This window comes from Candidatus Falkowbacteria bacterium (genome assembly GCA_026396835.1).
Classification (GTDB): Bacteria; Patescibacteriota; Patescibacteriia; order Patescibacteriales; family Patescibacteriaceae; genus Patescibacterium.
This window is the reverse complement of record JAPLWA010000003.1, coordinates 57226-113736: the sequence shown is the minus strand read 5'-3', so window position 1 is coordinate 113736 and position 56511 is coordinate 57226. Positions and strand designations below refer to the sequence as shown.

At 35.7% G+C, this 56511-nt stretch carries 61 protein-coding genes and 2 tRNA genes (2 of these 63 cut by a window edge); 37 read left to right on the top strand and 26 right to left on the bottom strand.

What is annotated here, in order from left to right; genetic code table 11:
* Both NTY12_00995 and rny read right to left on the bottom strand, forming a co-directional pair.
* Window positions 1–306, bottom strand: the beginning of a protein-coding gene (locus NTY12_00995) for a TIGR00282 family metallophosphoesterase (protein ID MCX6792581.1). 510 nt of this gene lie to the left of the window's left edge; only the first 306 of its 816 coding nucleotides appear in the window; the start codon lies at window positions 304–306; its stop codon lies off the left edge, out of view.
* A 130-nt stretch (window positions 307–436) separates the two neighbouring features.
* Window positions 437–1951, bottom strand: coding sequence for a ribonuclease Y (rny, locus tag NTY12_00990; protein MCX6792580.1), 1515 nt, complete (start codon window positions 1949–1951; stop codon window positions 437–439).
* 311 nt (window positions 1952–2262) lie between these two features.
* Between rny and NTY12_00985 the strand changes: the two genes are divergently transcribed.
* From NTY12_00985 to NTY12_00915, 15 genes are all read left to right on the top strand, one after another.
* Window positions 2263–3033, top strand: a complete 771-nt coding sequence (locus tag NTY12_00985; protein ID MCX6792579.1) for a 3'-5' exonuclease — start codon at window positions 2263–2265, stop codon at window positions 3031–3033.
* Window positions 3034–3036: 3 nt separating this feature from the next.
* Window positions 3037–3504 carry a hypothetical protein gene (locus tag NTY12_00980; GenBank protein MCX6792578.1) on the top strand — a complete coding sequence of 156 codons (468 nt, stop codon included), beginning with the start codon at window positions 3037–3039 and terminating at the stop codon, window positions 3502–3504.
* A 4-nt stretch (window positions 3505–3508) separates the two neighbouring features.
* Window positions 3509–4513, top strand: a complete 1005-nt coding sequence (gene ruvB, locus NTY12_00975) for a Holliday junction branch migration DNA helicase RuvB (protein MCX6792577.1) — start codon at window positions 3509–3511, stop codon at window positions 4511–4513.
* Between the two features lie 6 nt (window positions 4514–4519).
* A complete protein-coding gene (locus tag NTY12_00970; protein MCX6792576.1) occupies window positions 4520–4795 on the top strand; it encodes a hypothetical protein in 276 nt (91 codons plus the stop codon).
* Window positions 4796–4800: 5 nt separating this feature from the next.
* Window positions 4801–5349 carry a PH domain-containing protein gene (locus tag NTY12_00965; GenBank protein MCX6792575.1) on the top strand — a complete coding sequence of 183 codons (549 nt, stop codon included), beginning with the start codon at window positions 4801–4803 and terminating at the stop codon, window positions 5347–5349.
* Entirely contained in the window at window positions 5346–6389 is a 1044-nt protein-coding gene (queA, locus tag NTY12_00960; protein ID MCX6792574.1) for a tRNA preQ1(34) S-adenosylmethionine ribosyltransferase-isomerase QueA, read from the top strand. The genes NTY12_00965 and queA overlap by 4 nt, the downstream gene beginning before the upstream one ends.
* 388 nt (window positions 6390–6777) lie before the next feature.
* Complete coding sequence (locus NTY12_00955; protein MCX6792573.1) at window positions 6778–7191, top strand: hypothetical protein; 414 nt, start codon at window positions 6778–6780, stop codon at window positions 7189–7191.
* Between the two features lie 225 nt (window positions 7192–7416).
* Window positions 7417–7875 (top strand): hypothetical protein, encoded by a 459-nt coding sequence (locus NTY12_00950; protein MCX6792572.1) that lies wholly within the window; start codon window positions 7417–7419, stop codon window positions 7873–7875.
* 136 nt (window positions 7876–8011) lie between these two features.
* A complete protein-coding gene (locus NTY12_00945) occupies window positions 8012–8245 on the top strand; it encodes a hypothetical protein (protein ID MCX6792571.1) in 234 nt (77 codons plus the stop codon).
* A gap of 129 nt (window positions 8246–8374) precedes the next feature.
* Window positions 8375–10351 carry a translation initiation factor IF-2 gene (gene infB, locus NTY12_00940; protein MCX6792570.1) on the top strand — a complete coding sequence of 659 codons (1977 nt, stop codon included), beginning with the start codon at window positions 8375–8377 and terminating at the stop codon, window positions 10349–10351.
* 11 nt (window positions 10352–10362) lie between these two features.
* On the top strand, window positions 10363–10692 hold the full coding sequence (locus tag NTY12_00935) for a ribosome-binding factor A (protein ID MCX6792569.1): 330 nt from the start codon (window positions 10363–10365) through the stop codon (window positions 10690–10692).
* Window positions 10689–11678 (top strand): DHH family phosphoesterase, encoded by a 990-nt coding sequence (locus tag NTY12_00930; protein ID MCX6792568.1) that lies wholly within the window; start codon window positions 10689–10691, stop codon window positions 11676–11678. The genes NTY12_00935 and NTY12_00930 overlap by 4 nt, the downstream gene beginning before the upstream one ends.
* Before the next feature lie 54 nt (window positions 11679–11732).
* Window positions 11733–13430 carry a hypothetical protein gene (locus NTY12_00925; protein MCX6792567.1) on the top strand — a complete coding sequence of 566 codons (1698 nt, stop codon included), beginning with the start codon at window positions 11733–11735 and terminating at the stop codon, window positions 13428–13430.
* A 5-nt stretch (window positions 13431–13435) separates the two neighbouring features.
* On the top strand, window positions 13436–13951 hold the full coding sequence (locus tag NTY12_00920) for a CvpA family protein (protein ID MCX6792566.1): 516 nt from the start codon (window positions 13436–13438) through the stop codon (window positions 13949–13951).
* Window positions 13952–13954: 3 nt separating this feature from the next.
* Entirely contained in the window at window positions 13955–14797 is an 843-nt protein-coding gene (locus NTY12_00915; GenBank protein MCX6792565.1) for a TatD family hydrolase, read from the top strand.
* 390 nt (window positions 14798–15187) lie between these two features.
* Here NTY12_00915 and NTY12_00910 read toward each other — a convergent pair whose 3' ends face one another.
* Window positions 15188–15472, bottom strand: coding sequence for a hypothetical protein (locus tag NTY12_00910; GenBank protein ID MCX6792564.1), 285 nt, complete (start codon window positions 15470–15472; stop codon window positions 15188–15190).
* A 240-nt stretch (window positions 15473–15712) separates the two neighbouring features.
* On the opposite strand from NTY12_00910, the gene NTY12_00905 reads away from it, so the two are divergent.
* From NTY12_00905 to NTY12_00840, 14 genes are all read left to right on the top strand, one after another.
* Window positions 15713–15967, top strand: coding sequence for an AtpZ/AtpI family protein (locus NTY12_00905; GenBank protein MCX6792563.1), 255 nt, complete (start codon window positions 15713–15715; stop codon window positions 15965–15967).
* 2 nt (window positions 15968–15969) lie between these two features.
* Window positions 15970–16806: a F0F1 ATP synthase subunit A gene (locus NTY12_00900; GenBank protein ID MCX6792562.1), complete on the top strand. Its 837-nt coding sequence runs from the start codon at window positions 15970–15972 to the stop codon at window positions 16804–16806.
* 41 nt (window positions 16807–16847) lie between these two features.
* On the top strand, window positions 16848–17060 hold the full coding sequence (gene atpE, locus NTY12_00895; GenBank protein MCX6792561.1) for an ATP synthase F0 subunit C: 213 nt from the start codon (window positions 16848–16850) through the stop codon (window positions 17058–17060).
* Window positions 17061–17131: 71 nt separating this feature from the next.
* Window positions 17132–17629: a F0F1 ATP synthase subunit B gene (atpF, locus tag NTY12_00890; GenBank protein ID MCX6792560.1), complete on the top strand. Its 498-nt coding sequence runs from the start codon at window positions 17132–17134 to the stop codon at window positions 17627–17629.
* Between the two features lies 1 nt (window position 17630).
* A complete protein-coding gene (locus NTY12_00885) occupies window positions 17631–18032 on the top strand; it encodes a F0F1 ATP synthase subunit delta (GenBank protein ID MCX6792559.1) in 402 nt (133 codons plus the stop codon).
* A gap of 17 nt (window positions 18033–18049) precedes the next feature.
* Window positions 18050–19585: a F0F1 ATP synthase subunit alpha gene (gene atpA, locus NTY12_00880; GenBank protein ID MCX6792558.1), complete on the top strand. Its 1536-nt coding sequence runs from the start codon at window positions 18050–18052 to the stop codon at window positions 19583–19585.
* 121 nt (window positions 19586–19706) lie between these two features.
* The gene (gene atpG, locus NTY12_00875) at window positions 19707–20645 is read left to right on the top strand and encodes an ATP synthase F1 subunit gamma (protein MCX6792557.1); all 939 of its coding nucleotides are present in this window, start codon (window positions 19707–19709) and stop codon (window positions 20643–20645) included.
* 10 nt (window positions 20646–20655) lie between these two features.
* On the top strand, window positions 20656–22044 hold the full coding sequence (atpD, locus tag NTY12_00870; GenBank protein ID MCX6792556.1) for a F0F1 ATP synthase subunit beta: 1389 nt from the start codon (window positions 20656–20658) through the stop codon (window positions 22042–22044).
* A gap of 5 nt (window positions 22045–22049) precedes the next feature.
* Entirely contained in the window at window positions 22050–22496 is a 447-nt protein-coding gene (gene atpC, locus NTY12_00865; protein ID MCX6792555.1) for an ATP synthase F1 subunit epsilon, read from the top strand.
* A 28-nt stretch (window positions 22497–22524) separates the two neighbouring features.
* Window positions 22525–23310 (top strand): hypothetical protein, encoded by a 786-nt coding sequence (locus NTY12_00860; GenBank protein ID MCX6792554.1) that lies wholly within the window; start codon window positions 22525–22527, stop codon window positions 23308–23310.
* A gap of 466 nt (window positions 23311–23776) precedes the next feature.
* On the top strand, window positions 23777–23947 hold the full coding sequence (locus tag NTY12_00855; protein ID MCX6792553.1) for a lysine biosynthesis protein LysW: 171 nt from the start codon (window positions 23777–23779) through the stop codon (window positions 23945–23947).
* An 85-nt stretch (window positions 23948–24032) separates the two neighbouring features.
* On the top strand, window positions 24033–25064 hold the full coding sequence (locus NTY12_00850) for a prepilin-type N-terminal cleavage/methylation domain-containing protein (GenBank protein ID MCX6792552.1): 1032 nt from the start codon (window positions 24033–24035) through the stop codon (window positions 25062–25064).
* Complete coding sequence (locus tag NTY12_00845; GenBank protein MCX6792551.1) at window positions 25051–26250, top strand: prepilin-type N-terminal cleavage/methylation domain-containing protein; 1200 nt, start codon at window positions 25051–25053, stop codon at window positions 26248–26250. Before NTY12_00850 ends, NTY12_00845 begins: the two co-directional genes overlap by 14 nt.
* Before the next feature lie 352 nt (window positions 26251–26602).
* A complete protein-coding gene (locus NTY12_00840) occupies window positions 26603–27157 on the top strand; it encodes a hypothetical protein (protein ID MCX6792550.1) in 555 nt (184 codons plus the stop codon).
* 60 nt (window positions 27158–27217) lie between these two features.
* Here NTY12_00840 and murD read toward each other — a convergent pair whose 3' ends face one another.
* The 4 genes from murD to NTY12_00820 form a co-directional block, all read right to left on the bottom strand.
* Entirely contained in the window at window positions 27218–28504 is a 1287-nt protein-coding gene (murD, locus tag NTY12_00835) for a UDP-N-acetylmuramoyl-L-alanine--D-glutamate ligase (GenBank protein MCX6792549.1), read from the bottom strand.
* Window positions 28505–28532: 28 nt separating this feature from the next.
* On the bottom strand, window positions 28533–31337 hold the full coding sequence (gene polA, locus NTY12_00830; protein ID MCX6792548.1) for a DNA polymerase I: 2805 nt from the start codon (window positions 31335–31337) through the stop codon (window positions 28533–28535).
* A 340-nt stretch (window positions 31338–31677) separates the two neighbouring features.
* Window positions 31678–31878 (bottom strand): DUF378 domain-containing protein, encoded by a 201-nt coding sequence (locus NTY12_00825; GenBank protein MCX6792547.1) that lies wholly within the window; start codon window positions 31876–31878, stop codon window positions 31678–31680.
* A gap of 50 nt (window positions 31879–31928) precedes the next feature.
* Complete coding sequence (locus NTY12_00820; GenBank protein ID MCX6792546.1) at window positions 31929–32672, bottom strand: hypothetical protein; 744 nt, start codon at window positions 32670–32672, stop codon at window positions 31929–31931.
* A gap of 199 nt (window positions 32673–32871) precedes the next feature.
* Here NTY12_00820 and NTY12_00815 point away from each other — a divergent pair, with 199 nt between their 5' ends.
* The gene (locus tag NTY12_00815) at window positions 32872–33498 is read left to right on the top strand and encodes a hypothetical protein (GenBank protein MCX6792545.1); all 627 of its coding nucleotides are present in this window, start codon (window positions 32872–32874) and stop codon (window positions 33496–33498) included.
* 69 nt (window positions 33499–33567) lie between these two features.
* Here NTY12_00815 and NTY12_00810 read toward each other — a convergent pair.
* The 8 genes from NTY12_00810 to NTY12_00775 all read right to left on the bottom strand — a co-directional run bounded on the left by NTY12_00810 (window position 33568) and on the right by NTY12_00775 (window position 40286).
* Window positions 33568–33643, bottom strand: a tRNA-Ala gene (locus NTY12_00810).
* Between the two features lie 81 nt (window positions 33644–33724).
* Window positions 33725–34498, bottom strand: coding sequence for an HD domain-containing protein (locus NTY12_00805; GenBank protein ID MCX6792544.1), 774 nt, complete (start codon window positions 34496–34498; stop codon window positions 33725–33727).
* Window positions 34499–34504: 6 nt separating this feature from the next.
* Entirely contained in the window at window positions 34505–34765 is a 261-nt protein-coding gene (locus tag NTY12_00800; GenBank protein ID MCX6792543.1) for a hypothetical protein, read from the bottom strand.
* Window positions 34766–34804: 39 nt separating this feature from the next.
* Window positions 34805–35971 (bottom strand): M23 family metallopeptidase, encoded by a 1167-nt coding sequence (locus NTY12_00795; protein ID MCX6792542.1) that lies wholly within the window; start codon window positions 35969–35971, stop codon window positions 34805–34807.
* 248 nt (window positions 35972–36219) lie between these two features.
* Window positions 36220–36516, bottom strand: coding sequence for a hypothetical protein (locus NTY12_00790; protein ID MCX6792541.1), 297 nt, complete (start codon window positions 36514–36516; stop codon window positions 36220–36222).
* Between the two features lie 11 nt (window positions 36517–36527).
* Entirely contained in the window at window positions 36528–36908 is a 381-nt protein-coding gene (locus NTY12_00785) for a hypothetical protein (GenBank protein ID MCX6792540.1), read from the bottom strand.
* 6 nt (window positions 36909–36914) lie between these two features.
* Complete coding sequence (locus tag NTY12_00780; GenBank protein ID MCX6792539.1) at window positions 36915–37307, bottom strand: hypothetical protein; 393 nt, start codon at window positions 37305–37307, stop codon at window positions 36915–36917.
* Window positions 37308–37364: 57 nt separating this feature from the next.
* The gene (locus tag NTY12_00775) at window positions 37365–40286 is read right to left on the bottom strand and encodes an ATP-dependent DNA helicase (GenBank protein ID MCX6792538.1); all 2922 of its coding nucleotides are present in this window, start codon (window positions 40284–40286) and stop codon (window positions 37365–37367) included.
* Window positions 40287–40477: 191 nt separating this feature from the next.
* Between NTY12_00775 and NTY12_00770 the strand changes: the two genes are divergently transcribed.
* From NTY12_00770 to NTY12_00755, 4 genes are all read left to right on the top strand, one after another.
* Window positions 40478–41248 carry a hypothetical protein gene (locus NTY12_00770; protein ID MCX6792537.1) on the top strand — a complete coding sequence of 257 codons (771 nt, stop codon included), beginning with the start codon at window positions 40478–40480 and terminating at the stop codon, window positions 41246–41248.
* 212 nt (window positions 41249–41460) lie between these two features.
* Window positions 41461–42264 (top strand): hypothetical protein, encoded by an 804-nt coding sequence (locus NTY12_00765; protein ID MCX6792536.1) that lies wholly within the window; start codon window positions 41461–41463, stop codon window positions 42262–42264.
* A gap of 36 nt (window positions 42265–42300) precedes the next feature.
* Window positions 42301–42762 carry a hypothetical protein gene (locus NTY12_00760; GenBank protein MCX6792535.1) on the top strand — a complete coding sequence of 154 codons (462 nt, stop codon included), beginning with the start codon at window positions 42301–42303 and terminating at the stop codon, window positions 42760–42762.
* A gap of 43 nt (window positions 42763–42805) precedes the next feature.
* On the top strand, window positions 42806–43585 hold the full coding sequence (locus tag NTY12_00755) for a hypothetical protein (protein MCX6792534.1): 780 nt from the start codon (window positions 42806–42808) through the stop codon (window positions 43583–43585).
* Between the two features lie 135 nt (window positions 43586–43720).
* On the opposite strand, the gene NTY12_00750 is transcribed toward NTY12_00755, so the two are convergent.
* From NTY12_00750 to NTY12_00725, 6 genes are all read right to left on the bottom strand, one after another.
* A complete protein-coding gene (locus NTY12_00750; protein ID MCX6792533.1) occupies window positions 43721–44089 on the bottom strand; it encodes an endonuclease domain-containing protein in 369 nt (122 codons plus the stop codon).
* A gap of 147 nt (window positions 44090–44236) precedes the next feature.
* On the bottom strand, window positions 44237–45514 hold the full coding sequence (locus tag NTY12_00745; protein ID MCX6792532.1) for a pitrilysin family protein: 1278 nt from the start codon (window positions 45512–45514) through the stop codon (window positions 44237–44239).
* Between the two features lie 17 nt (window positions 45515–45531).
* Window positions 45532–46929 (bottom strand): glycine--tRNA ligase, encoded by a 1398-nt coding sequence (locus NTY12_00740; GenBank protein ID MCX6792531.1) that lies wholly within the window; start codon window positions 46927–46929, stop codon window positions 45532–45534.
* A 53-nt stretch (window positions 46930–46982) separates the two neighbouring features.
* Window positions 46983–48281 carry an O-antigen ligase family protein gene (locus tag NTY12_00735; protein ID MCX6792530.1) on the bottom strand — a complete coding sequence of 433 codons (1299 nt, stop codon included), beginning with the start codon at window positions 48279–48281 and terminating at the stop codon, window positions 46983–46985.
* A gap of 4 nt (window positions 48282–48285) precedes the next feature.
* Window positions 48286–49182, bottom strand: coding sequence for a hypothetical protein (locus NTY12_00730; protein MCX6792529.1), 897 nt, complete (start codon window positions 49180–49182; stop codon window positions 48286–48288).
* Between the two features lies 1 nt (window position 49183).
* Complete coding sequence (locus NTY12_00725) at window positions 49184–50248, bottom strand: DNA recombination protein RmuC (GenBank protein ID MCX6792528.1); 1065 nt, start codon at window positions 50246–50248, stop codon at window positions 49184–49186.
* A gap of 222 nt (window positions 50249–50470) precedes the next feature.
* Between NTY12_00725 and NTY12_00720 the strand changes: the two genes are divergently transcribed.
* Window positions 50471–50617: a hypothetical protein gene (locus NTY12_00720; protein ID MCX6792527.1), complete on the top strand. Its 147-nt coding sequence runs from the start codon at window positions 50471–50473 to the stop codon at window positions 50615–50617.
* Window positions 50618–50680: 63 nt separating this feature from the next.
* Here NTY12_00720 and NTY12_00715 read toward each other — a convergent pair whose 3' ends face one another.
* Entirely contained in the window at window positions 50681–50872 is a 192-nt protein-coding gene (locus NTY12_00715; GenBank protein ID MCX6792526.1) for a hypothetical protein, read from the bottom strand.
* Between the two features lie 299 nt (window positions 50873–51171).
* On the opposite strand from NTY12_00715, the gene NTY12_00710 reads away from it, so the two are divergent.
* Together NTY12_00710 and NTY12_00705 are read left to right on the top strand one after the other, a co-directional pair.
* Window positions 51172–51696, top strand: a complete 525-nt coding sequence (locus tag NTY12_00710) for a hypothetical protein (GenBank protein ID MCX6792525.1) — start codon at window positions 51172–51174, stop codon at window positions 51694–51696.
* Window positions 51696–52022: a hypothetical protein gene (locus NTY12_00705; protein MCX6792524.1), complete on the top strand. Its 327-nt coding sequence runs from the start codon at window positions 51696–51698 to the stop codon at window positions 52020–52022. The genes NTY12_00710 and NTY12_00705 overlap by 1 nt, the downstream gene beginning before the upstream one ends.
* Before the next feature lie 234 nt (window positions 52023–52256).
* Here the strand turns inward: NTY12_00705 and NTY12_00700 are convergent, their stop codons facing one another.
* From NTY12_00700 to NTY12_00685, 4 genes are all read right to left on the bottom strand, one after another.
* Window positions 52257–52967 carry a hypothetical protein gene (locus NTY12_00700; protein ID MCX6792523.1) on the bottom strand — a complete coding sequence of 237 codons (711 nt, stop codon included), beginning with the start codon at window positions 52965–52967 and terminating at the stop codon, window positions 52257–52259.
* A gap of 115 nt (window positions 52968–53082) precedes the next feature.
* On the bottom strand, window positions 53083–55308 hold the full coding sequence (gene topA / locus NTY12_00695; GenBank protein ID MCX6792522.1) for a type I DNA topoisomerase: 2226 nt from the start codon (window positions 55306–55308) through the stop codon (window positions 53083–53085).
* Window positions 55277–56419 carry a DNA-processing protein DprA gene (dprA, locus tag NTY12_00690; GenBank protein ID MCX6792521.1) on the bottom strand — a complete coding sequence of 381 codons (1143 nt, stop codon included), beginning with the start codon at window positions 56417–56419 and terminating at the stop codon, window positions 55277–55279. Before dprA ends, topA begins: the two co-directional genes overlap by 32 nt.
* Before the next feature lie 28 nt (window positions 56420–56447).
* Window positions 56448–56511: transfer RNA gene (locus NTY12_00685), tRNA-Ile, on the bottom strand; it runs 10 nt beyond the window's last position.

Here is a 56511-nt window from a genome sequence, read left to right as displayed (position 1 = left end):
TTTGGCGTCAGCTGAGTAATTTTCAGGACGAATTATTTTTAGATTGCTCTCAAAACATTCTTCAACTGATGAGGCTTGATCAAAACAGTGATCGCCGGTTGTTAACCAATCAATGCCTGCCTCAAACATTTGTTTAGCCACAGTCGGAGTTATACCTTTGCCATGAGCTAGGTTTTCTCCATTAGCGATAATTAAATCTGGTTTATGCTGTTTTATTAGTTTTGGTAAAACATCAACAACTGCCTGGCGTCCTAGGCGACCGACAATATCACCGATGAATAATATACTAAGTGGTTTTTCTGCCATGTTGAGGTTATTAATTTTATAATTTTGTAGTTTTTAATTTTTAGTTAATTTTTAATGTCTAAATTTTTAGTTTAGAAATTAATAATTCTAATATTAATTATAAAATTACAAAATTAAAAATTATAAAATTCTATCTCGCGTATTCAATTACACGAGTTTCGCGTAAGAGGTTAACTTTAATTTCACCTGGGTATTTAAGTTCAGCTTCAATTTTTTTAGCAATATCTCGTGCTAGGTCATGACTTTTACTATCACTGATTTGATTAGCATCAACAAAAACTCGAATTTCACGGCCAGCTTGAATGGCGTAAACCTTTTCAACACCTTCAAATGAAGTAGCAATTTTTTCAAGTTCTTCCAAGCGCTGAACGTATTGTTCAAAGCTGTCGTGACGAGCGCCGGGACGAGAAGAGGAAATAGCATCGGCTACTTTAACGATAACGGAAATAATGTCACCTGGATTATCTTCATGATGTTTTTCAATTGGAGCAATAATTTCGTCACTCAAACCAAATTTACGGGCAATTTGCGCACCAATTTCTGGGTGAGTTCCTTTAACTTCATGGTCAACGGCTTTACCAATATCGTGTAATAGACCACCTTTCTTAGCGATACTAACATTGGCGCCTAATTGTTCAGCTAAAAGACCTGACAAGTGAGCAACTTCTACAGCATGCTTCAAAGCGTTTTGGCCGTAACTGGTACGATATTTTAAGCGACCAATAATTTGAATCAACTTTGGATCAAAACCTGTAATAGCCAATTCATACAAAGCGCCTTCACCGGCCTTCTTAATATCAAGGGCCAATTCTTTCTTGGCTTGTTCAACTGCTTCCTCGATCTTAGTTGGATGAATGCGGCCATCTTTAATTAATTGTTCTAGAGCGCGCTTGGCAATATGGCGTCTAATGCCAGAGAAGCCAGAAATAGTAATGGCGTTAGGTGTGTCATCAACAATAATTTCAACACCAGTTAATTGTTCAAGTGATTTAATGTTTCTTCCTTCACGGCCAATAATTCTACCCTTCATTTCATCGTTGGGAATTTCTAAGGTAGTAGTAGTCAATTCAGCAATAAAACCAGAAGACAATCTTTGCATAGCACTAGAAACAATTTCTCTAGTTTTTTCTTCAATTGCTTCTTCGGTTTCATTTTCTAACTTTTTTAGACGAGAACTTAAAGCTTCAGTACTCTCAGCTTCAACTCTTTCTAAAAGTTTATTAATAGCGTCTTCGCGATTTAAGCCAGAGATTTTTTCCAAAACTCCCATCTGTTCATCTCTGATCTTTTTAACTCTTTCTTTAGTTTCTTCAATTTGAGAAATCTTGTCATACAAAACTTGCTGCTTGTCTTGTAGCTCAAGTAGTTTTTGTGAGAAAGTGTTTTCTCTTTGTTCTAATCTTTTTTGAGTTTCGCTAACATCTCGTCTTTGAGCATCAGCATCTTTTTTAGCTTGATCAACTAATTTTAAAGCCTTGTCTTGGGCTTCAATGATAATTTGTCTCTCTTTAGTTTTAGTGTCAGCAATCAACTTCTCAGCTTTTAGTTCGGCGCTGTTCGCCTTACCTAAAGCTTGTTGTTTACGCAACCACCAACCGCCAAGAAAGGCCACGGCGGCAATAATAATGTATAAAAAGTACGGCATAGTATTGTTATCTAGCCGTCGTTCGCAAATAAAGATGACGAAATGATTAGGTTTTGTTCAGCTCTAAAATAGTCGACTTAAAATCGAGGTATAAAAAGCTTGGAAAATAGGATAGTTTACTGAACTTTTGCTAATATTAGTCATAAAATGCTAGATCAGCCCTTATGCGGAACGGCCAGAAAGAATTATAATAAATTAATGTAATAGAAACTAAAATCATCCTATCACGCGTTATGTCCATTGGCAAGTTCAATTCTACTCAAGGTGCAATTTTATCTTTTGTAAGATATAATTGAGAGGAACAATAATCTATGAAAAATAATCTAGCTGTTACTTTAGGCCTAACAAGGCCAATTGTCATTTTTGACCTTGAAACCACTGGTTTAAGCGTGGTTAATGATAAAATCGTTGAATTGGCTTATATTAAGCATTGGCCTGATGGTCGAATTGAGCAAGAAGACTTGCTTTTTAACCCAGGTAGACCAATTCCGCCTGAAGTGTCTGCTATTCACGGTATTAGCGACGAGCAAGTTAAAGATTCGCCATTATTTGCCACTAAGGCAATAGAGCTTATGGCGGTTTTTAGTGATTCGTATTATAGTGGCTTTAATGTAGTTCGTTTTGATTTGCCACTTTTGCGTCAAGAATTTTCTAGCGCTGGCCAGAACTTTAGTTTCAAGCCCGAAGATATTATTGATGCTAAGTTGGTCTATCATTATAAAGAGCCACGTGATTTATCAGCTGCTTATCGTTTCTATTGCAATAAAGAGCACGTTGACGCTCATAATGCTTTAGCTGACGTTAGTGTGACGGGTGAAATAATCGCTGAGCAGATTACGCGCTATGGTTATGAAGAGATTAGAAAGATTCATGAAGAGACTTGTCGAGATTACGTCGACTTAGAAGGAAGATTTTATCGTGAGAACGGAGAAGTTTATTTCAATTTTTCCAAGTTTAAAGATCGCACTTTAAAGTCAGTTTCAGAAACCGATCCAACTTTCTTGCGTTGGATATTGCAAGCTGATTTTTCTGAAGATAGTAAAAATGTTGTTCGTAATTTTTTAAATAATAAATCACTTTAGTCTATGGACGTTATATCACATATTTTATTAACCAATTTGGTTTTCAAAGATGCACCTGAGTCACAACGTTTATTAGCCACTGCTTTTGGAATTATGCCTGATATGGTTAGCTTTGGTAGCATGTTTAATACAGTGTTCTTAAAAAAGATTTTGTTCTTTAAGAAGCCACCAAAGTCATTGTTCCCACCTTACATTATTACTTTGTACATGGCTTGCCATAGTTTAGTAATTTGGTTAGGAATTTTTCTGCTTTTATTATTATTTGGTTTTAAGTGGTTAGCAATTGCTTGGTGCGGTTGGGGTTTCCATATTTTGTTAGATATATTTACGCACAATAAAAAATCTTTCCCTACTTTAATACTTTGGCCATTTTCTAAATTCCATTTTTCTGGTATTGGCTGGTCTAATAAATGGTTCATGCTATTTAACTATTTAGTAATCTTGTTTCTTTATATAGTTTTCTATTTCTAAAATTATGAATCGTATCGTTGACCCACAAGTAACGTCTGATCCTGTTGCTGAAGAAGCCGTGGAACTTGGTTTGCGTCCGAAGTTATTATCTGAATATGTTGGTCAAGAAAATATTAAAGCTAACTTGTCGATTTTGATTGAAGCCGCGCGCCAGCGCGGTGAGGCGATTGATCATGTCTTGTTATATGGCGCGCCTGGGTTAGGCAAAACAACTTTAGCTCATGTTATTGCCAATGAATTAAATACGCCAATTAGAGTAACTTCTGGTCCGGCCCTAGAAAAACCAGGTGATTTAGCAGCCATTTTAACCAATCTTAATCCCGGCGACATTCTATTTATTGATGAAATTCATCGTTTGCCTCGCACTGTCGAGGAAGTCCTTTATCCAGCGATGGAAGATTTTGCTCTAGATATTGTGATTGGCAAAGGCCCTTCAGCCAAGATGTTGCGTATTGATTTGCCACGTTTTACAATTATAGGAGCAACGACTCGGGCTAGTCTTTTATCATCACCTTTACGTGATCGCTTCGGCGTTTCGCACCATCTTGATTTTTATACCTTTGATGATTTAGAAAAGATTATTAATCGTAGTGCTCGTATTTTATCAATCGCCCTAGATCCAGCCTCAGCCAAGACGATTGCCATCAGAGCGCGTAAGACGCCGCGACTTGCCAATCGACTTTTGCGTCGCGCCCGTGATTATTCTGAAGTTAAAAATGGTGGCGAACTAAATGCTGAGACTTGCCGCTTGGCCTTAGAGCTTCTAGAAATTGATGAACTAGGTTTAGATAGAATTGATCGAAAGATTTTAGAAGTTATTATTGATAAATTTTCTGGTGGTCCAGTTGGTGTTGGAACTTTAGCGGCCGCGACCGGCGAGGATTTGGCCACGATTGAAGAAGTTTATGAACCCTATCTTTTACAAATTGGATTTCTTGATCGAACGCCGCGCGGTCGTTTGGCGACGCCGCATGCCTATAAGCATTTGGGTCGAGATTTTAAATCATAATATTATATGACATTTCCTTTGGTTATATTTTTATACGCTTATTTTGTTTTCTTATTTATCTGGGCAATTCTTAGCTTAATTGGTTTTTATCACTTACTTCGTTTTGGCGGAAGAATGTTTGGTAGTTTTTTTGTTGGTTTATTATATATCGTTGGCACACTGGTTATACTTTATGTTTCGTATTTTTATTTTTCAACGATTGATTGGCAAGCTCAGGCAACTATTTTTCAAGGCTTTGGTGCTGTGAAAAACGTTTTTGATTCGCCAACTATTTTTAACTAAAATTTATGTTTGCTACTTATCGTTTGCCAGATGCAATGCCAGGAGAAAAAGTAGTTACAGTTATTCATTGTGACGCTTTTGTGGCTGTAAAAAGAGTTCTGTTTTTTATATTTCTAATAGCTATTCCAGTTGCTCTTATTGCCATGATAAGACTTCTTTTTCCAAACGCCGGTGAAACAATTTGGTTCTGGCCTTTGCTTTTAGTTTTAACAAGTTCTTACTTATTGTTTGTGTGGTTGCTATTCTTTTATTCTCTGATTGATTATTTTTTGGATGTTTGGATTATTACAAATATTAGAATAATTGACGTGCGTCAGGACGGTCTTTTCTCGCGAACAATTGCTGAGGTTCGTTTGGATAAGATTCAAGACGTATCCAGTGAGATAAGTGGTTTTTTCGAGACTTTTTTGGGCTATGGCAACGTGGTCGTGCAAACAGCCAGTGAAAAGAATGCTTTATTTTTTGAAGAAGTTTCTAACCCGGATAATATACGAGATATTCTTGTTAGATTAACTTCTAAAGAGCACACTCAAGCTAATTTAGAAAATCAATGAAGCTAGAGGATTTTGATTACAATTTACCACCGGAAAGAATTGCTCAGGCTCCGGCTAAACCGCGCGATAGAGCGCGGCTTTTAGTTGTGCGAAAAAAGACCTCTGATTTCACAGATGAATATTTTTATAATGTTATTAATTATTTAAATAAGGGCGATGTGTTAGTGCTTAACGATTCAAAAGTTATTCCAGCGCGCTTAATAGGCAAAAAAGAAACTGGCGGTAAAGTTGAAATTCTTTTACTAGCTAAACTTGAAGCAAGCAGTAAGCAAGAAATTTGGGAAGCGATCGGCAAAGGGAAAAATATTGTCGCTGGTACAGTTATTTCATTCAGCGCTTCTTTTAAGGCTAATGTTATAAGTTATGACGATGGCTTAATTAAGTTGAGTTTTAATTGTCAGGGTAGTATGTTTGAAAAAAAATTAAATCGCTATGGTCAAATGCCTTTGCCGCCTTATATTAATTCACTTGGTAAAGCTTTAGATAAAGCTAATTATCAAACAGTTTATGCGGCCCCGTCTAAGGGCGGCTCAGTTGCGGCGCCTACCGCCGGACTACATTTTACGCCGCGTTTACTCAAAGCCATCCGTGCCAAAGGAGTAAAAATTGAAAAAGTTACTTTGCATGTTGGTTTAGGAACTTTTCGTCCGATTAAAGTTAGAGATATTAGAAAACATAAAATGCATTCCGAGTGGGCGAGCATTAGTGCTACTACAATGAAAACTATTCTAGAAACTAAAAAGAAAGGTTGCCGTATTATTGCTGTAGGCACAACCAGTGTACGAGTTTTAGAAACAGCCATTTTAAAGTCTGGCGCTAAAAATAATGGTTGGTCAGGCTTAACTAATATTTTTATTTATCCGCCATATAAATTTAAATTAGTAGATGGGCTAATAACCAATTTTCATTTGCCAAAATCAACCCTACTTTTATTGGTTTCTGCCCTAGCTTCGAAAAAAATAATATTAGCTGCTTATAAAAAGGCGATTGAGGAAAAATATCGTTTTTATAGCTATGGAGACGCGATGCTGATCATATAGTTTATTAATAACGCTGCCGCTAGGGCTTACTTTTGTAACCAAAAGTAACAAAAGTTTTGGGGGCTTCAATTCGCTATCACTTTGTTCACCTTATATATCGCCAATCGCGGCGCTCAATTCAGCCCCCAAACCCCCTGACTCTTTTGACACCTTAATAGTTTTTAGTCTATACAACTTATTTATCTCAGTGTTTACGTGAAGATAAGACACCCCCCCTCCATCAAAGATGGAGAGGGGAAGGGGGTGAGGAACTTTTAAGTTTTTATAGCTATGGAGACGCGATGCTGATACTTTGATCTTATACTTGACTTTTATTTTTTTAAATGATAATTTGGTTCATTAATTTGTACATATAAAAACTTTTTCAAATAATTAAAATTGATACAAAATGGACGAAAAATTAGTTAAGGCAATAGAATGGGCAAACAATCTTGCCGCATCATCTGAAAAGGACAAAGTCTATTATCTAATAATGCCGAGGCGAGTCAAAGGTCGTCAAAAGGCATTTACGGGTGAGATTAAATTAATTAAGACAGGTGATTCTTTCTCTTTGACGACCAAGAGCTATTACCATCATGTCGATGGAGCTTTTGAAAAGTTAAACGTAAAAGATAAAATATTTAATTATCGTGTAGTTGAGTCTAAAGAAGATTGTTCTGGTAACTTAAATTTAATCTTTTATAAAATTAATTTTAAAACATCTTTCTTAGTCAAGTTTGACGGCACTGTAATGATCACGGACAATGCTGAGAATATCCCAAAAGCATTATCAAGTCTGATGCTTGCCATGCTCATTGGTTAGTGGTTCTTCTATTTTGCTACGGCAGGTTATCTCTCAGAGAAAATCTGCCGTTTTTAGTATTACTTAATTATATGGTATTTGCAGGGCAGTTCCCTTGACTATATATTACTTTCGTGTTAAAAATAACATTCACAATTAATGAATGTTTTTTTAAAATATCAAATCAAACAAAAGGAATAATTAATGAAACAAAAACCTAAGATTCACTTTGAGAATGAATCATTTATGGTCATTGTCGAGGGAATGGGTGATAAACCTATTCAAGTAAGACCAGTTGTCTATGATTCCCTGGCTGATTGTGGCGTAGCAATTATCCCTGAAAATGGTAGGGGTTTTGTTTGGGGTCTAGTAGCTCCAAGAAATATTATTGCTGCTTGGAGAGCTACTGAAATTCTTCGTTGCTTAAAATTTATCAATCCAAATAAAGATCTCGCACATTCGTATTATGCGGGTCTTCGTCAGCCACGTGACTGGATGACGCAGGAAGTAAGTGTGTTGATACGAAGGATCGGTAGGAGTAGATATAATGAAATTATGTCACTGCCAGTTCCAGATAAAATTATCAAAGCAATTCTTGACAGTCAGAGTGGCGAATCTTCTTTTATGCTTGACACTCGACCGATTAAAGAAGAGATAAATGCAGGTACAATTAAATGGAGAAAGGAATTTTCTAACATTCTTTAAGATTTAACGATTTTACGTTGTATTATTTAATTAACTATTAATAAATTTTCTAAAAGCAAAAGGAGATATTCAGGTGGAAAAAAACTGGTATGTATTTCATTTCAGCGTTAATTTTTTAACTTCTTCAGTATTGTTCATGGTGCCAGTCTTCGCAGAAGAGGAGAAGATTAAGATCAATTTAATCACTAAGCTGAAAATAATGTTGGACAAGGAATGTCCTACGTTCATAAAAAAGCTACAAGATAATTCAGATAAATATTCGATTGAATGTCTTGGGATTAACAAGCTTTACCTCAATGGTAACTGCTTTGATTTTACCGAAGAGTACAAAGGAGTATTAGATGAAGCCATGCGGGATTTAATTAAATAAATATTAATTCTGCACTCATCAAGTTATTGCGCTGCTATTGGATTTATCCTTAGCAGCGTTTTTTATTTTTCATTGACAATTAGCGATATTTATTGTAATCTTAAATAAATTACACTAAATACTGAACCAATGAACATTAGTGAACTAGCCCGTATTTTAAAGATTAATCCTAATGAGCTTCGCGAAAATCTTCCGAAGCTCGGTTTTGATATTGGTTACAAAGCCATTAAAATTGATAATTTTACTGCCAATAAGATTATTAGGAACTGGGGCGTTTTATCACGACGTTTACCTAAGAAAGATATTGCCTCTGGTGAAGCTGGCGTAATTGTAAAACCTGCCGTTGAGAAAGCCAGCGTCCCTGCTTTTATTGCCGTCAAAGATTTTGCAGCTTTACTTAAAATTTCTCTAAACAAATTGTTAGGTGAGTTAATGAAAAATAATATTTTCACCTCGCTTAATGAAAAAATTGATTTTGAAACAGCCATGATTATTGGCGCTGACTTAGGCGTGGAAATTACTTTACTTGAAGAAGACAAAGCTGGCGCCGAAACTGATCAATCAGCTCAAGATAAAATTAAAATTTCTTTATCACAATCAGACAAACCAGATAATATCTGTGTTCGTCCACCGGTCGTAGTTATTATGGGCCACGTTGACCATGGTAAAACAAAATTATTAGATGCGATTCGTCATACTGATGTTGTTGCTACTGAAGCCGGCGGTATTACTCAGCATATTGGTGCTTATCAAATTTCTCACAACAAAAAAGAAATTACTTTTATTGATACCCCGGGTCACGAAGCTTTTACGGCCATGCGTAATCGCGGCGCCAAGGTTGCTGATATCGCAATTCTAGTTGTGGCGGCTGATGACGGCGTTAAACCACAAACCGTAGAAGCTTATCGTATTATTGAAGCAGCTAAATTACCTTTTATTGTCGCTATAAATAAAATTGATAAATCTGACGCTAATGTTGATCGCGTTAAACAAGAATTATCTAGTCAGTTAAATGTTTTAGTTGAAGATTGGGGCGGCAAAGTAATTTCTGTTCCTTTGTCGGCTAAAGATGGAACTGGTGTTACAGATTTACTTGACATGATTTTATTAGTGGCCGACATGACGACTGATACTTTGAAGGCTGACCCAAGCGCTAAAGCGGTTGGAACAATTATTGAATCCAAACTTGATAAAGGTGAAGGTCCTATTGCTACGGTCTTAGTTCAGAACGGAACTTTGCGTGTGGGTGATCCAATTTCTTTTAACGGCATTGCTTGTGGTAAGGTCCGCTCATTAAAAGATCATTTGGGAAATATTGTCAGCGATGCTATTCCTGGTACCCCAGTTAAATTAAATGGTTTAAAATTTGTGCCTGAAGTCGGTGATGTTTTAGAAGTCGGCGAAGGTGAAAAAGTTAAGCAACAAAAAAATCGCTCGACAATTGGTCAGAATGCCGCAGTTGATACTAATGATAAAACTGAAGTTACTGGTCCGGTTATTAATTTGATTGTTAAAAGCGACACCATTGGTTTAGGTGAAGCCATTGAAAACTCGATTTCTAAAATGGATGCTCAGGGCGTACTTGTTAAAATTGTTGCCAAGGGCTTGGGTAATATTACTGAAGGTGATGTGTTACGCGCCGAAACCAACAGTGCAATTTTGGTTGGTTTTAACGTTAAATTAGCACCTCACGCTGAAGAATTAGCTCGTGATAAAGGTGTGTCAGTTACTTTGTATCGTATTATTTATGATTTAGTTAATGATATTAAAGCCAGAATTCAAGAATTAGTTAAACCAGAAATTGAACGTGTTAATTTGGGACGCTTGAAAGTCGCCGCTATTTTTAGAACTGAAAACAAAGTTCAGATTCTTGGCGGTAGAGTTTTAGACGGCGTACTTAAAGCCGGCACTAAATTAGAAGTTAAGCGTGGTGAAGAAATTATTACCAGTGGTATTATGGGTGGTTTGCAAAGTGGTAAGCAGGAAGCTCAACAAGTTGAAGCTAATCAAGAATGTGGTTTGCGTTTTGAGGGCGCGCCCTTGGTTGAAGTTGGTGATATTATTGAGTGTTACGAAGAAAAACAAATTATTAAGAAAGTCGGCTAAATTATTACTGTATGTCCCGTGTTGATCAGGTAAACAATCTCTTAAGAGAAGAAATAGCTTTGAATCTAAACCGTCATTTAATTATTGATGGTTGTTTAATAACCGTAACTGATGTTCAGTGCACGGCTGATTTGAATGAAGCAAAAATTTACGTTTCTGTTTTGCCAGAAAAGTTTGCCGGAACTGCATTAAAAAAATTAAGAAGTATTTCTAGCGGCCTAGCGCATGATTTAAGACGCCGTGTTAAGTTTCATCATGTACCAACTTTTGTTTGGATGTTTGACGAACGTCCATCTAATGCTACAGAAATTGATAATGTAATTAGAGATTTACAATCATGAGTTTAGTTAATGAGTTAAAAAACAATAGTTATAGTCTTGTCGCCGGCCATCTAAAGTCGGCGCGTCGTGTTTTAGCAATAACTCACATAAATCCAGATGGTGATGCCTTGGGTTCTTTATGTTTTTTTAACGAACTTATTTCTAAGTTAAATAAAGATTGTACAATGTATTGCGCTGGCCCCTTGCCAGCCAGCCTTGGTTTTTTGCGTGGCTGGACAGATATTATAACTGATAAAACAAAAATAAATTTAGCTGATTATGATTTATTGGTTAGTCTTGATTGTGCTACACCGGGCAGAACTAATTTGGAAACAGAAATTTTTAATCGTCGCAAAGATCAGTTGTTTTTAGAGATTGATCATCATCCAAGCAATCGTAAATTATCTGATTGTGAATTACGTCTGCCTGAAGCCGCTTCCACTACCGAAGTCTTGTTTGGCTTAGCTTCTTTTATGAAGTTAGAAGTTGACCCAACAATGGCGCAATCACTTTTAACTGGTATTGTAACTGACACTGGCCATTTTATTCACGCGACAGCAACTAATGACACAATTTCAGCCGCAGCTTCTATTATTACTCGTGGCGCTAGCTTAACTAAAATTGCCAATAGCACAGCTAAGACAAAAACCTTAGCTGGTTTGCGAATTTGGGGACGGGCTTTATCGCGCTTAACTCGAAATAAAAAATTCGGTTTAGTTTATACGGTTTTAACTGAAGTTGATTTTAAAGAACACGAGGCTGACGAAAGCGTGATTGATGGTATTTCTAGTTTCTTATCTAGTCTTAATGAGGCCAGAGTGGTTATGGTGCTTTATGAAAGCAAGGGTTTAATTAGAGGTAGTTTGCGTTCGATTGATAAAACAGTTGATGTGGCTCGTTTAGCTCGTCTATTTGGCGGCGGCGGACATGTTTTAGCCTCTGGCTTTACTGTTAAGGGTCAATTAGCCATTATTAATGGCACTTGGCAAGCAATTGCAGCTAAATAATTGACCATGCTTTTCTTACTAGTGTAAACTGAAGATAGAGCTTTATTTCTATATATGAATTCTCCAACCATTAAACGCGCCGAAGAGGCAACGGTTTTAACTGTTACGCCTGGTGCTAAAAAGATATTTCAAGCGATTTATCGTTCTCAGTCTAAACCGAACGATGCAACTGATGAAAGAATAACTAAAATCCGTGTTAGCGATGTTATCTCTAAGATGTCTTTTTTCTATGAAAAGATTCGTAACGCAGTTCATTATCAAGAAGAACATTTATTGCGTAAGGATGCGATTGAGAGAATTTTGAAGCGTCAGCTTATTATTGAAAATCCAATGAAGTTTTCCCGTGTTGATAGTCATGAAGCAGCACAACATCTTTTAGTAGAATTAATTAGAGCCGGTTACTTGCCAAACAATTCTTTGCCTGAAACTAAAGTTGATGAAGTAGCGGTTATTATCGACAAGTATTTTACTTTGCGTAGTTTAGCGGCTAGCGGTGCGGTAGAAAACATTAATTTTTTTGGTTCTAATAAAAAACAAAAATCAGCTAAAGGTTTTGACGCCACGACTTGGTTAGTTGGTCTGGCGGCGGTTGAAATTGAACAAGATATTGTACCAGACGAAGTTTCGAAGACTGTCATGAAAGTTATGTACGATATGCTAGAGAAAAGATTGAAGTTGCCAGAATCTCTGCCTTATGAAAGTGATTTGCAAATTCAGCTATATTTAGCAATCCATCGCTCCTTTTTGAAATTTGATGATGACATGCTATCACTCATCCTGATAAATTATTTTAACGCTGATTGGTCTAGTGCTAGTCCGGCTTTAATTAAACAGGTGGCAAAGAATTTTTCTTCTTTGCGCCAATTGATTGATACCCAGCTTGCTCATCCCTTAACTGCTCAATTAAATAAAGTAATTTTACCTTACACGGTTTACTTTAATATTTTGAAGGATGTTATTGTTGAAGATCCAACTGAAGTTTATGATGAGTTTTTTGATGACCCTAAAGCTTTTGTCCGTCGTATAAAAAGTCATTGCACAAAGCGTTATACTAGGGCAAAGAAAAAGTTGTGGCAGGCAGCCTGGCGCAGTATTATTTACATTCTCTTAACTAAATCAATTTTTGCCGTGCTTTTAGAAATACCAGCTGCCGCATTTTTTGGTTCAATGGTTAATCCTTTTATTCTTTTAGTGAACGTATCTTTCCCAGCAGCTTTATTATTCTTTTCTGTTGCTGTTACTGGTTTACCAGGGGATGACAATACTAAAAAAATTGTTGCTGGTATTGAAGATATTGTTTTTGTTGAACGTCGCCGCGAAGATAAAATTACTTTGCGTAAACCAATTGGTCGCCGCCCAGTCGCCAACGTAATATTTGGAATTCTCTATGGTGTTACTTTCTTTATTTCCTTTGGCTTAATTATCTGGTTTTTGACCAAGATTCATTTTAGTTGGGTCAGTACAACAATTTTCTTATTCTTCTTGGCCTTTGTTAGTTTCTTTATTATTCGTGTTCGTCGCGGCGCCAAAGAATGGATAGTAGTAGAGTCACGTGATACTTTCTTCCGTTTTGTGCTTGATTTCTTTTCAACCCCAATTGTGGCGACTGGAAAATGGTTAAGTGGTCGCTTTGCTCAAATTAATATTTTTGTGTTTGTTCTAGACTTTATTATTGAAGCCCCGTTTAAGATATTGGTAGATATTGCTGAAGAATGGACCAAATACGTTCGTGAACGAAAAGAACGAATTTAAAACATATGGCTTGGTTTGATGTTGCTGTTATTGTTATTTTAACCGGCTTTGTCTGGTATGGATTTTTCTTTGGCTTCATACAAGTTGTTGGAAATTTAGTCGGTCTTTTAGCTGGAGCATATCTTGCTTCACGTTTTTATATTCCGGTTTTTAATTGGCTTGATCGTTTCTTACCACTTAGTCCAACCACAGGCAAAGTAATAGTCTTTATTATTTGCTTTGGAATTGTTAGTCGTTTAATTAGTTGGCTGTTTGTTTTATTAGAACAAGCCTTTAAGGTTATTTCTATTATCCCGCTATTAAAAACCGCCAATCGAATTTTAGGTTTAGTTTTTGGTCTAGCTGAAGGAATTTTTATATTAGGTATTGTTGCTTATTTATTTGATCGTCATTTGCCTAATACAAGCTTCTTAAATCATTGGCTCGATAGTTCGAGTTTAGCGCCGCGCCTAGTTGATGTTTCTAAAGTTATTGTGCCTTGTATTCCAAAGCTCATAAGTCGCTTACAATCACTATTCTAAAACATGGAACTCTTTGATACTCATAGTCATATAAATGATTCAGTTTTTAATAACGACGTTGATACGGTTATTAAACGCAGTTTAGCAGATAACACTTCTGTAATTATTGTTGGTACTGATTATAAAACATCAAAGAAGGCAATTGAGATTGCTAACCGTTATCAATCTAGCGTTTATGCTTCAGTCGGTCTTCATCCAACCGAACTTTTTTCTGTTGAAGAGGAGAATGGAGTTTCTAAAACAGTGGTCGCAGAAAAATTTTCATATGACATGTATGCCATGCTAACTAAATTTCCTAAAACTGTTGCGATCGGAGAAATTGGTTTGGATTATGCTTGGCGCGAATTAGATTCTGATATTGAATTAAAAAAGAAAACACAAAAAGAAGTTCTAGTTAAACAATTAGAACTGGCTCGCCGTTTTGATTTGCCTAGTTTAATTCATTGTCGTCAGGCACATGATGATTTGTTGCCGCTACTGACTGATTTTAAAAAAGAATATAAAACATTAATGCCCAAAGATCGTCCTTGGGGAGTGGTCCATTGTTTTTCGGGTGATGAAAATATGGCCTGGCAATATTTTAATCTAGGCTTAATTATTTCTTTTACTGGCTTAATTACTTTTAGCCAACGCTGGGATGATTTAATTCGTAAGGTACCAGATGATAAGTTAATGATTGAGACTGATGCGCCTTATATGACACCTGAGCCATATCGAGGTAAACGCAATGAACCAGTTTTAGTAAAATATGTGGCACAACGCATGGCCGAAATTCGCGGCGTTGATGTGGATTATATCGCAAACATGACCACGGCTAATGCTAAGAGATTGTTTAAAATTCGCTAATCTAACCAACCCTATCCTCAGTCTACTTTTCACCTAAGCACCATTGTGTTTAGCTTTTTATTAATCAAAATATTATATTTATAACGCTGCCGCGGGGCTTACTTTTGTATTACCAAATTAACAAAAGTTTGGGGGGCCTTTATTCGCTGTTATCATTGTTTACCCTTTATATTACCAATCACGGCGCTCAACTCGGCCCCCAAACCCCTTGGCTCTTTTAATACCGAAATAGTTTTTAGCCTGTATAACTTATTCATACTAGTGTTTACGTGAATACAAGACACCCCTCTCCATCAAAGATGGAGAGGGGAAGAGGGTGAGGTCGGAGTAATAATTGGATACCAAAAAAGCAGAACCTAGATCCTGCTCCTTCTGAAAAATATTATATTTTCAGATACGATGCTCAGTCATGCCTTTTTTAAATTCAAATTCAGACTGAGTTTCAAAATTTATATCTATATCGTCTATAATTTTGTTATAGAGAGATATTAACTCTGGATTAGATTCAATATCTTCCGCAGAGTTATTTTTTAATGCTTTTCCCCAATCATCTTTATTTTTGTAAGAGTATTCCGGGGTAGAAGACAGGTCTTTGTTTACCTTGGCTTCAAATATATCTATTCCGTTGTTAATAAGAAAGTAATTATCGGAAATCTTTATAATTTTAACTTCCATTTATATGGTTCCTTTCTACCCTAGGTTTAGGGTGTTTTAGTTTGATGAGCTTATTATATCATATAATATAGTTATTGTCAATACATATAAAAATATAGCATAAATTAGCTAAAATAGTGGATAACTAAGGATTTTTATCCTTGACCTAGATGAAAAAATGCCATATAATCCCTAGCGGGAGTCATTTTGGGCTTCTATTGAAAACCAAGGACATTTTCCGCCCTTGTTTTTATTTTCCACATGGATAATTTAGACAAAAAACCAAAGCCTCTAGCTAATGTTTGGTGGCAAGAACCATTGAATATTTTTAGTCGTTTGTCTGGTTGGGTGATTTTGCCCTTAATTGTTGGAGTTTTTCTAGGTCGCTGGCTTGATCGACGTTATAATTCGGGAAGTAAATGGTTTTTGATTGTTATAGGTATAGCCTTTATTGTTTCGATGATCGGTTTGATTGTACAGGCCAAAAGTGAATTTAAAAAAATTATTCCTAAATAGTTATGTCCGAGCTAGCTAATACAGAAAATCAAACAGAACTTGTAACCGAACATACGCTTTATGCTGAACCTATTTTTGAGCTTGGTGGTTTTACGGTAACTAATTCTTTGCTTACTTCTTGGATTGCTCTATTTATTATTATAGTGATTGGTGTGAGTTTTAAGTTAAGTGTTAAGACTATTCCGGGCAAATTACAAAATATAATGGAGATGGTAGTAGATAAATTCTTGGAATTGTTTGACTCCGTTACTAACTCAAGAGAAAAGTCCATATCTCTCGCCCCCTTTGTTATGAGTTTCTTCTTTTTGATTTTGATTAACAACTGGATGGGAATAATGCCTGGCGTTGGTGCGTTTGGAAAAATTGTTTCTGAACATGGTGAAAATGTTTTTGTTCCATTTTTGCGCGGCGGTACAGCTGATTTAAACACAACCTTAGCTTTAGCTAGTTTAGCTGTGGTTGCTAGCCATATTTTTGGAGTAGTCGCCGTTGGTGCTTGGAACTATCTCAATAAGTTTATTAACATAAAAGCCTTTTTAGAAATTCCTAAAAAAGTTTTCAAAGATCCAACTGTTTTATTGGTTAATCCAATCAAGGCTTTTGTTGGTTTGGTTGAAATAATTGGTGAATTAGCTAAGGTAGCTAGCCTTTCTTTTCGTTTGTTCGGTAATATTTTTGCCGGTGAAGTTTTATTAGCATCAATGTCAGCGATTATGGCTTTTGCTGTTCCAATTCCATTTTTGTTTTTGGAAATAATCGTTGGTTTGATTCAAGCGCTTATCTTTGCTATGTTGGTTTTGATATATGTGTCCATCAGCACAACCGCTGAAGAGCATTAAGTCTAAATCAATTAATTAAATATTATTAAATATAAAATAATATGGAGAATGTAATGTTTGCTAAAGCCATTGCTATTGCCTTGGGTTCAATCGCCCCAGCCTTGGGAATTGGTTATATTGGTGCCAAAGCTATGGAATCAATTGGCCGTAACCCAGAAGCCGCTGGTAAGATTTTAGTACCAATGCTTTTAGCTTGTGCTTTCGCTGAAGCTATCGCTATTTACGCTTTAGTTATTGCTTTCAGCATCAAGTAGTCTCTTGATGATCTGTTTCTCTTCTTTAAGTGAAACAGGTATTAGTAGATTATAGTTATAATATTAAATATATGGATTCTCTTATTTCTGCTTTTCATCTTGATATAAAATTATTGGTTGCTCAGTTAGTTAACTTTGCAATAGTTTTCTTAGTTTTATATTTTTTCGTTTTTAAGCCTTTGTTTAAAACAACTGGCGATCGTTCAGCCACGATTGCGAAGAGCTTAAAAGAAGCCAAAGAGATTGAAGAGCGTTTAGCGATTACTAAAGAAGAGCAGAAGAATATGGTTAAGGAAGCTAAGATTGAATCTTCTAAAATAGTTGAGGAAGCCGCTCGTAAAGCTGAAATTAAAAAGAATGAACTAATTGAGAAAGCCAAAGAAGAAATTGGTATTTTGATTAACCGCGAAAAAGAACGCATGCAAATTGAAAAAGCCGCTACCCTAAGAGAAATTAGACAGGAAATTGGTGAATTAATTGCTGCTAGTTGGCAGAAGATTCTTAAAGAAAAAATGGACAAGCCAACTGATGAGAAGATTATTTCTAAAATAGTCGGACACCTTAAATAATATGAAAGCTCCTATTCGCTCTTACGCTAAGGCTATATTCGAAGCCGCTCAAGATAAACCAAAAGCCGAGATGATTTCTTTGGTTGATGGTTTGTTAGCTGAGATGTCTTTGAAAAATTTATTATCACAGATGCCTAACTTAATTGCTGAATTAGAAAAGTTAGATGATATTGAAAAAAAGATTATTCGCGCGGAAATTAAAACTGCTCGAGAACTGACAAAAAAATCAATGGATGAAATAGTTGAATTTATTTGTAAGCGCACCGGTGCTGAAAAAGTTATTTTTACAGAAGTGGTAGATTCTAGTATTGGCGGAGGTTTCATTGTTTATTTCAAAGATACAATAATTGACGCTAGCTATCAGGGAATTGTTAATGAGCTAGCTACGGTTATTGGTCGTTAATTTTTTATTAAAAGATTATGTCAAACACTAAAGATTTCATTGTCGAGCAGATAAAAGAACGCATCGGTGCCTTTGAACCAAAGGTCAAGGAAAAAAACATTGGTCATGTTCTTAAAGTCAGCGACGGTATTGCCGTGGTGTCTGGTTTAGGCAATGTTAGAATGTCAGAAATGATCGAATTTAAAACCAAGAACGGACCAGTTCGCGGCGTCGCCCTTAACCTAGAAGAAGACACGGTTGGTTCCATTATTCTCGGTAACTATGAAGCAATTGTTGAAGGCGCTGAAGTTACTGCCACTGGTCGCATTCTAGAAGTTCCAGTTGGAGAAAACTTAATTGGTCGCGTTGTTAATCCATTAGGTGAAGCGATTGACGGTAAAGGTGATTTATTAGCTGAGGTTTTTTATCCAATTGAAAAGATTGCTCCAGGTGTTATTACTCGTCAGTCAGTTACTAAACCACTGCAAACTGGTATTAAAGCTATTGACTCAATGATTCCAATTGGTCGTGGTCAGCGCGAATTGATTATCGGCGACCGTCAGCTTGGTAAAACTGCAATCGCCATTGATACAATCATCAACCAAAAGGGTAAAGACGTTATTTGTGTTTACGTCGCGATTGGTCAGAAAGAATCTAAGGTTGCTTCTATCTTAACAAAATTACAAGAAGCCGGAGCTATGGATTATACGATTGTTGTTTTGGCTGGAGCGAGTGCTCCTGCGCCACAACTTTATATCGCGCCTTATGCTGGTTGTGCTATGGCTGAATATTTCCTTGATAAAGGCAAAGATGTCTTAGTTGTTTATGATGACCTATCAAAGCACGCTGTATCTTACCGTGAAATTGCTTTGTTACTTCGCCGTCCACCAGGGCGTGAAGCTTATCCTGGAGACGTTTTCTATCTTCACTCTCGCTTACTAGAAAGATCATGTCGTCTTAACGCTGATTTTGGCGGTGGTTCAATTACAGCTTTGCCTATTATCGAAACTCAGGCGGGGGACGTTGCGGCTTATATTCCAACCAACGTTATTTCTATTACTGATGGTCAGATTTATTTAGAACCAGATTTGTTCTACCAAGGAAACCGTCCTGCTATTAACGCCGGTTTGTCAGTTTCTCGTGTCGGATCTGCTGCGCAGATTAAGGCTATGAAAAAAGTGGCTGGTAAGATTCGTTTAGAAGCAGCTCAATATCGCGAGCTTGCTGCCTTTGCACAATTCGGTTCTGATTTAGATGAAGACACAAAAAAGAAACTTGAACGCGGTAAAAGATTATATGAAGTCTTTAAGCAAGGTCAGTATGCTCCAATTCCAGTAGCTGAACAGGTGGTAATTTTTTGGTCTTTGACTAATGGATTCATGGACGATGTTCCAGTTGATAAGATTGAAAATTTTGAACTTGAATTAAGACAGTTCTTGAATTCTAATGCCGCTGAGTCTTTAGAAAAAATTGAAAAGAGCGGTGAGTTAATCGAGGAAGTTGAAAAAGAATTAGCTGAGGCAATTAATGATTTTAAGATCAGTTTGAATTATTTGATTAATAAAGAAGAGTAAATTTTATAATTTTTAATTTTGTAATTTTATAATTAATGTTCTAATTTCAAATTATTATTTATAAATTAAAGCATTAAAAACTAATTAAAAATTAAAAACTACAAAATTATAAAATTAAATTATGGCCAACACTAAGGACATACAACGACGCATAAAATCAGTCGCAAATACAAAAAAAATTACTCGCGCCATGGAAATGGTAGCGGCTGCTAAGATGCGCAAAGCCGTTGAAGGAACTTTGGCTACTAGAACTTATGCAAACTTGAGCTGGGAAACTTTGCTTAATTTAACTCAAGGTGCCGCTCATGTTGCAACTCATCCTTTATTGGTTAGTCGTAAAGAAATAAAACGTCAAGCAATTGTAGCTATAACTTCTAATCGCGGTTTATGTGGTGGGTTTAATGCTTCAATTGTTTCAGCGGTTCGTGAATTAGCGGCAGATAAAAATGTTATTACTGATGTTATTTTAGTTGGTAAGAAAGGGGAATCTTTGGGCGACACTTGTGAAATCGTGGCTCAATTTCCTTATCCAGAAACCGGCTTAAGCGCCGCGGCTGTCTCGCCAATTATTAGTTTTGTAAGTAATGGTTTTTTAACCGGTCAATACGACAGAGTTTTTGTAGCTTATACAGATTTTATTAACGCTGTTAAACAAATCCCTCGCGTCCGTCAGATTTTACCGGTTATGACAGATACGGCTGATAATAATCTAGGCATTATTCAAACCGAAGATCATATTGGTCTTAGTAAAGAGATGGCTAAGGATAAGTCAGCTAAGCATAGTCACCGTTCTGGTTTTAGTTTTGAATATGTTTTTGAACCAGCTCCAGAAATAGTTTTGCAAGCCGTTGTACCACGCTTATTAGAAGTGCAGCTTTATCAAGCTTTATTAGAATCAGTTGCTTCAGAACACAGTGCTCGTATGTCAGCCATGCACCAAGCAACTCAAGCTGCTTCAGATTTAGGAACGGAATTAACTTTATTTTATAACAAAGCCAGGCAGGCTGCTATTACCGGCGAAATTGCTGAAATTACAGCTGGCGTTGCCGCTTTAGAATAATAATTTTTATATGACAACACATAAACAACATCAAGGTTCTGTTAAACAAGTTATCGGTGTAGTTGTTGACGTTGAATTTAGTGCTGGCGTGCCTGAATTAAATTCAGCTTTGACTGTAAAAAATAATGATGAGCTTTTAACTTTAGAAGTTGCTCAGCATTTGGGAACTAATACAGTTAGGACCGTCGCCATGGGAACAACCGATGGCTTAAAGCGTGGCGATTTAGTAACTGATACCGGCGCTCCGATTAGCGTTCCAGTTGGTGCAAAAACTTTAGGTAGAATTTTCAATGTTCTAGGTGAAGTTATTGATGGCGGAGAAGACGTTGTAACTGAAAAGAAATATCCAATTCACCGTGACGCTCCAGCCTTCGTTGATCAATCTACAAAAGTTGAAATTCTAGAAACTGGTATTAAAGTTATTGACTTGATTTGCCCAATTCTAAAAGGTGGTAAAGTCGGATTATTCGGTGGAGCTGGTGTTGGTAAAACCGTTGTTATCCAAGAGTTGATTAACAACATTGCTAAAGCTCACGGCGGTGTGTCAGTCTTTGCTGGTGTCGGAGAAAGAACTCGTGAAGGTAATGACTTATATCATGAAATGAAAGACGCTAAAGTTATCGACAAACTAGCGATGGTGTTCGGACAAATGAATGAACCACCTGGGTCTCGTGCTCGCGTGGCCTTGACTGGTTTATGTATGGCTGAATATTTCCGTGACGAACAAAAGCAAGACGTTTTGTTGTTTATCGATAACATTTTCCGCTTCACTCAAGCCGGTGCTGAAGTTTCAGCTTTGCTTGGACGTTTGCCATCAGCTGTCGGTTACCAACCAACGCTGGCTACTGAAATGGGTAAGCTACAAGAAAGAATTACTTCAACCAAAGATGGATCCATTACTTCTATTCAAGCGGTTTATGTTCCAGCTGACGACTTAACAGACCCAGCCCCTGCTACAACCTTCGCTCACCTTGACTCAACTGTCGTTTTGTCACGTGCTTTAACTGAATTAGGTATTTATCCAGCGGTTGACCCATTGGATTCTTCTTCCACTATTTTGGATCCTAAAATTGTTGGTGATGAACATTATCGCGTAGCTCGCGGCGTGCAAAGAATTTTGCAGCGCTATAAAGATTTGCAAGATATTATCGCCATTCTCGGTATGGAAGAATTATCTCCTGAAGATAAATTGATTGTTGCTCGTGCCCGTAAGATTCAGCGTTTCCTATCACAGCCATTTTCTGTGGCCGAAACCTTTACAGGGCGACCTGGTAAATATGTTTCATTAGCCGATACTGTTCGCGGCTTTGCTGAAATTTTAGATGGTCAACATGATGATAAGACTGAAAATGATTTCTATATGAGAGGAGTCGTTGAAGAAGTCGGAACAGATAAATAAAAACTATGTCAGATACTTCACGCCAATTTAGATTTGAAATCGCCTCGCCAGAACGAGTCGTGCTTAAGGCTGAAGTAACTCAAGTTTCTATTCCGACAGTTGATGGAGAAATTACAATCTTGCCATTACACATTCCATTAGTGGCTTTACTAAAACCAGGTATTATCGAAGCAACTTTAACTGACGGAACGCTTGATATTATGTCTGTGTCCGGCGGTTTAGTTGAAGTTTTAGCTAATAAAGTGGTGGTACTCGCCGACTCAGCTGAAAGAGCAGAAGAGTTGAACGAAGCCGCGATTGAAAAAGCTAGAGCGCGCGCTGAAGAACTTAAGGAGCAAGCTCGTCATCAGGATGATGTTGAGTTTGCTCGCTTGAGTTCTGTAATTGAACATGAGTTAGCTAAGACTCATGCTGTTAAGCGTTGGAAAAAAATTAAGCAGTTAGATAAATAGTACATTTTAAAAATCAAAATATTAATTTATGCCAAATCCAGAAGAACATGATTATGAACAAGTTAACAAAGTTAATTCTTTGTTTGAAGAAGCATTAAAATCTCAGGTTATTTCCGATCTTAAAAACGGTCTTAGTTTTCAGGAGATTTTAGATAACCAGCAAATCGAAAAACCACTCGAACAAGCCGAAGAAGTTGAGTGTTGTGATGGTCGTTGTCCTCATAAGAAGGGTAGCTATAAAGCTATTGCCGGTGCTGGTATTTTATTAAGCAAAGAAGAGCTTAATGATTATATAAAAAGTAATCCAGGCATGAAATATCTTAAAGCTCACGAAGGTTGTGGCGCTGGTAAAATAGCCTTTGAAAAAGCTAAGTCAGCTGGAACTTTGCCAGAAGGTATTTTTACGGCTGAACAGTATGTTGAATGGTGGACGAAAACGACTGCCGCAGAATACAACTTGGAATATAAATATACTCCAGCTAAAGATTTTCAGGATTCAGAGATGAACCATCATGAAGCAGGTCTTATGATAAATTTTGACCCAGCTTTAATTAAAGGCATGCCAAATGTTTTTGTCTCACACAGTGCAGAATGTCTTAATGATGATTATGTCAAAAATGAAATAAGTATTTTAACCGGCATCGCTTTTAGTGATCATGGTTTTGGCAATAGACTTAGTCAAGAAAATCCTTTTTACATTTTTATTTGCGCTAAGAACGAGGCTGAAAAAGAGCATTTAAGTGCTTTAGCTAAAGAAGCAGTTGCTAGTTATGGTGATAAAGTAGTAATTGAGAGCGCTGTTTCTCCTTTCTAGCACCAGATTGACTTTGGGGACGAATATGTTATTCTGTAATAAATTCGTCCCTCTTTGTTTCCAAGGTCGTGCCTAAGAGTTGAGTCGTTTAATCACCCTCCTGATTACCGGTTCTTAATAGGCTTTTGTCTACTCTTAGGCATAACTTTGGCAGCAAATTAACCCGCTTTTGGCGGGTTTTTATTTTCTGTAGTTTTATAAAAACTCACCCCTAGCCCCTCTCTACCCCTGCGGGGTAAAGAGGGGAAAACAATAAATAATAAATCTAAATTTTTATATACATATTTTTAAGTCTAAAAATGCGATATATAAGCTTCCCCTCTTTACGCGTTAGCGTAGAGAGGGGTTAGGGGTGAGTTGTGTTTGTGGGGAAAAACATTGATAAACAGCGTTTAATTAAGTTAAATTTTGTCTATTTTTATTTTCTGTAGTTTTGCTATAATAAAGGTGAACTATTAATTAACTTATGACAACAGTCTCGTGCCCGGTCTGCAATAGCGATGTTATCGTTGGCGAGGAAGCTTATGAGCATGATCTTCTTACCTGCGCTAATTGTGGATCTGATTTAGAGATAGTCTCTTTGTCACCTTTTAAGCTTGTTGCTTTAGGGGATGAAGATGAATCTCTTGATAACTAATTAGATATTTTATTAAAAATGCCCTGAATTTTTTGGGGCGTTTTTATTATAATCGCGGTGCTTTAATGGTGTATAATAAAGTTATATGTTTTCTAATAAAAAAACTGGGTTCACTCTTATTGAGCTACTCGTGGTAATAGCAATTATTGGTGTACTCTCTACCATGGCTATAATAGCTTTAGGTAATGCTAGAGCTAAATCAAGAGATGCTAAAAGAGTAGCCGATATAAAACAAATATCTACAGCCTTAGAATTATATTACGCAGATAATAATAGCTATCCTACTATTATTACTCCGGGTAATAGTATTAGTTCACCAGACGGTACTAAAACATATATGGCTAATATCCCCAACAATCCAACTCCAATGAATGATGGAAATTGTGGTAATAATAATTATACTTATGCCTCTACTTCAGATAATACAAATTATAGTTTGAATTTTTGTTTAGGTAGTGTTGTCGGTTCTAATTCAGCGGGTATTAACTCTAGCTCTAGTTCCGGCATTAATACTGCCCCTGGTCTAGTGGGTTGGTGGAAGTTTGATTCTGTTTCTGTGAGCCAGGTTTATGACAGTAGTCCAACTAAAAATCATTGCACTATTAACGGAACAGTTTCTTATGGTGATCAAGCTAATCATAAATATATTTCATTCTCTCCTTTAAATTATTTAACGTGTCAGAATGGTTATATAAATTTTCAAAGTGACTTTACAGTATCTATTTGGGTAAGTTTTAATAATGATTTTGCTGATTATAGAGGTTATTTTTCGGTTGGTAATGCCAGGGGTGATGGTTCACCATTTTTTCTTTTAAGTAAAATACCGCCAACTGCTTTAACGATTTATAATCAAGGCTATAATTATTTGTCGGCTAGCTCAACTAATGCTCCGACCTGGTATTTCATTACAGTCTCTAAACTAGGCACAGTGATGAAAAGGTATCTTAATGGTCAGTCTATAGCAGATGTTTCTTTTGTTAACGTTGGTAATTCAAATAATATTTACATCGGCAATGGCTGGTCTCAGGAAGCTGACGCCAAAGTTTCAGACGTTCGTGTTTATAATCGTTCTTTATCAGCCGCCGAAGTTTTAGCTTTGTACAATGCGACAAAATAAAAAACAACAATCCGGCTTCACTCTCATCGAGCTACTCGTAGTAATAGCGATTATTGGTGTACTCTCTACCATGGCCATAATAGCTTTAGGTAATGCTCGTACTAAAGCTAGGGACGCCAAACGTGTTGCTGATATAAAACAAATAGCTACTGCTCTAGAATTATATTACGCCGATAATAATAGCTATCCTACTATTATTACACCAGGTAATAGTTTAGTATCACCAGACGGTACTAAGACCTATATGGGCAAGATACCAACTAACCCAACACCAATGAATGATGGATCTTGCTCTAATATTGATTATAGTTATTCAACCAATAGTAATAATTCTTTTTTTTCTGTGTCGACTTGCGTTGGATCTTCTTCAAGCAATATAAATGCAGGAGTAGCGTCCTATTCACCAACTGGTTTATTTTGCTGTGGTCAGAATGTATCTGATATTGATGGCTATTCATATTCTACGGTGCAAATTGGAGCTCAATGTTGGTTGAAGCAAAATTTAAAAACAAAGACCAGACCGAATGGAGTAGCGTTAACTAATTTAACTAATGGTTCAGAAAGAGATTGTGTGTCAAACAATTGTGTAGCCGGAGTGCCGCCTTATTGTAGTAGTCCCTCGTATACATATCAAAGAGGAGTTGAGAATGACTGCCAAAATGGTTATGCGTTATATCTTTGGTCCGCGGCTATGGATCTACCAGGTTCTTGTGATGCTGGAAGTTGCGCTGCCTCTATTACAAATCTTCATCAGGGTTTATGCCCTAGTGGTTGGCATATTCCCACTGATGCTGAGTGGTATGTGCTAGAAAATTATTTGAAGGATAGTAGCTCAGTGGTTTGTACAAGTAGTCGTTTTGGTTGGTCGACTGGTTTTGAGTGCGAAAGCGCCGGACTTAAATTAGCATCAGATGATGTTGCTCAAAGTCTTATATCTTGTAATGGCAACCCTTTGTGTAATACAAGTGGCTTCAGCGGATATTTTGCTGGATCGCGCTCTCCTGATGGTTCTACTTTTACCTATCGAGGTTCATCAGGTGGTTTTATTTCAGCTAGCGAATATTCGGCTGTAAGTTATTATGTTAGAAATATTTGGGCAAACGGAATTACAGGGAATTATACCAAGGTCATAAGATCATCTGTCGGTAAAACATATTCTGGGTCAGTACGTTGTTTAAAGAATTAAGTATGTTTTTTAGATAGATTTGTCAATCAGGCGAGTATTATTGACAAAAATATAGTAACATGTTATAGTCCAATAAATCAGAAAAAAGCTAGTAATTTAAAAATAAAAGCCCGCGAGGGAAAGGAAATAAATAATGGAGATAGCAAAAGTTCCAACTGATGACCTTGCTTCAATAAATGAGGCGGTTCAACGGATCAGTGAGTGGAAAGGCTTTCTTAAGAGACAGCCGGTCATCAAGTTCTCAGATGATCCAACGGATATAAACGAGCTAAAAAATAGCTTTTACATCCCAATTAAGGAGCCGGTTTTTACAGTTATATTTCCAAAATCTTTATTCTATTTTGGAGACTACATGACAGACGACAGAAAAGCAGAGGCCGGTGCAATTTTTATGGCCGATGGAAGCGTTTCAATTATTGGAGTCGGGGATGAAATTAATGAATATGATTACAGTTCGGCCTGGCATCTAATTTCTTTAGCCACAACTGGCGTGAAGATGACTCTTCCTGCTGTTCCAACAAGCGATCTACTTGGAATCGATGAGATAAAAAAACTATCATCTGATTTCAAGACAAGACTGCAGGGATGGGTAGATCTGTTTTCTTTAATACCGGGAGTAAAGGCTTCATTGTATAATGGCGATAACCCCGATAATCTTATTGATCTCCGTATTCCAAGCAGCTGCAAGCATTTAATTAGCATGCAGAGTGATGATTATGATGATTTCTATCTCGAAAAAGACGGCAGCGTTTGTAGATGTGATTACAGTGAAGGAGAAGAAAGTGAAGTATATGAAGAGTGGTTGAAAGATTTTGATCAGGAAAAAGAAACCTGGGCATCTTTCTATCAGAAGGTAGTTAGTTTATTTAAAGAATATACAAACATACTTCCTGTGTCCAAAGAATAAGAAACAAAAAATGTGTTACTTAATAAAGTATATCCAGCAAGAAGGATATACTTTTTTATTTTAGTTAAGCGCTTGATTAAACTGTTTACCTCTATCTTTATAGTTCTTAAACATACCAAAACTTGCTGTGGCTGGGGACATTAAAATAATATCGCCCTTGCTAGCTTTCTTTTGCGCTTTTTTTACGGCGTCGTTCATGCTTTTAGCAATCACAATATTAGTAGTTTTGAAGCCGGCTTTAATAGTTTCTTTCTTTAGGCGAGCCGTAGCTTGACCCTTGAATAAAACTAGATATTTTACTCGCTTAGTAATGTCTTTAGCTAATTTAGAAAAATCTGATTTTTTTTCTGCGCCTGAGGCTAATAATATAATTGGTCTGGAGAATGACTTTAGAGCAGTCTGAGTAGCTTCTGGAGTTGTAGCAAAGCTGTCATTATAATATTCAACGCCATTTTTGTCCCCAACTTTTTCAATTCTATACTCTAAGCCCTTAAATTGTTTGACTGCTTTGGTAATAATAGCATCAGGGATTTTGATAGCTTTAGTTACTAATATTGCCGCGGCGATGTTCTCCTTATTATGCTCACCCGGTAAGTTAGACGCTAAATTAGAACAATTAAAAAATTTAAGCTTAAGTTTTTTATCCTTAATTTTCCCTTTTAGTCTTTGATTAATAACAGCTAATTTAGTAGCTCTGGTAATATTTAACTTTGACTGCCAATAATCATTAAGTGAATGATGATGGTTAGGATTATTAGGATCAGCTGGTGATAAATGTTCTGGGGAAAAATTAGTAAAAACAGCAATTTTAGGGCCAGTTGTTATTTCTTGTAGCTGAAAACTAGATAATTCTAAAACTACCCAATCAGTCGGTTTTATTTGGTTAATAAAAGAAAATGGTGCAACGCCAATATTACCGCCTAGCCAAACTTTTTTCTTAGCAGTTTTAATAATATTGTAAATTAGGCTAGAAGTTGTGCCTTTGCCCTTAGTGCCGGTGACGCCAACAATATTTTTAGTAGGACAAAAGTCCATAAACAACTGCATTGGCCCAGTTAATTTACGAGTTAATTTTTTTCTGTGTTCCGGTTTTATAAATACACCGGGGGAGCGCACAATTAAAGAATAGCTTTTTAGCTCTGGTAATTTTTTATTTAAAATCCAGTTAATGTTTTTATCTTTAACTAAAAATTTATAACGTTCACCTAACTTATCAGCCGCTAAAGTATCCCAGATTGTTATAGTGTTAGTTAGGCCTTGCTCTCTTAACCATAAAGTTAAGAAAAAATTTTCAGCGCCTAGACCAAGTAAAATAATATTTTGTTTTTTTAGCTCATTTAATTTCATATATTAAAATAATTTATAGTCTGTAGCTTCAGCGTAAGACTATTTCTTCCATGTTTTGCCAATTTTTACCATGTTTAATATCGACTAGGACTGGTACATCAAGCGCTAAAACATTTTCCATTATGGTTTTGATTTCCGACGCCGCACTTTTAATTATACTTGGATCAATTTCAAATAATAATTCGTCATGCACCTGAAGTAACAATTTAATTTTATCTTGGTACTTAGTTTTCAAGAATTTATAAACCTCAATCATGGCTAATTTTATCATATCAGCCGCCGTTCCTTGGATCGGAGTATTGATAGCCATTCTTTCGGCGCTACGACGAACCATAACAGCTTTAGCATTTATGTCAGGCAAGAATCTTTTGCGACCAAATAGAGTTTCAACATAGCCAGTTTTTTGCGCTTGGACGATTGTGTGATCAATATATTTTTTAATACCAACATAAGTTGCAAAATAGCGATCAATAAAATCTTTCGCTTCTTCATAAGGAATTTCCGCGGTTTGTGATAAACCATGTGGGCCTTGTCCATATAAAATTCCAAAGTTAACAGCCTTAGCGGCCCGGCGCATATCTTTCGTTACCTTACTGACATCAACTTGGTTAATAGCAGCCGCTGTAGCCGTGTGAATATCTTGGTTGGCTTTAAAGGCTTTAACTAGCCCAGGGTCTTTTGATAAATGAGCAGCTAAACGAAGCTCAATTTGAGAGTAGTCAAAACTGATCAATTCCCAACCTTTTGGAGCCACAAAAGCATGGCGAATAAGGCGTCCAAGCTCTGTTTTTACTGGGATGTTCTGTAAATTAGGCTCTGTTGACGATAAACGGCCCGTAGCGGCGATTGTTTGGTTAAAAGTGGTATGAAGGCGCTTAGTCAAAGGATTAACCAATAAAGGCAAATTTTTGATGTAAGTTGAAGACAGCTTGGCTAGCTCTCTATATTCCATGATTTGCTCAATAATTGGGTGCTGCTTTTTTAGCTTCATTAGTTCGTCAACACCAGTCGATATTCCGGTTTTAGTTTTACCAATTCCAAAAGTAGAAAGTTTTAATTTAGTAAATAAAACTTCTTGCATTTGTTTAGGTGAGGCAATGTTAAAAGTCATGCCCGCCAATTGGTAAATCTTTTTTTCTAAAGTTTCAATTTCAGCATCAACTTTTGTTTCTAGGTTTTTTAGATAAGTAATATCTAATTCAATACCATTTAGTTCCATGTCAATTAAACAAGCAACTAAGGGCATTTCGATTTTAGAAAATATTTTATCTAATTTCTCTTGTTTTAATTCTGGCTCTAAAATTTTAGCTAAACGATTGGTGCAATCAGCATCCTCGCAAGCGTAAATTCCTAAGCGTTTAATATCAACCGTGCCATAAGTTTGTTTAGTTTTGCCGCTGCCTAATAAATCATCTTTAGAAATTTTTTCAAATTCTAACTTTTCTAAACTAACCGCATCTAAACTATATTGGCGATTGCCGGGGTTTAGAACATAGGCAGCAATCATAGTGTCAAAATATAGCCCAGCCGGACGGATGCCGAAGTGATATAAAAATTCAATATCGAATTTCGCATTATGACCAATTTTTTTAATTGTTTCATCTTCTAAGATTGGTTTGAGTAATGTTAACCAAGGATGAGCCGTGGTTTTAGTTTGCTTGTTCCAGGAAAATAAATCTTTAGTAACTTTGCCGTTTAATGGCTCTTGATTTACTACTACAAAATAAGCTTCACCGGCTGTCCAGGCAAAACTTAACCCAACTAAACGATCATTAGTACTATCTAGACCACTAGTTTCAATATCAAAGGCGAATTTTTTTTGTAGTTTTAGTTTTTTTAGAAAAGCTTTGAATTTCTTTTCATCATCAATAATTTCGTAATTAAATATTTTTGTATCACGATCAAATTTGTCTTCAGAGCGAGTAACATTTTGTTCCTTAGAAGAGTTAGTGGTTTTTAATTGTAATAAGCGGGGGATTAAGGACTTAAACTCCATTTCACGGAAAAAATTAACCGCCTTCTCTAAATCAAAATTACCAAAGTTAAGATCGGCTTCATCAAACTCTAGTGGTACATCTTGTTTAATGGTTGCTAAATCATAGCTCATCAAAGCATCTTTTTTATGCTCAACTAGTAATTCTTTAATACGTGGTCTAATCCACGGGTCATTAATATTTTTATAAAGATTAGTGACGGTTTTGAATTTTTGTAGAAGTTCCACGGCAGTTTTTTCACCGATTCCTCTAACTCCAGGAATATTATCGCTGGGGTCGCCGCGTAATGCTTTATAATCAATCATTTGATCAACACCTAAGCCAAATCTTTCTTCAACCGCCTTATCATCGTAAATAAAACTATCAGTTAAGCCATGGCTCATGGTATAGATTCTCGTGTCTTTATTAATTAACTGCAAAGTATCTAAGTCGCCCGTGACAATCATTTTTTCAGCGTCTTTTATTCTTTTAGATAAAGTTCCGATGAGGTCATCAGCTTCAAAGCCCGCCACTTCAAAAATAGGGATGGCTAAAATAGTTGCTAATTCTTTAACTCGCGGAATTTGTTCATATAGTTCATCGGCAGCTTTAACGCGCGTGGCTTTATATTCTTTGTAAGATTCGTGCCTAAAAGTTGGACCTTTTTTATCCATAGTCAAAGCAACCATGTCAGGCTTTAGCTCTTTAATAGCCTTTAACAAAAAAGACGTAAAGCCATAAACAGCATTTACTATCTCGCCTTTACTGGTTGTCATGCTCGTAGGCAAGGCATGAAAGCTCCTGTGAATCAGGGCGTGACCGTCAATAATTAGTAGTTTTTTCTTCTTTTTAGTGGCCATAGATATAGCTTATTATATCATAGAATGCCTCTTCTTCGGACTCTCCTGGATTTATATAAATAAATGTTTTTTCTTTAGCAAAATACTAATAAACGCTGCCGCTAGGGCTTACTTTTGTAGCCAAAAGTAACAAAAGCTTTGGGGGCTTCAACTCGCTATTACATTGTTTGCCTTTTATATCGACAATCACGGCGCTCGATTCAGCCCCCAAACCCCTTGGTGTTTTTAATGCCTTAATAGTTCTTAGTCTATACAACTAATTCATCTCAGTGTTTACGTGAATATAAGACACCCCTCCCTGCGCTATGCGCGGGGAGGGGTTGGGGGTAGGGTAAAAGGATTAGCTCTTTCTATTGGCAGCTACGTAAATCATGTAAACGCTGGCTAGGCCAACTAGAGCGTAGACTATGCGTGTTGCTGAGCTCATTTTCCCTAATAGGAAAGCAACTAGGTCAAAGTTGAATATACCAACTAGTCCCCAGTTTAAACCACCAACAATAACTAGAATTAGGGCAATCATGCCCAATGGAGTCATTTTCATATTTTGTAAATTGTTAATTAGTAATATAATTATATCATTTTATAATTATATTAGCATATTTCATTGGCGCCGCGCCAAGCTAGCTCAAAAATTGCCCTTTGTGATCTAGCGATTTCTTCAGATTCAATTATCATGCCAAACATTTCTTTGCCATAGCTTGAAATCGCTATCTTATTACCGTAGATATTAATTTCATTATTCATCGGTAAAAATTTTTCATCAACTATTTTAACAGTTCTAAGTTGGGCTAGGTTTTTATCCATGTATTTTATAATTTCTGGAGTTTTTTTATAAATACCTCGTACTCGAATGCCTTTATCAACTCTAGCTTTTATATATTCCTCAGCATATTTGGGAATATAACGTAGGACATCGTCGCCGCAAAAGATTAGTATTTCGCCGCCCTTTTTAAGAGTTTTTAAACTATCATTGCTCATTTCTTTAATTCCTTCTTTGCCCTCAAAGTATTTTACATTCGGTATTATTTTTGGTGAGTTATATAAGCTCTGTAATATTGGCAAGGCTGATAGTAAGTCTTGCTCTTTCTCTTTTAATTTTTGCATTAGTATTTCCGGGTCAGCTGGATAAAAGTATTTACTATTCTTTTTGATAGAAGCATGAACTAAGCCTTCTTTTAATAGGGAATAGAGGGCATCATAGGCAGTTGGTCTTTTTAAGCCCACCTTCTTGGCCAGGAAATAAGCCGTTGAACCACCTGATTCTAGGCAAGCTAGATATAGATCGGCTTTCTTGTCTTTAATATCAAGTTTTGCCAGAATGTTTTTTATGTTCATATTTATGAATTAGTCGTAACTTTCCGACTACAATTTAGGGTATCATATATACTCATAAATGTCAATGTTTATAGGTATATTGTGAATGCTAGAGCATTTTTTTATAAACTTTATACGGAATAGGTTGAATAAATATGTCAATAGTATATTCTAGAGATAGAACATTAACAATTAAATAACCAAAAAATAAGGATAAATAATGATGAAAAACGAATTTTCAACCAAAATGAAGGAAGAAGAAAAGGTTACAACACCTATTAAAATCAAAGCGTTTTTTGAGGTGTTTGGTTTTATAAAGAATCACGTTGATATAAACAAGGTACAAAAAGTACCTCATGTAAGAGTGCTTGATTTAAGTGTCCCAATAATTGCTCAGGCCTGGACTCTAAATTGGGCCGAAAGAAATAAAGAGTTTTTACCTATTTATCGTTACGAAGAAGTTTCCCATAGCGATAGAAGCTTTATATTTTTTGATAAAAATGGTGAAAAAATGTATGAAATGAAAAAATATGATGTTAAGAAGCATTCTTTCCCCTTTGTCTTCATGCGTAAAAAAAATGAAATTATTGGTGATTCCTTTGATTCCTCGTTAAATAAAATGACCATATCCGATCAGAAAAAGATTATATATCTTCTTAGTATATTGAATCGTTTTGATCCCTATCACACAAAGGAGCCATTAAGTACAGAAATAGTTTTATTTAAAATTCCTTTTGGCGAACAAATTAATATATGGCTAAAAGAATTGAAATGGTTAGAAGGGCAACATGCTAAAGGGTATTACAATAAATTTAATGAATGGAGGATTGGAGACGGTTTTGATTAGGGAGAATAATTGGTAAAGTCCGAAAATTCTAATTAATAAAAGCAGATCAAAACGATCTGCTTTTAAATTTGGTGGACCCTACCGGGCTCGAACCGGTCACCCCCGCGTTGCAAACGCGGTGCTCTACCAAATGAGCTAAGGGCCCAAGAATAACCTCAAATTTAACTGAAGTTATTTGATACTTAAAGATTTTAAACTAAAATAAGCTTATTGTCTAGGGCGAGGACTAATCCATCTGCTCTACGGCTTCAATCTCCTTGTTTATTTTTTCCAGAAGACTGGCGCCTGCATTGGGATAGGCAAGTAGAGCTTCTTGGAATATTGGCAAGTAGACTTCCTTTGTTTCCTTGATTGTTTTTAGTCTTTTCTCGGGAGTGTTATTTTTTAGTGATCTAAGATTATGTAATCTGTCACACATTTTTAAGAGAATTGTGTCAGGAGAACCTTGTAGCAAGTTGTTAATATAAGCATCATGGGCTTCCTTCTTATTTTTAATTTCTACTCCATCAACCTTTGGTTTAGTTAATCCAATGACGAGCTCAGACACTTTTTTGTTAAAAGTTTTGCTTAAATGATAATCACTTTCTTCTTTCCAGGCCGAGTAAGCTAGATTAGAATTACCAAAGATAGGAGAGTCTTCAATTGAATCGTGCAATAAGCAAGCAATAGTTAAATTCGGATCTTTTATTTGACATTCATCAATCAAGATTAGAGCTACACTTCTTAGATGTTCAAAATATCTTTCGCCAGAATCTCTTTTTTGTGTTCGATGAGCTTCTTTCCCTAGGTTATAGCCACGCATAACATCCCATTTTTCATCCCTGGAAAGGCCCTCTAGTCGTGCTTCAAAACTTGCTCTGTTCTCCTCGTTTTTTTTCTTGTCTTCCTCTGTTTCTGGTAAAAAATTATTGTCTTCAATGACACTGTCAACTAAAAATCCTTCTGTATTTTCTGGAGTTTCGGAATTTTGCCCTATATTTTCGCCTGGTTTTAATATCATATAATTTTAACTTAAATCTGGATTAGAATATTTTAGTAAAGGTGAAAGTATAAATTCCATAAAGCCGGTAATTAAACCAGTCATGGTTAAAACACCTAGAAAGAAGAGAAGTAAGCCAAATAATTTGTAACCTAGTCGTGAACCCCCTGAACTGGCTAACTTTTCTTCAAAGAATTCAATGCGACCAAAGAAACCAAACACAGCCTCTGATTTTATAGTTATCAGTGCGCCTGCTACGGTCATGATTAAGCCAATAATGAAACTCATATTTTCTTTTAATTTAACTTAAGATTAAGAATCAGTCAATTAACGAGTGTAGTTAAGCGGGTTATAACGTGCTCCGTTTAGCATAACTTCAAAGTGAAGGTGCGGTCCTGTTGAACGGCCGGTTGAACCCATGGCGGCAATATATTGCCCCTTGGTAACCTTTTGTCCAACTACCACGTCAAAAGCGGAAAGGTGACCATAACGTGTTGTTTTCCCACCACCATGGCTAATAATAATTTGGTTACCATAACCACCTCGGTTATAGCCAACCGTTGTAACAACGCCGGAGTCAGCCGCGTAGATTGGTGTTCCAATATGATCGGCAATGTCTACTCCGGTATGTCGCCAAGAATAGTACTGAGTGATTCTATGTCCGGTTGTTGGCCACGCCATTCTTCCTCCAGCAGGAATTATGGCTGTCGAATCTCTATCGCTAGAAATAATAGCTCTTAATTTTTCAGCGCCTAAAGAAACTTGTTTAGTTGTTGCTTTAACAATTGTATTGCCTGAAGCACTAGCTAGCTGGCTAGCACCTGGGATTAAAAGTTTCTCGCCAATTTTAATTTGGTTAGGATTGCTTATGCCGTTGGCCTTAAGAATGTCTTGTTCGCTAACGTCATATAGCTTTGCAATTGCACCTAAGGTTTGTCCGCGAACAACAGTATGTCCGACACCAGAGCTTGGTAGGATTGTTAACTGGTTACCCGGTTTAATTAGACTAGTAGCCTTAAGGTCGTTTTCCCATAGAATAGTATTTATACTAATTCCAAAGCGTCTTGCGATACTACTGATTGTGTCGCCATTTTGTATTGTGTAGCTTATTGCCGTCGACCGCTTTTCTACTATCTTGGTAGCACTTTCTTCAGTCTGACCTTGTTCTTTTGTTAGGATGCTCACTTTTGATCTTAGAGAGTTCTCACCATATTTAAATCTTCTGTCCAACACAGCAACATTGAGATTTGGGTAGTCTTCTATTAGTTGTCCAGAGTCTGATCTATCCTCGCCAATTAGGTTGGCTAATTTAGTTTTACCAACCAACTCATCAGATGATGTTACTTTTTGCTTTACTGCTAAATTACTATATATAAGAAATATTCCTAAGATGATTATCAGTGAGTGGACAGCTATTCTACCCATCAAAATACCAGAAATTTTCCCTCGAGTAGATGATATCTGACTAGAGTCCAATATTTTTTTTGTAAGCAAAATGTAGGCTCGGTAAGAAGGCACAATCAGGCCGCTAAATATTAGCTGAACGAGCCAGATAATTGGACTCAGTATGACAGTAACAAAAAAAGCGGTAGTGAGCCTCTTTATATGAATGATAAATTTTAGCAAAGATAACAGTAAATTAACTGATATTTGCTTTAATTTACTACTAATATGCGTGGTGTTAAATACTCTAAATAACCAATATATAATAACATAAAGTCATTGACGGGTCAATCCATTTTTTACTTCTTTTTGCGGTTCTTTTTTTCTTCGCTAGTCCCCAAAAGATCAATCATTTTTTTAACTCCTGTAACAATCAAACTTAAGTATGAAGTAGTAAAAGTAATTTTTTCTTTGACCATGGTTATGATTTCATCAACTGCTTGAATTTTTTCTTTTATTTGTTTGACTGCATGATAACCTTGTTTAACTGTCATGACAGCATAATAAAGTAGCCAAACGATAAAAGCTGTCAACCATAAAGCGCAGAAAGCTAGCACTAGAAATAAGATATCTTGGCTATTAGTAATAAAAGACATATTTGTTTTAATTATTTTTTAATATATTTATCAATTGTGTCGCCAATTTTCCCTTCAGAGAAAACGATTATACCAGAATGGTCATGACCAATGCAGAGTTCATCTTCAGCACAAATCATACCTTCAGAATCAACTCCTCTAATACTGGCTTGCTGGATTACAATTCCGTTAGGTAGGGCTGCCCCAACTAAGGCAACTGGAACCAATTGTCCAATGGAAATATTTGGTGCTCCACAAACTACTTTTAAGTGTTTGCCGACGTTAACGGTCGCAAGTTGTAGGCGATCAGCGTTAGGATGATTTTCAATTGCCACAATTTGCCCAACTACGACCTTAGGAAATTTAGTTTTATTATTTTTGTTTGAGAAAAGATTTGTTAAGAATGATAGCATATGTAATTATTCATTTTTAAGACGCTCAGATTCTAAGCCTAGTAGCAAAAATTCTAGCGTGGTTACCCCTAAAATAAGGAGGATAACATTTAATGTATTAAATAGTTTATGGGAAAGAAAGAACATGATTATTGTTATCATAACAGCGGCGAGAAAACCTTGCCTAAAAGCAACTATGACTGAGCGCGCAACAAGTTCATGTTTTAAGAATAAGAATCTAACAATAAAACCAATAATTGCAGCAGAACCAGACAAAGAAATTAGTAAGGTTATGTAAAATAGAGCAATTCCAATCCAGCTAGTTGTTTGCGGATCAACTGTTAAGACAACAATACCAAAGCCAAGCCAGGCGATTAGCGTGGCGATTATCATTAAAGCTAAATAAGTTCGGAGAGTCATAATTATTAGCAACTATAAAGTATTGTTATTATACACTTTTTGCTTGTTGTTTTCTACTTAGATTTGGGTAAACTCACACATTTTTTTATAAGGACAGTTTTTACACATAATGCCTGGTCGAGGAGTAAAGTCAAAGCTCTTGATTTCGCTAATTAAATCAAGCATTTTTTGCTTAACTTTATCAATTTCCCCGTCTTTTGCTGTGAAGCTTACTTTCTCATTATCCTTTAGATAGTAAAAACTGAGTTTAGAAATTTTCATCTTAAAGTTCTCTTCTAAGGCTGCTTGATAAAGTAGTAATTGTTGCTTTTGTTCAAAGCCAAAAGTTTTTGGTTTTTGGCCAGTCTTATAATCAATGATTTCAAAAGTTCCATCAGCGAGCTTGTCAACGCGATCTATGGCGCCAGTTAAAATTTCTTTGCCTAAAGATAAGTTAAACTTTTTTTCTAGGAAAGCAATAACTGGTTTTTCATCACCTAACTCTTTTTGCAAAGTTTGTAACATTTTTTTACCAAGCGCTTTATAATCGTCAGCTTCTTGTTTGTCGCGGTAACCACTGTTTACCCAGTACTCATCATAAAGCTCAAGTAATTTTTTCAAGCTTAAGTCGGCTGCCTTGGCATCTTCATCATTAAACAAACTCGGTTGCTGCCAGGCGTTAGTTAGGAGCGGCAAAAAGAATTGTCTTAAGCAAGAGTGAATCACGCGACCAAAAGTAAAATAAGAAGTATCTTCGGTCGGCATTTTTAAGATATAAATAAATTTATATTCCCAAGGGCAGTTTTGAAAAGTTTTTAATTGTGAAAAAGAGAACTTTTCAGGTAAGGCATATTGCACGCGATCTGGAGTGTTATCAATTTGTTCTAAGTCGCGTTCAAATTCATTTTTAATAGCGGCTTTAGAAGCGATCGTTGGTAGTTCAGCTTCATTAACAAACTTAGATGGTTTTTTATCACGTAGTCCACCGTAGTCACGAGCGCCAGTACAGTACAAACCAAATTTAGCGCGTGTCATCGCAACATAAAACAAACGGCGCTCTTCTTCAATGTGAGAATCTTTACTGGTGTTTATTACTCCGCCGAGTTCTTCAGGAATAGGTATTTTTTCGCCGCGATTATCAACCGGGAATTTTCGGTCAACTAAGTTAACGATAAAGACATGCTCAAATTCTAAACCTTTGGCGGCGTGTACGGTCATGACTTTAACTGTATCAGCGTCATCAAAATTAAAACGTAAACCGCCAGTTTCGCCAGCTTCCATTTCTAAGGCAATCAAACTTAAGAAATCTTTAAGCGTACCCTGCTCATCAGCTGACTCAAAGTTTTTTATTTTTGAATAAAACTGATTTAAGAAAGAGAAAGATTCTTGATCAAGATCTTGGTCTAAGTGTTCAATAATTAGATCTCTAACGGTATGTAAATAGACTTTAGAAGCTTTGTCATTTTTAGCTAAGTCAGAATGATGCTTGATAGAATCAAGCAGATGTTTAATGTTTTTGCGTGTTTTATCGCTTAATTCATTGATTAAATCAGCGTGCTGTAGAGTTTCAAATAAAGACCAAAGTTTTTTGCGTCCCCATTTATTGAGAATCAGAAGGTTTTCATGATCAACTCTGAAGCTTGCTAAGTTAAGCGCGCGATATAGTGAAGCGGGCTCATGATGATCATCTAATAATTTTAAGTAAGCTAAAATATCAAGAATCACCTGTTTATAATACAAACCTTTAAGCGACACAAAATGATTAGGAATATTTTGTCTGGTTAATTCTTTGACAAATTTATCAGCCGTATCATTAGCTCGAACTAAAATAGCAATATTTGCCCAGGTAACTTTTTTGTCATGTAATTCCTTTATCATGTCGGCGACGGTCTTGGTTTCTTCAAACTCAGTGGCAAAATCATAAAAATCAGCTGCGCCTTTTTCTTTAGTTTTAGAAACTAATTTTTTATCAAGCTTTAATTTAGCTTCAAGTCGATTGGGATTGTTATGAGTAATGAAAGTATAAGCATGATCAAGAACGACTTGGCCTGAGCGATAGTTTTCCGTTAAGACAACTTCCTTGGCTTTTGGATAATCATCTTTGAATTGCATGATGTTTGATAATGATGCACCACGAAAACGATAAATACTTTGGTCATCATCACCTACGGCAACTAAATTATTATTAGGTAAAGCTAACAATTTAATTAGTTCATATTGAATCTTATTAGTATCTTGAAACTCATCAACCATGATGTACTTAAATTGTTCACGATATTTGGCTAAGATATTTGGGCGTTCCTTAAATAGTTTTATGGTGTAACGGACAAGGTCGCCGAAATCAAGGAAGCCTTCTTTGACCAATAGACGATTATAAATATGATAGCCGTTGGCTAGTTCGTTAATACGACTAGCATCAAGTTCATCAGCTTTATCATCCGAGCTATGAATTTTATCAGCATCAGCGATTTTTTCTCCAGCTAATTTTAAGTAATCCTCGGCTAAAATATTTTCATTTTTCAATCTTGAAAAATGACTTATTATTTCATGAATAAATTTTGTTGGGTCGCCTAATGGCTTGTAATAATCAAATTTAAATTCAGCTAAGTGTTTGCGGATAAACATCCATTGTTCAGTCTGATCTAAAACTTTGAAATTAGGAGATAGTCCAATATCTAGTGCGTGATCGCGTAAAATTCTTTCGCCAAAACTGTCAAAAGTGTTAATCCACAAATTTACATAACCATAAGGCAAAAGCTTGTCAGCGCGTTCTTCTAATTCAGCTGCACCTTTCTTCGTAAAAGTCGTTAAAAGTATTTGTTCAGGATAAACTTTTTTTTCTTGGATTAGCCAAGCTAAGCGGTTTATTAAAACAGTGGTTTTACCAGTTCCAGCACCAGCCACAATCAACATTGGGCCACTATCGTGCGTTACAGCCTCTAATTGAGCCTGGTTAAGATTGTGCAATATTTCATTAGTTTTTGTAGTAGTTTTTTTCATATAGTGCCTTTATTTTAGCACGATAAAGCTTGATTAGAGTAGTATTGACAAAAATACTAAAAAATACTAATATACTGGATTACGATCTTTGAAAAATACTCCTTAAATATTAAATAGTAAATTTTTTACCGAAATTATTGGGTAAAGAACTTACTATTTAATTAACTTAAATTTATAAGGAGTAAAAAGAAATGAAATCAAACAAGTATTTCTTGTTTTTTGCAAGTTCAGAAAACTATAGTATTGTTCTTTGGGCAGCAATTATTGTGGTTGTCATATTTATCGAAAGTGTATTGTTTCAGACTGGCAAGATTGTTATAGACCCCCTAAGCTTTGATATCCTTTATTTATTTGTGCTAGCTGTTGTGATAGCAACTTTAATTTCGGGTATTAATTCTGCGATTTGCCATAGGGTGATTAATAATTATATAACCCAACCTTGCTTTAGAGGTTTCTCTCCTGGATTTCATGAACACAAAAAGATATTGTCTACGATAGAAAAAATCGTTTTTGTTGATAAGCCTATTTGGGGAAAAGGCGAAGAGCACGTAGTTAATTGGCATAATGATTCAGGTACTAATTACGAAATCGACTTCGGTTATATTGTACCTCTTGGCCATTATTCTCTTAATATAAGAATGGCCGCTACTGTTAAACTGGATGAAAAATCATTTGACCCGAAAGAGTTACATAAATTAATTCAATCGCTCAGCTACAATAGTAAGTCCCATTCAATTGAATCTTTGCTGATAGAAAAGTTCAGGAGTTTCGGAAAGCCAAAAGCAGCTGCAATAGAAGTTTTGTCTAAAAAATTTCTCAGAAGAGAAATATCGGTTGATTATTTTGTTGATAAGATTGAAGAAATTTTCTTGCCTGATGATGTTGGGCTTATTCTTAGCAACATTCAGGAGGCGGAATTAGCACTTTGTAATCCGGAAATAATCATTATCGAAGATGAATAAAAGGTTTCAAAGAAAAGAGTTGAGAGGCCTGTATTTTTACAGACCTCTTTTCCTTAGTTACTAATATAGCATTGACAATAATATGTAAATATACTAATCTATTGAATCAAGAACTTTGAAAAATACACCTTAAAATTAATTAAATAATAGACTAATCGCCTAGTTTTTAAGCGCTTAATCTATTATTTAATTAAAAAACAAAAGGAGTCATTATGGACGATCTATTAAAGCGTTATTATTTGTTTTCGGTAAAGAATTCTTTTTCTTTACTTATATTTCTATTTTCGTGTTGTGTCGGTGGCACTATATTTGCAGGTTTTTGTATGTTCGGCGTAGCAGATGTGTCTAATTATTCTCATGATATATTTTATTTTTTTGTGATAGTTTTAGTTTTATTAGCACTCGGCTATATTAATGGCATCTTTGTCAGTTCCGGAGTAAAAAAATATATATCAATGCCAAGTAATCGTTATCAGCTAGAAAGTTCAAGGTGTTTAGAGAAAGATGAGAGTGCTTATCAAATCATTGTTTTTGAAGATGGTACTGTAAAATATCTTTATGAACCGGTTTTGAGCAAAGGAAAGATTCATTTAATTACGTTAAAAACAGATGAGGTAGAAGGATTGGAAGATTGTGAGTCAGGTAAGTTTAGTTTGTCATTTACTTATTCAATAAGAATAAAATTTGATAACTACGTTCTAGTTCCTCGATTTCGTATTAGGTTCTATTTTATCGATGATCCTGATCCTAAAGAACTTTATAATAAGATTATAGAGAATAACGAAAGATCAATTAACGATTATTTATTAAAAGAGTTTCAGTTAATTAATAATTTCTCTGAGTCGGTAAAATCCTCCATAAAGTATTTAGCAGATGAGCTTATTGCTGATAAAATTTCTAAACAATCTTTTATTAAAGGAATAAAACTGCACATCGATTTTCCTAAAAATTTATTAAGTGCCATTTACAAGTGTGACTTTGTCGAGAAGGATGAAGACGTATTTATTGATACATAAATTTTTTGTAAAACATAAAACTAAAGGAGTTAGTTAATGATTAGATTAAAACTAAGTTGGATTAACTTTTATAGAAGTTATTTCAATCTAATAGTAAAGCCAGAGCAGATGTACTTTGAGAATTTGCGTGGCAAACAGATATTTATCCCAAAAGGATTGACCCTGTTACAGGCAGCAAGAGCTTTAAAGGAAAAAACAGAAAGTTATGAAGTCTCGCCTCATATGGATGAGGAAATATCGAAAAACCTGAGAAGCGCTGATGAAGATTATACTCAGCTCATAGCTATTAAGGTTAAGGGCCGCAGTAAAAATAATTTAGTGTTTCTTTCAAAAGAAATTACTTTATTGGAAGGCTTAATTTTTCAATTAAGACACTTTTTTACTGAGGGTAAATTTTTCAGTAAAAGGATAATTTGTGCAGGCACTGAAGGCTTCGGCGGTACTAACCCGGTTATAGTTATTGTAAAAAAGAAGTTGACTGTTGAGTTTATAAAGTAGTAATAAAAAGTAAATTATTTTTTAATTAAAACGGAGATTTATAATGAAAATCTTATTGATTATTGCTGTTAGTATATTGGCTTTTTCTATGCAGTCTGCTTCGGCGATGGATACCTTGTATTATCAGAAAGGCAATTCAATCATAATAAGCCAAAAGCTTAATGAATATAAAGTGCCAGATAATACAATATTTACCATTGATGAAATTAAACAATTAGCCAGCGGTCAAATGGTTAAGAGATCAGTTGAATCGGCTGATGAGGTAAGTGGCTTTTCTTATGGGCTTATAGTAAAGATTTATAATCATAGCTCGCACTATAGAGCCACAGACTATAATAAAATCGAAAAGTTAACTCCCAATGAGGCGTTCTTAAGGGAGGAAGTAGATTTAAGCTCTTCCTTCTTTATGGTTTATCTACCTGGCTTGTTCCTGTTTATTCTAGGATTTTTTCTAGCAAAAGAAAAGGTATTAAAAGCTGCAGTAACTTTTAATGTAGCCTTCGCGCCGGTTCTTGCCGCAACTATTTCTAGAAGTTCAGTCTTAACATTACTTGTATCTATTTTATGTTTGGTCGGGCTATCAGCGATTTATTGGAAGAAAAATAAAAGTATAGATGAAAACTACTCATACGTAGGTTCGTATTTGGTGTTAATTGGATTATCTGTTTTATTCCCCCTTATCTCTCTATTAACCTTGAGAGAAAATCTGACTGGGTTTAATTCAGTTTACTTGGTAGTATATGTAATATTATGTGCTCTTTGTTTATTTATTCCAAGGTTTTTACATTTAATGTTTAGAAAAACCGAGGTAGTAAAAAACTAGAAATAAGAATTATATTAAAAACCCCTGACAGGAATGCCAGGGGTTTTCTATTTATTTCAGCAGTTTTTCAAAAACTTTTTTATCTTCGTTTGCCCTATCCCTAGCCCTTTCCCGCGCGGGCGCGGGCAAGGGAAATTATAGAAAATAGTTTTGAATAATTGATTCGATATGATTTCTTAATTTCTGAAACACTAATATTGGAGTAGATATAATTTCTTCATTAGTGATTCTTATAATTTCAACCCCATACTGTTTAATAATTTGTTGTCGTTTAATGTCAGCATTCATATTTTTGGGTATGTTATGAATTCCTCCATCAACTTCAATTCCTAGTTTTAAGCTTTGACAATAGAAATCTAGAATATATCCCGCTATTACATACTGACGTCGGAATTTATAATTTAGTAGATACTCGTCTTTTAATATTTGCCACATTATACTTTCAGCTTTAGTCGGGTTAGAACGAAATTCACGAGCTAAAATAATTTTATTCTTATAAGACATAACCGTGTTTATTTGAATAAAAGACACCCCTCTCCGCGTAAGCGGGGAGGGGTTGGGGGTAGGGCCTGATGATAGACCGGAATGATTTGAATAGAAATATGAATTAAGCGGGGAGGGGTTGGGGGTAGGGTAAAACTTGTCTTGGATTTATTTCAACAGCTTTTCAAAAACTTTTTTATCTTTATATGGTCCGATAATTGCCAGATTAAGATTTTTCGGAATAAAGATTCTTTGCGCTAGTTTTTGAACATCTTCACGAGTAATCTTTTTAATAGCGGTTAAGAATTCTTCCGGAGTAATTGGCTTTTTCTTTTTAGGTTGCTGATGATTCAAAACTAATTGCATAGCGTACCAGCTAGCGACATCATCAGGGCTTTCCAGACCAAGTAAAATTCTTCCAGCAATAAATTGTTTAACGCGAATTAATTCTTTTTCAGTAATAAGCTCAGTGGCCATTTTTTTATATTCGCCAAGTATAATCTGAATAGCTTTAGTTATTTTATCAACTGTAACACCAGCGCGAGTTGTTAAATAACCAGTATCGCTCCAGTTCATGTTTTGAGTTTTAACATAGTAGCAGAGTCCGTTTCTTTCACGTAGATTGATAAACAAACGAGAACTCATTGGTCCGCCTAAAATTGTGCCTAAAACTTTTAGGGCCGCTTCTTCTTTGGCACCATAAGGCACTGTTCGGACGCCGAGAGAAAAGTGAGCTTGGTCAGTTTTTTTATACTCAAGATTGACCGCTGGTTTTAATTGCTTCTCTTTGGTAACTATTTTTTTCTTAGCCACGCCTCGGCTAAAACTTACAAATGTTTTTTCTAATAATTTCTCTGGATTTTTTGGCAACTTTCCAGCTAGACAAACAAAAGTACTTCTAGTTTTATATTGACTCTTAAAGTACTTAATAAAATCTTGGCGATTAAAGCGAGCAATATTTGCTTTAGTGCCGATAACACTCCAGCCAGCTGGTGTGTCACCGTATAAACATTCTTCAAAAACATCTTCAATATGCATCATTGGGTTATCAAGATACATATTAACCTCTTCGGTAATAACACCGCTTTCACGCTTAATTTCTGTCTGATCAAATTTAGAATTTAACAGCATGTCTGATAAAACGTTGATCGCTGGAACAATTTGATTAGCAGCTGTCTTTACCCAAAATCCAGTATATTCTTTATCAGTAAAAGCATTGTATTCGCCACCTAAACTATCCAATTCAGAAGATATCATTAAAGTGTCTGGTCGGCTTTTTGTTCCCTTAAAGAACATGTGTTCTAGAAAGTGTGATAAACCACTTGTACTTCTTGTTTCATGTTTTGAACCAGTTGCCATGATTATTAAAATGGCTGTTGTTTTTGCGCCAGCCATTGGAATGGTTACTAAATTCAAGCCACTCTTCGTAGTTTTTATTTTATACATATATTTTTTGCGAGTAATTAAAGGTTTCCTGAAAAGAAATTTTGTAATTCAGTGATCTTGATTCTTTCTTGCTTCATCGTGTCGCGATCACGCACGGTAACGTCGCCGTTCTCTAGAGTATCAAAGTCAATTGTAACACAGAAAGGCGTACCGATTTCATCTTGTCTGCGATAACGTTTGCCAACATTTCCATTGTCATCAAATTCGCAGCGCCAAGTTTGTTTAAGTTCATTAAATATTTCTCGAGCCTTACTAACTAAATCAGGTTTATTTTTCAATAATGGGAAAATAGCAATTTTAACAGGGGCAAGTTTTGGTGATAGCTTTAAGACGATTCGTGTTCCTTCTTCATCGTCGCCAGTTTTTTCTTCATTATAAGCTTCGCACAATACAGCCAAAAAAGTTCTACCAACACCAGCCGAAGTTTCTACAATATGCGGCATGTACTTCTCGTTAGTAGTTTGATCTAGATAGCTTAAATCCTGATTAGAATGTTTGCTGTGCTGAGTTAAGTCGTAATCACCACGAGCATGAACTCCTTCAAGCTCTTTGAACCCAAAGGGAAAATTATATTCAATGTCATAAGCTTCTTTAGCATAGAAAACTAAGTTCTCGTGTTTGTGCCAGTTCAGATTTTTTTCAGATATACCAAGATCAAGATAGAACTTCCAACGTTCAGCACGCCATTCTTCATAATACTTCATGTCATCGCCCGGTTTTACGAAGTACTGCATTTCCATTTGTTCAAATTCGCGAGTTCTAAAAATAAATTGTCTAGCCGTTATTTCATTACGAAAAGCTTTGCCGACCTGAGCAATACCAAAAGGAATTTTTACTCGAGCAGTGTCTAAAACATTTTTAAAGTTAACATAAATACCTTGGCAAGTTTCACCGCGTAAATAAACCGGTTCTTTAGTCCAGTCACCAGTAAAATTACCAAGATTGGATTGAACAAGTAAATTAAAATTCTTTCCGGGAGTAAAATCTTTTTCACCACAATTTGGGCATTTAATTTTTGCTTTGTTGTCTTCAAATATTTTATTAATTTCTTCTTCTGACATTTTTTCGTCAGCAAAAATTCCAGCTTCTTCTAAAAGCGTATCTAATCTTAAGCGGGCGTGGCATTTGCGACATTCTGTTAATGGATCAGAGAAACCTTTAACATGACCGGAGGCTTCCCAGATTTTAGGACTCATGAAAATTGCTGAATCAAGACCAACGATATTGTCATGTAATTGAACCATGGCCTTCCACCATTCTTTCTTAATATTGTTAGCTAACTCAACACCGTAAGGACCGAAATCATAAACCGCTGTAAAGCCATCATAGATTTCAGAGGAAGGGAAAACAAAACCGCGGCGTTTACAAAGCGAGGTAATTGCTTCCATTATTTTGTTATCATTCGTTTTTGCCATACTTTTATTATATAAAAACAGTGTAGCGTGCCAGCTAATCTATGTCAAAACCCTTATTTTCGTAAAGTCAGGCCCAACGCCGCGGCGCTGAACAACAAACCAAAATGAAGACTCATTAGCCAATGATCAAATAAGCCTATGCACAATAGAACAATAATTGTGCCGCTGATAATAAAACGATCTTCAGGGAATTTTTTCCAAGCTGAAATTATATTTTTAAGCATAAACCATAGCCATAACAAGGCTCCCAGTATGCCGGCTTCAGCTAAGATTAAAAGATATAGGTCATGAATTGGTTGGTAATACCAAACTAGTTGTTTAGGATCTTTGTCTTTTAAGGCTAAGCCATAAGTCCCAAGGCCTGAGCCAATTACTAAATGTTGTTTTATGATTGGCAATGATTCTTTGTAGCCAGCAATTCTTTCACTGGTTGATAGTTGTTCTAAACGAGTGTTAGCTGATAATCTTGGCAAGAAAATATAATAGTATGGTAAGGCGAATAAAGCGCTGATGATTATTCCAATAATAAATAGGGGAATAGCTTTTTTAATTGTGGCCATGAAACCAGTTTTTATGGCAAAGATAAAATAAATTATTACGGCTAATCCAGTTGCAATTAAAGCAGTGCGAGAAAAAGATCCAATCAAGCCAGCGGTTAAGAAAATGAAAGCTGCAATGATAATAACCCCTTTTTTATTTTTTGGTTCTGTTTTGAAAATTAAGTATAAGCAAAAAAAGATAGCTAGAGCAGCTAGACCGCCAAGCATGTTTGGATGATCAAGCGAGCCGTAAGCTCTCAGCCAGCGCTCAATTACGCCATCAGGAGCCATTGTTTCAATAACCGAAGCCCCTAAATCACCGGAGCTATGTTGAGCTAAACCAAGCCAAGTTACGGCTGGAGCAGTCTGGCTAATGAATTGCCAGGAACCAAGCAAAGCTACGACGGCGGCACCGGACACGAAACTCAATAACGCAGCTGAGCGCGTGATAATATCCTGGCGCAGGACAATAAATAAACCCAAAGCAAGTATTATCCAAGCAGCGTGAAATAAACTAAGTCCTTTGTTCAAACTAAAATATATGTTTGCCGCTAAGGTAAAAATTGAGATCACTAATAATAAAAGATTATCAGTACTAATATCATTTTTTAATTTTTCTAAGCGTCGATTAAGAAGTTGTAAGATTATAATGATGAACAATAAAATGTCGCTGGCATAAAGACTGATTGTGCCATATTCCCAGTAATCTTTACCAATTGTTCCGGCATTAATAATCCATCTAGTCTGCCAAGGCAAAGTAAAGAGAAAAATTATTAAAAGCCAAGTTTGAATTTTCTTTAGATTTGCCAACATAAAATTATATTAATAACTTGTTTATTTTTTCATTAGCCGCAGCAAAAAAATATTCACGGCGATCAGTCGTATGCAATTTTAGAATATGGTCATTTATTATCACGCCATTAGTTTGATTATTTGTTTGTCGTAAGGCAGAATTCATTAAAATTAAATGAATTTTATGGCTTAATTTTTCTAGAAAATTTCCGAAAGCAGATGATTTGTTATTTGAAGCTTTTTCTTTAAAACGTTTTAATGGCACTGCTGCGCTGCTTTGCCAATTTGGTAGTTCATTGTTTAACCAACCGTTAGCTTTTATTAGGGCAAGGTATGTTTCTTTAGAACCAAATAAAGGCATTAAACCAGCTAACCAATATGTAAAATACCAATCATCATTTCCTTGTCGACAGTTACTTAAATCTAGGGCCGTTTCATCAACCAAAAAACTAAGACATAATTTATTTTTAACCGATTTTTCAGTTGGTCTTAAAGCTAGTATTTTTAAGATTATAGTTGCCAGTAATTTTACTAACCAAACTCGATTACTTTTAGTAATAATAAATAAATCAATATCTGTTTCAGGCTTTATGTTATTTGGACCAATAACATTTGCTAAACAAATTAATTTTATCCCCGGCAACCAGGAGATAAATTTTAGGCGATGTTGTATAATCTTAATTTTTTTATCAGCTTCGCGGTAGCGAGTTTGTCTGACATTAATTATCTCTTGGCGATCCCGCAAAAAGAAAAGTCCGTCAGCTGATGATAAATTAGCGACGGATAAGTTATTTTTTACAGTTTCGTAGGAAGTTTTAATAGGCAAGAATTGCCAAATCTCAAAATCAGTTAATGGGTAATTAAACAAATCAAAACGAGCAGCTACAGTAATCAATGCTTTATTTAGCTGGTCATTTTCCATACTATTCTCCTTCGTCTAGAGTTGGACGATTCAAAGTTATTGGTTCAACACTGGCAGCTTGGCCAGAGATTTTAGTTACGTCTTTATCGATTTTAACAAATTCTTTATGAGCCGTATTAAAATGATTAACCGTTGTGCCTAGACTGCTGCCGAGTTTAGTTAAGTAAGTTTCATAAGTTCCAAGATGTTGGCTTAATTTACCAACGGAAACAATAATTGATTTGGCACTCTCTTCGATCTGCATGGCGCGCAAGCCCTGTAAAACAGTTTGTAGGTAAGCTAAGAAAGAAGTTGGTGAAACAATAATAACTTTATATTTAGAAGCCGCGCGTTGAATTAAGTTTTCAGTTTCTTCGTTAATCGCTCCGATTTTGTTAATTAACAAATCATAATAAATTGCTTCATGAGGAATAAACATAAAAGCAAACTCCATAGTGCCTTGCTCAGGCTGAATGTATTTTGAAGTTTCAACAATTCTGTTTTTTAAGTCGTTTAGAAATATCTTTTCGTAACGTTCACGTTCAGTTTGGTCGACGGCTTCAATAATACGATTATAATTTTCTAAAGAGAACTTAGAATCAATTGGAATAATTTTATCTTTTACAAACACAACCGCATCAACAATGGTTTTGTTCTTAAAAGCATATTGCATTTGGTAACTACCGGGCGGCATGACATTCTTTAGTAATGTCTCTAGGTAGTATTCGCCAAGAACGCCGCGCTGTTTAGGATTTTTTAAAATATCTTGTAAGCTTTGTAGCTGTGAAGAAAAGTTAATAACCTGACGATTGGTTTCATCAAGCTTGGTTAACTTCTCAGTAACCTCTTTTATGAGTTGAGATGATTCGCTAAACTGCTGACGAGTAACAGTGTGAGTTTCCGAAAGCTTGTTATCAAGTACTTGCTTCATTTCTTTGCTCTGTTCACTCAAGTTAGCTAGTCTTTCCATTAAAGCGCCTGACTCAGTGCTTTGACCACTTTTTTTAAGAAGTGTTATAATTATTATAAGCAAAGCTCCAACTAGGAGTGCGGCTATAACGAGGATAATGATAAATAAATTTTCCATAAGTATTGCAAAGTAATTCGTTTGTCATTATACTCTATAATATAGCTATATTCAATAAACAAATTTATGAAGAAAACAAAGTCCGACAGTCGCTTCATCACTTGGAAAGTGAGCCGAAGCTTCATGTCTTCCTTGGCTAGCTTCGTAATTGGCTTTCTTGTTGCTTGGTTAATCTGGGCTCAGACAGCTTCTTACATGTTTGCCATCATGCGTCCCTAGTTTATGAAGGGCCAAAGCCGAACTAAAGTCTGCAAAAGAACCGGCAGTCCTGCTTTTAGGACGCCGAGTTTTTTTAAGAACAAACAAAGAGTTGTTACTATGCCTAAAACTTTAGTAGATAAAACAACTAAATTTTTTGGCGCTAAGTAAATTACATTCTGAATATAAAAAAGCCGTTGAATCTCGTTCAACGGCTTTTGTTTTTGGCTCTTTTTAGAGCACAACCATGATTTTGTCTGTAGTCCATTGCCATGGCGGATAGTTTTCCTTATCGTCAAATACGACCATGTAGCATTCTCCTGGTACATTAAAAAATTTTCTACCACAAATCTTAATTTTACCTTTTCTACCTTCGATTGAAACCGGGTCATCTTCCTTCGGTTTCTTTTCTTCGTTATTGTCCATTTTTTGACTAAGTTATTTGAAAATTATTAAGTTGTCTCAACTTCCTTAAAGAAGCAGGGATAACCTAATAATATGCAAATAATAGCAGCGTATTTAAAGAGCATTTAATATCGAAAACTACCATAATAGTTATATTTTGTCAATATTATTCGAAAAAGTGTGAATTTAGCTAATAAATTATAGCTATTGACAAATTGCCAATAATATTGTAGTGTTCTGGCTATGAAGTATATATCAAAGGCGTATTGTAGGAATAATCCTGCTAACGACCGGAAAGTATACAGAAAGGTTCTTTAAAAATGAGAATGTATTTAAATGAAGAATCTGATTGTTTTGGTTTATTAAATAATCAGATAAAGCTAAGCGAAGGTGGAGTACCTTTTCTTGAAGGAAAAATGATTCATAGTCCTGAATTAGCGCCTTATATTGATTCATCTACTCTTGATGAAGAGGTCTTTATAAATAAAAGTAAATTAATCAGAGCTTTTTTTATTAAAGCTACTGAAATAAAATTTATTTCTTATGCGAAGTATCGTTTGAGAGGAGTCTATCGATACGGTAAGGTAACTGTTGAAGTTACAGATTCTGATCAAAGTAGATATGCGTGTGTAAAGCTCGAAACAAATTCATGGGCAGGTATTAAAGAAATGAAAATTCTTCTTCAAAAACTACAGGCTGGCACAATCGCTCCAATTATATCTTATGAAAATGTGCAAAAAAAGCAAAATGCTTTTGATATTCTCAGGGGTATGATGGCTGATCATAAATTATCTTTAATTAAAAGATTTATCTTGGCTTGGAGATTGATGTTGGAGGGAATATAATGTCATATAAAATATTTCCAAAAACATTTGATAATGATCAATTGATTATAGAATTCGATTATAAAGAAGAGAAAAATGCTTTTGAAAGAGTTCTGAAATCCATAACTGATAAAGCTGAATCTAATAAGCCTCGTCACGAAGCTATTGAGGATTATGAATTTAATTCAATACTTGATATGAAGGTTGCGATGAACCATGTAGAAAATTTGAGGCGTATCATCGGTTTAGTAACCTTGAATATTAATCATAGATTTTCAGTGATTATTGTTCCGTTATCTGAGTATTCAATAAAACATAAAACTTATTGGTTTTCAGAGGTCGTATAGAGTCACATAAAATTAAATAGCACAAAGCCGTTTACGAAAGTAGACGGCTTTTGACTTTTTATTGTATCCTCGCCAAATTGTCTGAACCACAGATACCACAGATGAACTGATTGATACAGATAATAAAAACTCTCTTTTGGAGAGTTTTTATTTGTTTATATTATTTGGGTCTGTTTGATTCAAAACCATCTGTGCATATCATAAAATCTGCGTAATCCGTGGTTCTGACTATCCTTATTCATTATCCAATACTAAATTAGAGAATTTTGTTAATATAGCAATTTCTGAATTAACCAGTTTTATTAATTCTGGAGAAGTTATTGGCTCACCCTTTAAATAATTATTTATTTCATCTTGAAAGTTAGCAATTCGTGGGTCGAGTTTTAAAACTGGCATTTCTCTGTCTCTTGTCATATCAAATTTTTCTATTTCTTTGCCAAAAGTATCATAGTTATCTTTAATAACTTGATCGCGTTCTTTTTTGCTTAGTTGAAAATGAAACTTATCAGTTATCTTAATATCTTCACCCTGACCTCGAGATATAGCTGATAATTCTTTTTTAACTTCTTCCTGTTTGTAGTTTGGACCCATGCTAACTCTAACCATATCATCATCGTCGCTATCTAAATATTTATCACAATGTATATCTACTAAAGCCTCGTATTTTTCCCATCCGCCATTTTTATTAACATATTCATCCATTTCCTTTTCTGAGAGAGGTGCTATATCACCACCCGCCACATCACTTTTTTCTAAAACTAGAAAATCTACATGTTGGCCAGGATCCTTTATATTTTCTTCAAAGGCTTTTTTTAAAAATTGTCCAAAAAATTTTTCATTATAATGGTAACCAGCTAAAACAATAATTTTACCTTTTTTAGGGTTTTCTCTAATTTCCCCTTTAAATAATTGTGGGTCACTTTCTAGCTCAAGTTTTTCTTTCATATGAGCTTATTCTAACATGAGAGTAAATAAATACAAGTAAGTATAAAAATAAAACCCTTTTGATAGAGGGTTTTATCTGTGTTAATCAATTAATCTGTGGTATCTGTGGTTCAGACTATTTTCCGTAATCGCAGCCTTTGCCTGAACAACGTGGGCCATCTTTGCCTTCAACTAGTGGCTCGCCGCAATCAGGACATTTATCACCAGTCGGCTTACTGTTAAAAGCTGTTTTACAATCAGGGTATTGGTCACAGGCCCAGAAGATTCCGCGGCGACTTCGCTTTTGGATAATGTGACCTTCTTTACAAACTGGACATTTAATAACTTCGGCGTTTGGATCAACGATATTTTTTATATTCTTACATTTTGGGTAAGAACTACAAGCCAAGAAAGGACCAAAGCGACCATTCTTAACTACCATTTTTGAACCGCACTTTGAACAAACTTCATCTTTGAATTGTTCATTCAAAGCATTAAGTTTTTCACTTTGTTCAGGTGTCGCATCTTTATTCATGGATTTAATATTGCGGCACTCAGGAAAGTTACTGCAAGCTAAAAATGGTCCAAAGCGACCAGTTTTGACTAACATAGGCGAACCACACTTATCGCACTTTTCCTCGGTTGTTTGTTCTGGCATAATATCGGTTTTTTTAATTAGTTCATATTTAGTTTGTAGGTTCTCATGAAAGGGACCATAGAACTGAGACACGATTGGCTGCCATAATATTTTTCCGTCAGCAATTTCATCAAGATCATTTTCCATTTTAGCTGTAAAAGTAACATCGACAATATTTTTAAAATGTTCAGCTAGTAAATCAATGACAATTTTAGCAATGTCGGTTGGTTTTAATCTTTTATGTTCATCGCGTGTAACGTAATTACGCGCTTCAATTGTAGAAATGGTTGGAGCATAAGTCGAAGGGCGACCAATGCCGTGCTTTTCTAATTCTTTAACTAAAGTAGCATCGCTGTAACGGGCTGGCGCTTTAGTAAAATGTTGTTCTGATATTAGATCTTCCAATTCTAATTTTTCTTTTTCGCTAACTTCAGGCAAAATTGTTTCTTGGCTTTTTTCCGGTGATAGCTTTAACCAACCAGGGAAGACAATGGTCTGACCAGTGGTTTTGAATTCGCCTTTGTCAGCTTTAATGTTAATCGCAGTTTGATCAAGTTGTGCTTCTGGCATTTGGCTGCAGATTGCTCTTTGCCAAATAAGTTTATATAGCTTGAATTGATTAGGCGCTAATGAATCTTTAATGCTTTCCGGCGTTCTAAGCGCAGAGCTGGGACGAATTGCTTCGTGCGCTTCTTGAGCGCCTTTGGCTTTAGTTTTAAAATGACGTGGCTTATCAAGCGCGTATTCTTTGCCTAATGATTCAATTAAATGTTCGCGTGCTTCATTCAAAAAATTCTCACTTAGATTTAGTGAGTCAGTTCTCATGTAAGTAATCAAACCAACGCTGCCTTCAGAGCCCAACTCAATACCTTCGTATAACTGCTGAGCTAACATCATGGTTTGCTTGGCTGAAAAACCTAAAGTTCGGTTAGCTGCCTGTTGTAAACTTGAAGTTATAAATGGAGCAGGCGCTGATTTATTAGTTCGTTTCTTTTCTAGGCTTTCAACTATAAAATCAGCTTGTTTTAATTTGCTAACAAAGTCTTCAGTCTCTTCTTTATTTTTAATGGCTAGCTTATCAAGTGACTTATTATCGAACTTAACTAATTCAGCATTAAACTTTTCTTTTTGTTTAGTTATGAGTTGAGCAGTAATACTCCAGTATTCTTGAGTTTCAAAACTGTCAATTTCTTTTTCGCGATCAACAATTATTTTTAGAGCGACTGATTGAACGCGTCCGGCTGATAAACCGCGCGCGACTTTTTTCCATAAGAAAGGGGAGAGCTCGTAACCAACCAAACGATCAAGTACACGACGAGCTTGTTGAGCGTCAACTAAATTTTGATCAATTTGACGCGGTGTTTCTAAAGCGTGTTGAATTGCTTCTTTAGTAATTTCGTGAAAAACAATACGAGAAATTTTATCCGCCGGAATCTTTAGTGCTTCGGCCAAATGCCAAGCAATCGCTTCTCCTTCGCGGTCTTCATCGCTTGCTAGAATAATTTCATCAGCTTTCTCGGCTGCTTTCTTTAATTTAGTAACAGTTTTTTTGGCTTTGGTAGGAATAACATAACGTGGTTTAAAGTCATGTTCAATATCAATACCAATATCAGACTTCGGTAAATCGCGGATATGACCAAAAGAAGATTCAACCATGAACCCCTTGCCTAAAAATTTTGAAATTGTTTTCGCTTTAGTCGGCGACTCGACGATTACTAGCTTCATGTGTAGTTTTATTAATTTTCATTGGCTTATTCCTAATATACTGCATGTTTCCTAAATTTTTGACTAAGCCCTTTATTTCCATAATAGTCAGTCTACTGTTTATCACATTGATGTCAAGTTTTGTCTCTTTGGCGATTAGATCAATATGTTGCGGTCCAGCTTTTAATAATTCAATAATTTTTTCATCATTATCATTGCTGTTTAATGACTTTTGACTGTCCGCTTCTATATCTATGTTAGCTAGATTTAATCCGCTAATAATGTCATTAGCCTCAGTTATAGGCTTAGCGCCAGACTTTAATAGATTGTTTGTACCAATAGAGCTGTCATTATAAATTGGTCCAGGAATAGCCATAACTTCCCGGTTTTCCTCTAAAGCATAGCGAGCTGTAATTAATGCGCCTGATTTTTCAGCTGCCTCAATTACTAAAGTAGCAAAACAAGTACCAGCGATTAAACGATTGCGGCGTGGAAAGTTGCTTTTGTGTGGTTCAGTCTTGGGCGGGAATTCAGACATAATTGCACCACCATTGTTAATGATTTTTTGTGCTAAATTTTTATTGGCTCGAGGATAAACTTGATCGACGCCGCAACCAAGCCAAGCGACAGTCGCTAAATTATTTTCTAGTGCCAGTTGATGCGCTAAAGTATCAATCCCCAATGCTAGACCACTAACTATTGTAATATTTGAAGCGGCTAATTCGCTAATTATTTTTTCAGTAGCATGTTGACCATAACTCGTTGCTTTGCGCGTGCCAACAATTGCGAGTGGTGCTAAAAATAATTTTTTATTTAATTCTCCTTGATAATAAATTAGTGGCGGCGGAGCATAAATTTCTCTTAACAATGGTGGATACAAAGAATCATCTAGTGTCAGTAGTTTAATACCCTCGTCTAAAATATTTTTTAGTAGTTCGTCCGGTTTAATTTTGGCGCGATGATCAAGTAACAAATTAACATTACTTTCTTTGACGCCGCTAGCAATTAAGTCTTTGCTATTTGCTTCCCAAGCTTTTTGCCAAGAACCAAAATAATTAAATAAAAACTTTAGCCGTCTAGGGCCAAAGTGTTCAAAGTGACTTAATGCTACTAAATACTCTATTCCCTCCATAGAATATAAATTAGGTTATTAATTTTTGTACACCCGCTTGGACTCGAACCAAGGACCCTCGAGGTATAAGCTCGATGCTCTAACCAGCTGAG

Excerpts from the sequence above, each read along its gene's own strand:
- NTY12_00965 (MCX6792575.1), top strand. The coding sequence starts at position 4,801 with ATGTTTGCTACTTATCGTTTGCCAGATGCAATGCCAGGAGAAAAAGTA.
- NTY12_00950 (MCX6792572.1), top strand. The coding sequence starts at position 7,417 with ATGGTCATTGTCGAGGGAATGGGTGATAAACCTATTCAAGTAAGACCA.
- NTY12_00720 (MCX6792527.1), top strand. The coding sequence starts at position 50,471 with ATGAAGGGCCAAAGCCGAACTAAAGTCTGCAAAAGAACCGGCAGTCCT.
- NTY12_00710 (MCX6792525.1), top strand. The coding sequence starts at position 51,172 with ATGAGAATGTATTTAAATGAAGAATCTGATTGTTTTGGTTTATTAAAT.
- NTY12_00750 (MCX6792533.1), bottom strand. The coding sequence starts at position 44,089 with ATGTCTTATAAGAATAAAATTATTTTAGCTCGTGAATTTCGTTCTAAC.
- NTY12_00740 (MCX6792531.1), bottom strand. The coding sequence starts at position 46,929 with ATGGCAAAAACGAATGATAACAAAATAATGGAAGCAATTACCTCGCTT.
- atpD (MCX6792556.1), top strand. The coding sequence starts at position 20,656 with ATGACAACACATAAACAACATCAAGGTTCTGTTAAACAAGTTATCGGT.
- NTY12_00945 (MCX6792571.1), top strand. The coding sequence starts at position 8,012 with ATGGTGCCAGTCTTCGCAGAAGAGGAGAAGATTAAGATCAATTTAATC.
- NTY12_00760 (MCX6792535.1), top strand. The coding sequence starts at position 42,301 with ATGATTAGATTAAAACTAAGTTGGATTAACTTTTATAGAAGTTATTTC.
- NTY12_00775 (MCX6792538.1), bottom strand. The coding sequence starts at position 40,286 with ATGAAAAAAACTACTACAAAAACTAATGAAATATTGCACAATCTTAAC.
- NTY12_00845 (MCX6792551.1), top strand. The coding sequence starts at position 25,051 with ATGCGACAAAATAAAAAACAACAATCCGGCTTCACTCTCATCGAGCTA.
- NTY12_00745 (MCX6792532.1), bottom strand. The coding sequence starts at position 45,514 with ATGTATAAAATAAAAACTACGAAGAGTGGCTTGAATTTAGTAACCATT.
- NTY12_00755 (MCX6792534.1), top strand. The coding sequence starts at position 42,806 with ATGAAAATCTTATTGATTATTGCTGTTAGTATATTGGCTTTTTCTATG.
- atpE (MCX6792561.1), top strand. The coding sequence starts at position 16,848 with ATGGAGAATGTAATGTTTGCTAAAGCCATTGCTATTGCCTTGGGTTCA.
- atpF (MCX6792560.1), top strand. The coding sequence starts at position 17,132 with ATGGATTCTCTTATTTCTGCTTTTCATCTTGATATAAAATTATTGGTT.
- atpA (MCX6792558.1), top strand. The coding sequence starts at position 18,050 with ATGTCAAACACTAAAGATTTCATTGTCGAGCAGATAAAAGAACGCATC.
- NTY12_00910 (MCX6792564.1), bottom strand. The coding sequence starts at position 15,472 with ATGGAAGTTAAAATTATAAAGATTTCCGATAATTACTTTCTTATTAAC.
- NTY12_00815 (MCX6792545.1), top strand. The coding sequence starts at position 32,872 with ATGATGAAAAACGAATTTTCAACCAAAATGAAGGAAGAAGAAAAGGTT.
- NTY12_00805 (MCX6792544.1), bottom strand. The coding sequence starts at position 34,498 with ATGATATTAAAACCAGGCGAAAATATAGGGCAAAATTCCGAAACTCCA.
- NTY12_00725 (MCX6792528.1), bottom strand. The coding sequence starts at position 50,248 with ATGGAAAATTTATTTATCATTATCCTCGTTATAGCCGCACTCCTAGTT.
- NTY12_00855 (MCX6792553.1), top strand. The coding sequence starts at position 23,777 with ATGACAACAGTCTCGTGCCCGGTCTGCAATAGCGATGTTATCGTTGGC.
- NTY12_00820 (MCX6792546.1), bottom strand. The coding sequence starts at position 32,672 with ATGAACATAAAAAACATTCTGGCAAAACTTGATATTAAAGACAAGAAA.
- NTY12_00790 (MCX6792541.1), bottom strand. The coding sequence starts at position 36,516 with ATGTCTTTTATTACTAATAGCCAAGATATCTTATTTCTAGTGCTAGCT.
- NTY12_00735 (MCX6792530.1), bottom strand. The coding sequence starts at position 48,281 with ATGTTGGCAAATCTAAAGAAAATTCAAACTTGGCTTTTAATAATTTTT.
- NTY12_00905 (MCX6792563.1), top strand. The coding sequence starts at position 15,713 with ATGGATAATTTAGACAAAAAACCAAAGCCTCTAGCTAATGTTTGGTGG.
- NTY12_00955 (MCX6792573.1), top strand. The coding sequence starts at position 6,778 with ATGGACGAAAAATTAGTTAAGGCAATAGAATGGGCAAACAATCTTGCC.
- NTY12_00985 (MCX6792579.1), top strand. The coding sequence starts at position 2,263 with ATGAAAAATAATCTAGCTGTTACTTTAGGCCTAACAAGGCCAATTGTC.
- NTY12_00850 (MCX6792552.1), top strand. The coding sequence starts at position 24,033 with ATGTTTTCTAATAAAAAAACTGGGTTCACTCTTATTGAGCTACTCGTG.
- rny (MCX6792580.1), bottom strand. The coding sequence starts at position 1,951 with ATGCCGTACTTTTTATACATTATTATTGCCGCCGTGGCCTTTCTTGGC.
- ruvB (MCX6792577.1), top strand. The coding sequence starts at position 3,509 with ATGAATCGTATCGTTGACCCACAAGTAACGTCTGATCCTGTTGCTGAA.
- NTY12_00935 (MCX6792569.1), top strand. The coding sequence starts at position 10,363 with ATGTCCCGTGTTGATCAGGTAAACAATCTCTTAAGAGAAGAAATAGCT.
- infB (MCX6792570.1), top strand. The coding sequence starts at position 8,375 with ATGAACATTAGTGAACTAGCCCGTATTTTAAAGATTAATCCTAATGAG.
- NTY12_00765 (MCX6792536.1), top strand. The coding sequence starts at position 41,461 with ATGGACGATCTATTAAAGCGTTATTATTTGTTTTCGGTAAAGAATTCT.
- NTY12_00705 (MCX6792524.1), top strand. The coding sequence starts at position 51,696 with ATGTCATATAAAATATTTCCAAAAACATTTGATAATGATCAATTGATT.
- NTY12_00980 (MCX6792578.1), top strand. The coding sequence starts at position 3,037 with ATGGACGTTATATCACATATTTTATTAACCAATTTGGTTTTCAAAGAT.
- dprA (MCX6792521.1), bottom strand. The coding sequence starts at position 56,419 with ATGGAGGGAATAGAGTATTTAGTAGCATTAAGTCACTTTGAACACTTT.
- NTY12_00700 (MCX6792523.1), bottom strand. The coding sequence starts at position 52,967 with ATGAAAGAAAAACTTGAGCTAGAAAGTGACCCACAATTATTTAAAGGG.
- NTY12_00915 (MCX6792565.1), top strand. The coding sequence starts at position 13,955 with ATGGAACTCTTTGATACTCATAGTCATATAAATGATTCAGTTTTTAAT.
- NTY12_00730 (MCX6792529.1), bottom strand. The coding sequence starts at position 49,182 with ATGGAAAATGACCAGCTAAATAAAGCATTGATTACTGTAGCTGCTCGT.
- NTY12_00715 (MCX6792526.1), bottom strand. The coding sequence starts at position 50,872 with ATGGACAATAACGAAGAAAAGAAACCGAAGGAAGATGACCCGGTTTCA.
- queA (MCX6792574.1), top strand. The coding sequence starts at position 5,346 with ATGAAGCTAGAGGATTTTGATTACAATTTACCACCGGAAAGAATTGCT.
- NTY12_00930 (MCX6792568.1), top strand. The coding sequence starts at position 10,689 with ATGAGTTTAGTTAATGAGTTAAAAAACAATAGTTATAGTCTTGTCGCC.
- NTY12_00840 (MCX6792550.1), top strand. The coding sequence starts at position 26,603 with ATGACAGACGACAGAAAAGCAGAGGCCGGTGCAATTTTTATGGCCGAT.
- murD (MCX6792549.1), bottom strand. The coding sequence starts at position 28,504 with ATGAAATTAAATGAGCTAAAAAAACAAAATATTATTTTACTTGGTCTA.
- NTY12_00920 (MCX6792566.1), top strand. The coding sequence starts at position 13,436 with ATGGCTTGGTTTGATGTTGCTGTTATTGTTATTTTAACCGGCTTTGTC.
- topA (MCX6792522.1), bottom strand. The coding sequence starts at position 55,308 with ATGAAGCTAGTAATCGTCGAGTCGCCGACTAAAGCGAAAACAATTTCA.
- NTY12_00885 (MCX6792559.1), top strand. The coding sequence starts at position 17,631 with ATGAAAGCTCCTATTCGCTCTTACGCTAAGGCTATATTCGAAGCCGCT.
- NTY12_00970 (MCX6792576.1), top strand. The coding sequence starts at position 4,520 with ATGACATTTCCTTTGGTTATATTTTTATACGCTTATTTTGTTTTCTTA.
- polA (MCX6792548.1), bottom strand. The coding sequence starts at position 31,337 with ATGGCCACTAAAAAGAAGAAAAAACTACTAATTATTGACGGTCACGCC.
- NTY12_00785 (MCX6792540.1), bottom strand. The coding sequence starts at position 36,908 with ATGCTATCATTCTTAACAAATCTTTTCTCAAACAAAAATAATAAAACT.
- NTY12_00780 (MCX6792539.1), bottom strand. The coding sequence starts at position 37,307 with ATGACTCTCCGAACTTATTTAGCTTTAATGATAATCGCCACGCTAATC.
- NTY12_00860 (MCX6792554.1), top strand. The coding sequence starts at position 22,525 with ATGCCAAATCCAGAAGAACATGATTATGAACAAGTTAACAAAGTTAAT.
- NTY12_00900 (MCX6792562.1), top strand. The coding sequence starts at position 15,970 with ATGTCCGAGCTAGCTAATACAGAAAATCAAACAGAACTTGTAACCGAA.
- atpG (MCX6792557.1), top strand. The coding sequence starts at position 19,707 with ATGGCCAACACTAAGGACATACAACGACGCATAAAATCAGTCGCAAAT.
- NTY12_00770 (MCX6792537.1), top strand. The coding sequence starts at position 40,478 with ATGAAATCAAACAAGTATTTCTTGTTTTTTGCAAGTTCAGAAAACTAT.
- NTY12_00925 (MCX6792567.1), top strand. The coding sequence starts at position 11,733 with ATGAATTCTCCAACCATTAAACGCGCCGAAGAGGCAACGGTTTTAACT.
- NTY12_00825 (MCX6792547.1), bottom strand. The coding sequence starts at position 31,878 with ATGAAAATGACTCCATTGGGCATGATTGCCCTAATTCTAGTTATTGTT.
- NTY12_00800 (MCX6792543.1), bottom strand. The coding sequence starts at position 34,765 with ATGAGTTTCATTATTGGCTTAATCATGACCGTAGCAGGCGCACTGATA.
- atpC (MCX6792555.1), top strand. The coding sequence starts at position 22,050 with ATGTCAGATACTTCACGCCAATTTAGATTTGAAATCGCCTCGCCAGAA.